Source organism: Rhodococcus daqingensis, from assembly GCF_042665615.1.
GTDB classification, from domain to species: Bacteria; Actinomycetota; Actinomycetes; order Mycobacteriales; family Mycobacteriaceae; genus Rhodococcus_G; species Rhodococcus_G daqingensis.
In genome coordinates, this window is sequence record NZ_JBHTCS010000013.1 from 113,450 (window position 1) to 161,421 (window position 47,972).

Consider the following 47,972-nt stretch of genomic DNA (forward strand, 5'->3'; position numbering starts at 1 on the left):
CGGTCGTCCTCCGCGATCGCCCGGGCGGCCGCGCGGACCGCCAGGGTGGTCGCGTCCCGCTGGTTGGGGTCGGCCACGCGACCGCCGAGCAGCGCGTTGTGCAGGACGATCACCCCTCCCGGCCGGAGCAGCCGAACCCCCTCGGCGACGAACTGGGGGTGGTCGGCGGGGGAGGTGTCGACGAACACCAGGTCGTAAGCGGCGTCGGCGAGGCGGGGAAGCACATCCAGGCCCCAGCCGTTGATCAACCGGGTGCGGCCGGGCGCGATCTCGCCGGACCGGAACGCGTCCTTGGCGGCCCGCTGGTGCTCGGGGTCGGTGTCGATGGTGGTGAGCACACCGTCGGCACGCATGCCGTCGAGCAGCCACAGCCCGCTCACGCCCGCGCCGGTCCCGATCTCCACCACGGTCTTCGCGTCGAGCATCTGGGTGAACAGGCTCAACAGCGCGCCGACGGACGGCGGGACGGGAGTCGCGCCGAGATCCTCCGCCCGTTCGCGTGCGAGCGTGAGGACCGCGTCCTCCAGAACCGATTCCTCGGTGTGAGCCAGCAGCTGCTCGGCGTTGTTGTGCACAACCTGAGGTTATAGGCGACACGCTGCGGTGGAGTCGAGGCGCGCACGTGAGCTTGGCCGCTGACCCGCAGATTCTCAGCTGAACCTCAGGTTGCTCACACATCTCGCACATTTGGATCGGAAATGGTGGGTCCACACGAGATCGATGACCGCCCCGGAAGGGGGTACCGGACGAAACCGGCGGGGGGAACAAACCCGGCTTCACGGGAGTTGTGCCTTTTGTCCACGGAGTTCGCGTGCTCGCTCACCAGCTGTCCTTAGCAGGAGGTTTACACCATCTCGATGGCCAACGCCGTTCCCGCCTTCGATGCGGACATCGCCGAGTCGGTGCCGAACAGTGGCTCCGCCGCCGCTGACCTGGGCGGCACCGCCGCCTTCGACGCCACCGGCGATCAGACGACCATGCCCTCCTGGGACGAACTCGTCCGTGAGCACGGCGACCGGGTCTATCGGCTGGCCTACCGGCTCTCGGGCAACGCCCAGGACGCAGAGGATCTCACCCAGGAGACCTTCATCAGGGTCTTCCGGTCGCTCTCGAACTATCAGGCGGGCACCTTCGAGGGGTGGTTGCACCGGATCACGACGAACCTGTTCCTCGACATGGTGCGACGCCGCAATCGGATCAAGATGGAGGCGCTGCCCGAGGACTACGAGCGCGTCCCGTCCGACGGACCGAACCCGGAGCAGATCTACCACGACGCGCGGCTCGATCCCGAACTGCAGTCCGCATTGGACTCGTTGGCGCCCGAATTCCGCGCCGCGGTCGTGCTGTGTGACGTCGAAGGCCTGTCGTATGAGGAGATCGGTGCCACACTGGGAGTCAAGCTCGGAACCGTCCGCAGTCGAATCCACCGCGGCCGGCAGGCTCTGAAGGAGTACCTGACCGCGGTGTCCGGGGCAGGGAAGATGACATTCGCATGACCGTGCAGGAGGGTTGGATGACGCAGGCCCGGAAACCGCGCCGGTTCAGCTCTACCGAACACCTCGCGAGCGAGGCGGTCGCGGCGTACGTCGACGGCGAACTGCAGATGAACGCCTACCTGCGAGCCGCGCAGCACCTGTCGATGTGTCCGGAGTGCGCCGCCGAGATCGACGCTCAGCATCACGCGCGCGGCGCGCTGCGCCGGGCAGCCGAGATCAGCATGCCCAGTTCGCTTCTGGGTGTGCTCAGCCAGATCCCGATGTGCACGCCGGTCTCGGACGTCGACACCACTGCCGCCGACCGCGGCCGTCGCCTCGCCGGGCGGTCCGGAATCCGGCGTCCCGACGGCAAGGCAGGTGCCGTGATCGCGGCGATGGTCACGTCCTACTCGTTCGCGTCTTGGCGTCGGCGGCGGTAGTCGGTGGCCCGTCGGTCACTTCGGGACGCACCGCGTCGGTGATACTGGGACCCGTGACTGACGCCAACGAGGGGTACATCGCCGCGTGAACTCGGATCCCACACCCCCCGCCGCAGGCGCGCGACCGGATGCGGCAGCCGAACAGGATTCGGCACCGCCCCGCCTGGCACCGCGACCGCTCTACCGTCCCACCGTCGACCCCGCGGCCGCCGCGGCGTTCGGCCGGCCCGACGGCGTCGACTCGTCCTTCGCGCCCGGCACGGACCGCGGCACGGATCCGAAGGTCGCCGTTTCGCGTCCCGACCCGGTGCTCGCGGAGGCCTTCGGCCGCCCGGCCGGTGAATCCGATTCCATTCAGCGCGATCCCTCGGCGGGTCACAGCGCCGAGCCGGCGGACCCGGTCCCGGCCGATCCGTGGCGTGACCCGGACGCGCCCGCGCGTCTCGGTGCGCCTGCCGTCGACGCCCCCACGGACCGGGACCTCCCGGCCGCGCCCGCACTGGGCATCCGCGACGTCCTGCTCGGCGAGCGCATCGCGCCGCGGGCGCTGGCCGCGCTGGCCGGGGTCGCTCTGGCGATCGGCCTGGTCGGCGGCATCATCGGACGCGTCACGGCGGAGAACGTCGGCGCCCTGACCAGCCAGCGGGTCGAGCTGACCCAGTCGAGCGGCGACGACACCGAGCTCGGTCAGGTCGCGAAGGTGGCCGAGGCGGTGCTCCCGTCGGTCGTGTCCATCCAGGTCGCGCTCGGCGAGCAGTCCGGGACCGGTTCCGGTGTGGTGATCGACGGCGCCGGGTACATCGTCACCAACAACCACGTGATCTCGATGGCCGCGACGAACCCGGACGCCGCCACCCTCCGCGTCGTGTTCGCCGACGGCACCAAGGCCCCGGCCAGGGTGGTGGGCCGCGACACCAAGACGGACCTCGCGGTGCTCAAGGTGGACGTCGGCAACCTGACCGTGGCCGAGCTCGGCAGGTCCTCCGACCTGAAGGTCGGGGACGACGTGGTGGCGGTCGGTTCGCCGTTGGGGCTGAGCCGGACCGTCACCAGCGGAATCGTCAGTGCGCTGCACCGCCCGGTCCGGTTGACCGGTGAGGGCACCGATACCGACGCGGTCATCGACGCGGTCCAGACCGACGCCGCCATCAATCCCGGCAACTCCGGCGGACCGTTGGTCGACCGCGAGGGGCGGGTGATCGGGATCAACTCCGCCATCCGCAGTGAGAGCGGCGGATCGGTGGGCCTCGGGTTCGCCATTCCCGTCGACGACGTCACCGCCGTCGCGCAGGAGTTGATCCGGACCGGCGCCATGCACCACCCGGAGATCGGCGTGAACGCGCGGTCGGTGACCAACGAGCAGACCAGTGGCGCCGAGGTGGCGAACGTCAAGGAGGGCGGGCCCGCGCAGCAGGCCGGCATCATCGAGGGCGATGTCATCGTCAAGGTCGGCGAGCGCGACGTGACCAGTGCGGACGAGCTGGTGGTGGCGGTGCACCAGCAGGCCGTCGGTCAGCCGGTCCCGGTGCAACTGGTCCGGGCGGGGCGGACGGTCGAGGTGCAGGTCACGCCTGCCTCCGACTGAGCGGCGACGGGGACGATCCGGAATGGGATGTGAATTCGGCACCGATAGCGGCGCGGATCGCCGCGGGCACGTAGGCTGACCCGGTGTTTGGCAACATTGGCTGGGGCGAGTTCATGGTCCTACTCGTCGCGGCGCTCGTGATCCTCGGACCCGAGCGGCTGCCCGGTGCGGTCTCCTGGGTGACGAAGTCGCTGCGCCAGGTGCGTGACTATGCCGGCGGCGCGACCCAGCAGCTCAAGGACGAGCTCGGTCCCGAGTTCGAGGACCTGCGCAAGCCGCTCTCCGATCTGCAGCAACTGCGGGGCATGACCCCCCGCTCGGTGATCACCAAGCACCTGCTCGACGGCGATGACTCGATCCTGACCGGGAACTTCGATGCGAAGCCGAAGAGCAGCGGCGGGCCCAGCGCGGCCGCTGCCCTGCCGCCCTCCCCGAACCGCGAGTCGACGCCCCTGGGCACGAACGAGCGCCCGCCGTACGACGCCGACGCCACCTGAGGGCGCGTTCCCGTCTCGTCCACCGTCGCGGAAGCCACACCGTGGCGCCGTTCCTGCCTCGGCGGTCCGTGCATTCGGCGTAGCGTCCAGCCATGGGAAGCACCCGGGGTTCCCGGAACCACGTGGGCCACGCGGAGGGCGGTCTCTGATGCGCGACGTCCTCACCGAGCTGATGGCGATCTGGCATGCGGGCGAGACCGCGGGTGTCGGCACGGTGGTGCAGACCTTCAGATCCGCACCGCGGCCCCCGGGCGCGGCGATGGTGGTGGCCCCGGACGGGACCGTGGCCGGCTCGGTCTCGGGCGGCTGTGTGGAGGGGGCCGTGTACGAGCTCGCCCGGGAGGTGGTCGAGTCCGGCCGGCCGGAACTCCAGCGGTACGGGGTGACCGATGACGATGCCTTCGCGGTGGGGCTGACCTGCGGCGGCATTCTCGACGTCTACGTCGAGCCCGTCTCCCGCCGCACCTTCCCCGAACTCGCCGAGGTGGCCGGGGACATCGCGGACGAGCGCCCGGTGGCAGTGGCGACGGTGATCGAGCACCCCCGGTCCGCGTTGGTCGGTCGCCGGATGATCGTGCGGCCGGACGGGATCAGCGGGACGGTCGGTTCGGCGCGTGCCGATGCCGCGATAGGCGACGACGCCCGCGGGCTGCTCGCGGCGGGACGGACGGGGGTGCTCACCTACGGGCCCGACGGCCAGCGGCGAGGAGAGGGCATGCGCGTGTTCATCGCCAGTCATGCGCCGAGTCCGCGCATGCTCGTCTTCGGCGCCATCGACTTCGCCGCGGCGGTGGCTCATCAGGGGGCCTTCCTCGGCTACCGCGTCACCGTGTGCGACGCCAGGGCGGTGTTCGCCACGCACACCCGCTTCCCGACAGCGGACGAGGTCGTCGTGGACTGGCCGCACCGCTACCTGCAGTCGCAGATCGACGCCGACGCGATCGACGGGCGCACGGTGATCTGCGTGCTCACCCACGACCCCAAGTTCGATGTCCCGCTGCTGGCCCTCGCGCTACGGCTGCCCGAGGTCGGCTATGTCGGGGCGATGGGGTCGCGGCGTACCCACCGCGACCGGCTCCAGCGCCTGCGCGAGGCCGGGCTCACCGAGGCGGAGCTGGCACGGCTGGCCAGTCCGATCGGACTCGACATCGGGGCCCGCACGCCCGAGGAGACCGCGGTGTCCATCGCCGCCGAGATCATCGAGCTGCGCTGGGGTGGGGGCGGCGAGCGGCTGACCGCGATCGAGGGCCGGATCCACCACGACGAGACCCTGTGACGCCCGCCCGCACGGGCCGTTCGCGGACTGGTCGCGGGGATCGCTCGGGGCGCTTGACACCCCCGGTGGACCGGTCGAGTCTGGATCTGTCCCCATGCGATGCGAGGTGGATCAGATGCAGGTCCCTGGACCTTTTGAATACGAGCGAGCGACGAGCGTGGACCACGCGATCGGACTGCTCGAACGGCTGGGGAGCGAGGCTCGACTGGTGGCCGGCGGCCACAGCCTGCTCCCGATGATGAAGCTGCGGCTGGCGAACCCCGAGTATCTCATCGACATCAACCCGCTGCACGACGAGCTGGGGCACATCACGGTGGAGCCGTCGGGTGTGCGGATCGGTGCGATGGTGCGACACCGGGAGTTGCTCGAGTCCCCGGAACTGGCCGCGCTGTGGCCGATCTTCCGGGACGCCGAGCGGGTGATCGCCGACCCGGTGGTCCGCAATCGCGGCACGATCGGCGGATCTCTCTGTCAGGCGGACCCGGCCGAGGACCTCAGCACGGTGTGCGAGGTGCTCGACGCGACCTGCGTGCTGCGGGGGCCGGGCGGCGAGCGCACGATCCGCGTGGCGGAGTTCTACCTCGGGCCGTACGAGACCGCCGCGGCGGACAACGAGATCCTCACCGAGATCCGGATCCCGTTCCGCGACCACGGGTCGAACGCCTACGCGAAAGTGGAACGACGCGTGGGGGATTGGGCGATCGCGGCGGCGGGCGCCGCGGTCTGGCTGGACGGCCCGGTCGTCGTCGAGGCGAGGATCGGTCTCACCGCGGTGAACGCGGACCCGGCCGGATTCGGTGAGGTGTACGAGTTCCTCATCGGCAAGCCGTGCACCGACGAGGTCGCCCTCCACGCGGGCGATCTGGCGTCTCGACACTGTGAACCTGTCACCGACATGCGCGGGACCGCGGAATACAAGCGGCACCTGGCCAAGGAACTGACCCGCCGCGCGCTGCGCACCGCGGCCGAGCGGGTCCACTAGCGAAGCAGCTCGGGGGTCCAGGAAGGACGAGAAGACATGCAGTTGACGATGACCGTGAACGGCGAGGAGGTCACCGAGGACGTCGAGCCCCGATTGCTCCTGGTGCACTTCCTGCGGGATCAGCTGGGACTGACCGGAACCCATTGGGGCTGCGACACCAGCAACTGCGGCACCTGTGTGGTGCTGGTGGACGGCGAGCCCGTGAAGTCCTGCACGATGCTGGCCGTGATGGCCGCCGGGCAGGAGGTACGCACCGTCGAGGGGCTCGAACGTGACGGCGAGCTCGACCCGGTACAGCAGGGGTTCATGGAATGTCATGGCCTGCAATGCGGTTTCTGCACCCCCGGCATGATGATGTCGGCCCGGGCACTGCTCGACCGCACGCCGAATCCGGATGAGCAGACCATTCGCGAGGCGATCTCCGGGCAGATCTGCCGATGCACCGGCTACACCACGATCGTCCGCTCCGTGCAGTGGGCCGCGGCGCACGAGGAGGGAGCGGCACGCGAACCGGAGCCGGCGCGCGGCAGCGGTCCCACCGCGGCCCGGCCCGAGGCAACCGAGCGGCCGCGCGTCACCGAGCAGGTCGGAGGTGCACCATGACCACCGTCGAACATCCGCCGACCGGACCTGTCACGGACGAGTCGGACAACGAACACTTCGACAACAACAAGAAGCCGATCGGGTACGGGCGGATGCTCCGCAAGGAGGATCCCCGCTTCATCCGCGGCCGCGGACACTATGTCGACGACATCACGCTTCCCGGGATGTTGCACCTGGCCATCCTGCGATCACCCGTCGCGCATGCGCGCATCGTGCGGGTGGACACGACGGCGGCGCAGGCGCATCCGAAGGTGAGGGCGGTCATCACCGGCGCCGACCTGGCCGAGAAGGGCCTGGCCTGGATGCCGACCCTGTCCAACGACGTGCAGGCGGTCCTCGCCACCGACAAGGTGCGCTTCCAGGGGCAGGAGGTGGCGTGCGTCGTCGCCGAGGACCGATACTCGGCGCGCGATGCGCTCGAGCTGATCGATGTCGAGTACGACATCCTCGACCCGGTGATCGACGCGCGTCAGGCGCTCTCCCCAGATGCTCCGGTGATCCGCACGGACCTCGAAGGCAAGTCCGACAACCACGTCTTCGACTGGGAGGCGGGTGACGCGGAGGCGACCGAAGCGGCCTTCGCCCGCGCGGAGGTGATCACCACCCAGGAGATCGTCTACCCCCGGGTGCACCCGGCGCCGATGGAAACCTGCGGCGCCGTAGCGGATTTCGACGCGGTCGACGGCAAGCTGACCCTCTGGTCCACCTCTCAGGCGCCGCACGCCCACCGGACCCTCTACGCACTCGTGGCGGGGCTGCCGGAGCACAAGATCCGCGTCGTCTCGCCGGACATCGGTGGCGGGTTCGGCAACAAGGTGCCGATCTACCCCGGGTATGTGTGCGCCATTGTTGCCTCGCTGGTGACCGGGAAGCCGGTCAAATGGATGGAGGACCGCAGCGAGAACCTGATGAGCACGGGGTTCGCGCGGGACTACATCATGCAGGGCGAGATCGCCGCCACCCGGGACGGCAAGATCCTCGCGATCCGGACGAACGTGCTCGCCGACCACGGCGCCTTCAACGGCACCGCGGCTCCGGTGAAGTACCCGGCCGGCTTCTTCGGGGTGTTCACCGGAAGCTACGACCTCGAGGCCGCCTACTGCAAGATGACCGCCGTCTACACCGACAAGGCACCGGGCGGGGTGGCCTATGCCTGCTCGTTCCGGATCACCGAGGCGGTGTATCTCGTTGAACGACTGGTCGATTGCCTCGCCTACGACCTCGACATGGATCCCGCCGAGCTGCGGCTGAAGAACCTCCTCAAGCCGGACCAGTTCCCCTACACCTCGAAGACCGGCTGGGTCTACGACTCGGGCGACTACGAGATGACCATGCGCAAGGCCATGGACATGATCGGCTACGCCGACCTGCGCCGGGAGCAGGCCGAGAAGCGCGAGCGGGGCGAGCTGATGGGCATCGGCATGTCCTTCTTCACGGAGGCGGTCGGCGCCGGGCCCCGCAAGCACATGGACATCCTCGGGCTCGGCATGGCGGACGGGTGCGAACTGCGGGTGCACCCCACCGGCAAGGCCGTGGTCCGGTTGTCGGTGCAAACCCAGGGGCAGGGGCACGAGACGACCTTCGCGCAGATCGTCGCCGAGGAGCTCGGCATCCCGCCGGACGACATCGAGGTGCTGCACGGCGACACCGACAACACCCCGTTCGGCCTCGGCACCTACGGCAGCCGGTCGACGCCGGTGTCCGGGGCGGCCGCGGCGCTGGTCGCGCGGAAGGTGCGCGACAAGGCGAAGATCATCGCGTCGGGGATGCTCGAGGTGTCCGTCGCCGACCTCGAGTGGGAGAAGGGTTCCTTCCACGTGAAGGGCGATCCGACGACGGCGGTGACGATCCAGGACATCGCGATGCGCTCGTACGGTGCGGGCGATCTGCCGGAGGGACTCGAGGGCGGGCTCGAAGCCCAGATCTGTTACAACCCCGAGAATCTCACCTACCCGTACGGATCGTACTTCTGTGTCGTCGACATCGATCCCGGCACCGCCGAGGTGAAGGTGCGCAGGTTCCTCGCGGTCGACGACTGCGGCACCCGGATCAACCCGATGATCATCGAGGGACAGGTGCACGGGGGCATCACCGACGGGATCGGGATGGCGCTGATGGAGATCATGGCCTTCGACTCGGACGGGAACTGCCTCGGGAGTTCGTTCATGGACTACCTGATCCCCACCGCGCTCGAAGTGCCCCACCTCGAGACCGGCTTCACGGTGACGCCCTCGCCGCATCATCCGATCGGCGCCAAGGGTGTCGGTGAGTCCGCGACCGTGGGGTCGCCGCCCGCCGTCGTGAACGCCGTGGTCGATGCGCTGAAGCCGTTCGGCGTCCGGCACGCCGACATGCCGCTGACACCCTCGCGGGTGTGGGAGGCGATGCAGGGCAGGCCGGCGCCACCGATCTAGCCCGCGGCCGGCGACCGGGCAGGACCCAGCACAGCGCAGGAGGGTGCGGGCATGGAGACGAACGCGCGGATGGCCGAGCTGATCGACCGCAAGCAACCGTTCGTGCACGCGACCGTGGTTCGCGCCGAGCCGCCGACCTCCGCACACACCGGCGACGAGGCAATCGTGTTGCCGGACGGCACCATCGAGGGGTTCGTCGGCGGCCAGTGCGCGGAGAGTTCGGTGCGCAAGGCCGCACTCGATGCCTTGCGGTCCGAGGAGAGCGTGCTGCTGCGGGTGTTGCCGGACGGCCAGGCCCAGTTCCCGGAGGCGCCGGGGGCGACGGTCGTCGTCAACCCGTGTCTGTCCGGTGGCGCGATGGAGATCTTCCTCGCGCCGCGGCTGCCCGCCGCGCGGTTGTATCTGATGGGCGCCAACCCCGCCGCCGACGCGGTCGCTGACCTGGCGCGGACGCTGGGTTTCCAGCTCGAGCGGGTCGAGGAGGGCGGCAGGCCGGACGGCGCGGTGGCGGCGGTGATCGCCGGTCTCGGGGGGAACGAGTCGGAGTCCATCAGGGCCGCGCTCGACGCGGGCGTGGGATACATCGGGCTGGTCGCCAGCCGGATCCGCGGCGCGAGCGTGCTGGCGCAGCTCGGGCTCGACGAGGCGGAGCGGGCCAGGATCCATACCCCGGCCGGGTTGCCCATCGGGGCGCGCACCCCGGCCGAGATCGCGTTGTCGATTCTTGCGCAGATCGTGCAGGGCATCCGGCTGGGGGGCCTGGCCCGCCGAAGTCCTGCCCTGGATGCGGCGCTCGCCGCCGCGGCCCAGGACACGGTCACCGATCCGATCTGCGGCATGACGGTGACGGTCCGCGCGGACACCCCGCGGGTGGAGCTCGACGGACAGACGTACTGGTTCTGTAGCGCCGGGTGCCGGGACAGGTTCGAGAACGAGCGGTCGCCGTGACGGTCACCGGCATCGTCCTCGCGGCCGGGGGATCGACCCGCCTCGGCCGGCCCAAACAGCTGCTGGAATACCGGGGTGCCCCGCTGCTGGCGGCGGTGCTGCGGGTCGCGCGCGAGTGCCGCTTCGACCAGGTGCTGGTGGCACTCGGCGGGGGGGCCGCCGAAGTGGAGGCCGCCGTCGACCTGTCCGGCGTGGAGGTCGTGCACAACCCCGACTTCGGTTCGGGCTGTGCCTCGACCATCTCGCGCGCGCTCGATGAGGTCGATCCGCACGCGCGGGGCATCGTCCTGATGCTCGGCGACCAACCCGGGGTCGGGTCGGCGACGGTCGCGGCGCTGCTGGACGCGGCGACGCCGGACGCGAGTGCGGTCTGCCGATACCGGGACGGCCGCGGGCACCCGCTCTGGTTCGGTCGCAGCATCTTCCCCGAACTGCGCATGCTGCACGGCGACAAGGGGGTGTGGACACTGCTCGAGTCGGGCCGGATCCCGGTGCTGGAGGTACCGGTCGACGCCGCGATCCCGCTCGACGTCGACACCTGGGACGACTACGTGGCGCTGCGGGCTCAGGATTCTCGGTGAGCCATGGACCAGCCGGGGTTCGCCGATCTCGCCGACGTCGTCGGGCGCTTCGACGCACAGGACTACCTGCTGGACGAGGGCACGGCGTCGGCCATCTATCTGGCCCTGGCCCTCGGGCGTCCGCTGCTGCTCGAAGGCGAGCCGGGAGTGGGTAAGACGACCGCGGCCAAGGCCCTCGCGGCCGCGCTCGACACCACGCTGATCCGGCTTCAGTGCTACGAGGGGCTCGGTGCCGGTGAGGCCCTGTACGACTGGAACTATCAGCGGCAGCTGCTCGCGATCCGGATGGCCGAGTCGCGCGCGGGCCGGCTGGACGAGTCGGATCTGTTCACCGAGGAGTTTCTGCTGCCGCGCCCGATCCTGCAGTGCGTGCGGCACCGGGGCACCGGGACCCCGGTGCTCCTGGTCGACGAGATCGACCGTGCCGATGACGAATTCGAGGCCCTGCTGCTCGAGTTCCTCGGCGAGTCGTCCGTCACGGTGCCGGAGCTCGGCACCTTCACCGCCGAGCGTCCGCCCGTCGTGGTCCTCACCTCGAACCGCAGCCGCGACCTGCACGACGCGCTCCGCAGGCGCTGCCTCTATCACTGGATCGAGTATCCGAAACCCGAACGCGCGGTGGCCATCCTCCGGCGCACCGTTCCGGAGGCGAACACGGCCTTGATCGCACAGGTCACCGAGTTCGTGGGCGACGCCCGCGGGCTCGACCTCGACAAGCCGCCGGGCCTGGCCGAGTCGATCGACTGGGTGTCGGCGCTCGCGGCGCTCGGCGCGACCGAACTGAGTCGCGTCGAGGCGGTGGCGAGCCTCGGCGCGATCGCCAAGACCCCGGACGACCGCGACTCGATCATCGCGCTGCTCGACGACGGCGAACGCGATCGGGCCGCGCCGTGCTCGGCGCCCGATGCCACGAGATGAGAGGTCAGGGGTATGAAGCTGGAAAACGAGTTCACGGTGAAGGCGCCGATCGAGACCGCCTGGGACACACTGATCGATCTCGACGCGATCGCGCCGTTGCTCCCGGGAGCGCAGCTGACCGGGCGCGACGGCGACGCGTACCTGGGCAAGATGAAGGTCAAGGTCGGCCCCGTGACGAGCGAATTCGCCGGACGAGCGGTGCTGACGGAAACCGACCGTGCGGCGCACCGAGCCGTGATCGAGGCCAGCGGCCGGGACTCCCGGGGCGCGGGCAACGCCTCCGCCACCATCACCGCGCGCCTCGTCGACGACGACGGCACGACCAGGGTGACCGTCGACACCGATATGAAGATCGTCGGGAAGTTGGCTCAGTTCGGCAGCGGCGTCATCGCGCAGGTCTCGGAGAAGATGATGAATCAGTTCGCGGCCTCGCTCGAGGCCAAGCTGACCGCGGCGGAGTCGGCGACCGAGCCGGGCACGACGGCCCCGTCCGGCCCGCTCGTCGCGGCCCCGGAACCGGCCGCGGAACCCGAGGCGCTCGACCTGCTCGGGATGGCCGGACCTGCGCTCGTGCGGCGGCTGCTCCCGCTGGCGGCGGCGTTGCTGGCCGGTGTCGTGGCCGGGCTGCTGATTCGATACCTGCGTCGATGAGCCGTGGCATGGGCGAACCGGCACTGGCCAGGGGGATCGACCTGGCGGCCTTCTCCATCGCGCTGACCATGCGCCTGCGTGCCGCGCGGATCCCGGTGACCGAGGGCGGCGCTGCCGAGTTCGCCAGGGCGCTGTCGGCGTTGCGACCGACGTCGATGTCCCGCCTGTACTGGGCGGCGCGCCTGACGCTGGTGCGCAGGCAGACCGATCTCGCCGGCTTCGACCGGGTGTTCCTGGGGGTCTTCGGTGCGTCGCTGCTGGCGATGGACCCGAATGCGCGCCGCGCGCCGCGCGATTCGCACCCAGATGCACCGGTGGCGGCGTTCGCGTCGCGCTCGGGAGTGGAATCGGTGGAACCGCACGGCGTGGGACTGCCCTGGTCGACGATGCCTGCGGTCCGGGTCGCGCGCGAGCGCGATGACGAGGGGCCGAGCCTGCCCCTCCGGTTGCCGGGCCGTCTCGAGGCGCTGGAGGGCCGACCGTTCGGACAGTTCCGGGAGGACGAGCTGCGGGCCCTGCGCAGCTGGTTGGACCGGGCATCGGTCACCTGGCCGCAGCGACGTACGAGGCGGAGGCGGCGGCACCCGACCGGCAGGCGGATCGCGCTACGGGAGACGATCGCCCGGTCGCGGCGCACCGGCTGGGAGACCCTGACGATCGTGCGGACCCGGCCGGTGATCCGACCCCGGCGGATGGTGATGCTCTGCGACGTGAGCCAGTCCATGCAACCGTATTCCGACGTCTATCTGCACCTGATGCGTGCCGCCGTGACCCGTGGCGACGCGGAGGTCTTCGCCTTCTCGACGAGGCTGACCAGGCTCACCGCAGTGCTGGCACACCGATCCGCCGAAGCCGCGATCGCGCACGCCAACGACAAGGTGGTCGACCGGTTCGGTGGCACCCATATCGGGGGCAGCGTGCGTGCCCTGCTCGCGTCACACCACGGCAGTGCGGTGCGCGGAGCGGTGGTGCTCATCGCCTCGGACGGCTGGGACAGCGACAGCCCGGAGGAGCTGGGTGCCGCGATGGCCCGCCTGCACCGCAGGGCGTACCGCGTCGTCTGGCTCAACCCGCGCGCGGGGGCCACCGGGTTCGAGCCGCTGGTCGGGGCGATGGCCGCCGCGCTGCCGTACTGCGACCGGTTCCTGGCGGCCGACACCCTGATCGCGGTGCGCGAGGCGCTGGCGGTGCTGGGTACCGCCGCGTGGGTGGGCCGTTGAGCAAGGTCCCTACGGCGTCCCCAGTGCTCTGCACACCGTCTTGACGCCGGGGAGCTCGACCGGCTCGGTGGGGCACTCCCTCACGGGGATTCGCTCTGTGAAATCGCGTGCCCGCGACGCGTCCAGACAACCCAGGCCAGCGGCCACAGCGCGATCAGTGCGGCCGCGCTCTGCACATAGAACTGGACGGCGGCGAACGGCACGAACCGGGACGCGGCCATGACGATGAGCGCCCCCACCACGATCCAACCAAGCGTCGGGTTCATCGCCCCATAGCGGCGAAGGGCCACCCCGACGCACAGGACGCCGATGGCAAAGGTGAACGCTCCCACGAACAGCACCGGCACGAACCACGCGTCCAAGGCGGCCTGCGCGGCCTCTGGGTCGGCACCGCTTTCGACAGCCGCGAACGGTGCGAACTCCATCCCCGGAAGTACGGCATATGCCACGCTCCCGATGACGATCAACCCCAGTCCGATTGCACTCCACGCCTTGTCGCCCGCTTCGCGCAGGACGCCGCGGATGGCGATGAACGCGAGGATGAGGGCGGCCGCGGCAACGGCCGCCGCCAAATGTGCGAGGCCCCACCGAGTGGGGTCGTCCGTCACGGCCTCGGCGATCGCGTGATGATCTGGTAGGCGGCCGGCGATGTAGGGGTGCCAGATCATCGCGGCGAACAGTACGACGGGCGCGATGGCCACAAGTGTGGCGCGCGTGACGGATTTTGTCCGGTCGAAGTCGGCCATGATGCCCACCTTCTTCAGTTCGGCCCCGACACTCTCACGAACCTGAGGAACGCTTCTGAGCCTATCGCGATACCCCGAGCGTGGCCCGCGACAGTTTCCCGACTCCCGCTCCCGAGGCCAGGCGAACGCCGGAACTACAGGTGTCGCGTGGTGTCGATGCCGAGCGACATGCCGGCCAGGCCGCGCGAGCGGACCGCGAGCTTCTCGGCGATCTCGCGCAGCGCCGCGCCCGCCGGGGAGTCCGGCGCGCTGAGCACGATCGGGACGCCCTCGTCGCCGCCCTCGCGGACGGCCTGCTCGATGGGGATCTGCCCGAGCAGCGGGACCTTGGCACCGACGGCCTTGGTGAGTCGGTCGGACACGGCCTGACCGCCGCCGGAGCCGAACACCTCCATCCGGGTGCCGTCGGGCAGCTCCAGCCAGGACATGTTCTCCACGACACCGACGATGCGCTGGCGGGTCTGCAACGCGATCGCACCCGCGCGCTCGGCCACCTCGGCCGCGGCCTGCTGCGGGGTGGTGACCACCAGGATCTCCGCGCCGGGGATCAGCTGGGCGACGGAGATCGCCACGTCGCCGGTGCCGGGCGGCAGGTCGAGCAGCAGCACGTCCAGGTCGCCCCAGAACACGTCGGCCAGGAACTGCTGGAGCGCGCGGTGCAGCATCGGCCCGCGCCAGACGACGGGGGTGTTGCCCTGGGTGAACTGTGCGATCGAGATGAGCTTCACGTCGTGCGACTGCGGCGGCATGATCATCCGCTCGACCTGCGTCGGCTTGGCGTCGGTGCCGAGCATGCGGGGCACGGAGTGGCCGTAGATGTCCGCGTCGAGGACGCCGACCGAGAGTCCGCGGGCCGCCATCGCGGCCGCGAGATTGACTGTGACGCTGGACTTCCCGACGCCGCCCTTGCCGGAGGCCACCGCGTAGACGCGGGTCAGCGAGCCGGGCTGCGCGAACGGGATGACCGGCTCGGTGGCGTCGCCGCGCAGCGACTTGCGCAGCTCGGTGCGCTGCTCGTCGTTCATCACGTCGAGCTCGACGCGGATGGCGCCGATGCCGGACACGTCGGCGACCGCCTTGGTGACCCGGTCGGTGATCTCGGTGCGCAGCGGGCAGGCCGCGGTGGTCAGGTAGATCACGATGTCCACGCTGGCGTCGTCGGACAGCGCGACGCTCTTGACCATCCCCAGTTCGGTGATGGGCTTGCGGATCTCCGGGTCGATCACCCGGGAGAGGGCGCTGCGAACGTCGGACTCGGTCACTACTGGCATGGCCCCCATGGTAGGCGGCGGTGGCTCAGTGGATCCGCGGCAGGTCGGCCGCGGAGGGGGTGATGCCGGTCGAGTATGCCAGCGCCCATGCGGTCACGTTGGCCACGTAGGCCATCGAGTTGTTGTAGCGGTGGATCGCCATGGTGGCCGAGCCGATGTCGCGCATGTTGGTCCCGCGGTCGCACAGGTACTTGGCGGTCGCGGCGGCGGAGTCGAACAGGTTCTGCGGGTCGATCTTGCCGTCGCCGTTGCCGTCGGCGCCGAACTGCGCCCAGGTGGTGGGGATGAACTGGGTGGGGCCGACCGCGCGGTCGTAGACGGTGTCGCCGTCGAGGGCGCCGCCGTCGGAGTCCATGATGACGGCCTGACCGGGCAGGCTGCCGTTGAGGGGCAGGCCGATCACCGGCTCGAACACGTCGCCGTTGTCGTGGGCCTGGCCGCCGTTGGCGTGCCGCGACTCGACCATGCCGATGCCCGCGATCTGCATCCAGGTGATGCCGCAGCCGGGCAGGTCCTTGGCGAGCAGCTTCTCGGCGGACTGGTAGGCGGCGAAGTTGACGCCGGGGATGCCGAGCGGACCCGCGGGCAGGGGCGCGGGCGCCGGTGCGGGCTCCGGGGCGGGCGGGAGGGCCGGTGCGAGCTCCGGGGCGGGCGTGGCCACGGCGGCGGGCTCGGCCTCCGGCTGCTGCGGGGCGGCGGGAACGTCGGCGATCGGCGCGGACTCGGCGGCGACCGCGAACGGGAGCGAGGGGGAGGCGCTCGCCGTGGTCCCGACGACCAGCCCGGCGGGAACGAGCCCGGCGAGCGCCACGACGGAGTTGCGGCGAAGGTTCGAGTCCTTCTTCTTGCTGTGGCGGCCCACGGTGATCCTCCTGCGTCCCGGTCGGGGGCATTGATTCGTTATCGACCGGAGACGAGGCTACCCGAATTCGAGATAGTTCCGTTACTCAACCGTGATCGGCGTTGGCGGATTTGGAGGATATTTGCTGGTCAAAGGGGATGAACGAAATAGTTTCAGTTAGGTCACGCCGAGGCGGGTCGGAGCCGACTATGAGGACCGTTTTGAGACCTTGGCGGACGCCCGGGTGTGGGGGTTCCCGCCGCGCGCTCAGGGCACGGGCGGGGGAGCCGGCACCGCAGGCGCGGCGGGCGCGGGGCCGGGCGGCGGGCAGAAGATCAGGCACGGCAGCTCGGGCAGCCCGGGGATCAGCGGCGGGGGCGGCGGTGCCGGTGCGGTCGTGGGAGCGGGCGCCGCCGCGTCGACGGCGCGGCCGCCGTCAGCGGGCTTGCCGTCCTCCGGCGACGGGGTCGGCTCGGCCTGCTCGGGCCGGACATCCGGGATCGAGCCGGGCGCGGGCGTCCCGCCGCCCGCATACGCGGCCGACCAGGCCAGCACGTTGGCCGCGTAGGCCATCGAGTTGTTGTAGCGCAGGACCGCCCGGACCTCCTGGGCGCTGTCGCGCAGGTTCAGTCCACCAGAGCAGAGATACCGAGCGGCCGCGAGCGAGGCGTCGAAGATGTTGTTCGGGTCGGCGACGGCGTCGCCGTTCCCGTCGGCGGCATACCGCGCCCAGGTGCCGGGGATGAACTGCATGGGCCCGACCGCGCGATCGTGCTTCGGATTGCCGTCCAGGCGACCCCCGTCGGTGTCGGTGATGACGTTGTTTCCCGCGAGGTGCCCGTCCAGCGTCGGCCCGAGGATCGGGGTCACCGTGGTGCCCGCGGCATCGGTCCGCCCTCCGCCGGCGTGGCCGGACTCGATCCGGCCGATCCCGGCCAGGAGATGCCAGGTCACACCGCAGCCCGGGGCCTCGGTGGCCATCGTCGACTCGGCGAGCCGGTAGGCGCCGAGCACGAGTTCGGGAATTCCGAGTTCGCTCACCGTCACCGCCACCGGCATCGGCGACAGTCGGGGAGCGAGGTCGGGCGGCAGCTCGAATCGGACCGGCGGGGGCGGGGTGTACGCGTGCAGTGCGCGGGCGGGACGGGGCGCCGGCGGCAGCAGTCCGACGGCGCCCGCCCCCGACGGATCGGCGGTCTCGGGAGCCGCGACCGCGTAGCCCGCCAGGACCGGCGCGCCGGTGCCGAACGGGCCGAAGCCGAGTGCCGCGCCCACCGCCGCGGCCGCGGCACCGACCGCGACCATCGTTGCCGTCGACGCGGCCGCAAGACCCCTGATCCGCATGCGCCACCCTTCGCGATGCCCGACCCCCGAAATGTGACTCAGATTACAGATCGGAATCGCGGGTGGTGGTCCTTTCGCCCGGCCCGCGCGGTCGCGCTACCGGCGCGGCGGCCTGGCCTCCTCGTCGTCATGGGTGGTCAGCAGGGCCTTGATCTCCTCGAGCTCGCGGCGCAGGTAGTCCCTGGTGGCCACCTCGCCGACGGCCAGGCGCAGCGCGGCGAGCTCGCGGGCCAGGAACTCGGTGTCGGCCTTCGTCTGCTCGGCCCTGGCCCGGTCCTCCTCGAGTGAGACGCGGTCGCGGTTCTCCTGCCGGTTCTGTGCCAGCAGGATCAGCGGCGCCGCGTAGGCGGCCTGGGTGGAGAACGCCAGGTTGAGCAGGATGAACGGGTACGGATCCCACTGCAGCCGGACAGCGAACACGTTGAGGATGATCCAGACGATCACCACGATGGTCTGGATGGCCAGGTAGCGGCCCGTGCCCAGGAAACGCGCGATCCGCTCGCTGACCCGCCCGACGGATTCGACGTCGAACTGGAAATTGAACAGGCGCGAGCCGCGCGGGGTGTCGAGCCGCTGGCGGGCGCTCAGCGCCGTCGACTTGTCGGTGACTGTCCGCTTCTCACTCATCGGCCACTTCCTGTTCGCGCCAGTCCTCCGGGAGCAGGTGATCGAGCACGTCGTCGACGGTGACGGCGCCGAGCAGGTGCTCCTCGTCGTCGACGACCGGGCCGCACACCAGGTTGTATCTCGCGAAGTATCGGGTCACCGCGGTGAGCGACTCGTCCGGGTCGAGCCTGGTCAGGTCCGTGTCCAGCACCCCGCCGACCAGCGTCGCGGGCGGCTCGCGCAGCAACTGCTGTAGGTGGACGCAGCCGAGATATCGGCCGGTGGGTGTCGAGATCGGCGGCCGGACGACGAACACCAGGCTCGCCAGCGCGGGGGTCAGGTCCGGGTTCCTGACCCGGGCCAATGCCTCGGCGACGGTGGTGGCGGGCGTCAGGATCACCGGCTCGGGCGTCATCAGGCCGCCCGCGGTGTCGGGGGAGTGCTCGAGGAGTCGACGCACCGGCTCGGAGTCCTCGGGGTCCATCAGCTGCAGCAGCGACTCCGCCTCGGCGTCGGGGAGCTCGCCGAGCAGGTCGGCGGCGTCGTCCGGGTCCATCGCCTCGAGCACGTCGGCAGCGCGCTCGACCTCCAGGTGGGTGAGCAGGTCGGTCTGGTCGTCGGAGGGCAACTCCTGCAGCACATCCGCGAGCCGCTCGTCGTCGAGGGCGACCGCGACCTCGTGACGCCGTTTGTCCGGCAGCTCCCGGATGGCGTTGGCGACGTCGGCGGGACGCATGCCCTCGAACTGCGCCAGCAGTTGGGAGACGTCCTGCCCCGGCAGGGCCAGCTGGGATTGCGTCAGTCCCTGCACGTGCTGCCACTCGACGACGTGCATCGCGGTGCGGCGGGCGAGACGGCTGCGGGGCTTGCGGACCGCGACCCGGGAGACCACCCAGTCCCGCGTCCGGGTCAGCTCGATGCCGAGGTCCGCGACGAGTACCTCCTGGCCGGCCAGGTCCTCGAGTTCGGGGTCGTCGACGCGCACCCGGCTGTCGAGCACCTGGGCCAGTGCCAGGACCTCGCCTGGTTTCTGGGTGAACCGCCGCAGACTCACGTTGCCGGTCAGCGTCACGGAGCCGGGCTCGATGGCGGTCACCCTCAGCATCGGGATGAATATCCTTCGTCGGGTGAGCAATTCGACGACGAGTCCGAGGACGCGGGGGCGTTGGCGACCGATCCGGATGGTGATGACGACGTCGCGGACGCGGCCGATCGATTCGCCGTCGGGCCCGAGCACCACCAGGCCGGCGAGCCTGGCTACGAAGACCTTGCTCACTGCTGCCATGATGGCCAGGCTAATTCACACTGGAGGTCCACATGCAGGTCGCGCGCCCGCGCCGTTCGATCCTGGCCGTACCCGGCAGCAGCCGGAAGATGATCGACAAGGCCAAGGGGTTGCCCGCCGACGAGGTGTTCCTCGACCTCGAGGACGCGGTCGCGCCGATCGCCAAGGCACAGGCCAGGGCCGAGATCGTCGATGCGCTGAACTCCGACGGGTGGGGGAACCAGATCCGGGTCGTCCGGGTCAACGACTGGACCACCGAATGGACCCACGCCGACGTCATCGAGGTGGTCTCCGGGGCCGGCGCCCGGATCGACGCGATCCTGTTGCCGAAGGTGACCGACGCGAGCCACGTGCAGGCGCTCGACCTGCTGCTCACCCAGGTCGAGCGGGCCAACGGGCTCGAGGTGGGCCGGATCGGCATCGAGGCGCAGATCGAGAACGCGATCGGCTTGACCAACATCAACGCCATCGCGACCGCGAGCCCGCGGGTGCAGACGCTGGTCTTCGGCCCCGCGGACTTCATGGCGAGCATCAACATGCGCACCCTCGTCGTCGGGGAGCAGCCGGAGGGCTATGAGCCGGGCGATGCCTATCACCACATCCTGATGACGATCTTGATGGCGGCGCGGGCGCACGGGCTCGAGGCCATCGACGGGCCGTATCTGCAGATTCGCGACGTCGACGCGTTCCGGCGCGCCGCCGGCCGGACCGCGGCACTCGGCTTCGACGGCAAGTGGGTGCTCCACCCGACCCAGATCGACGCGGCCAACGAGGTTTTCAGTCCACGTCAGGCCGACTACGACCACGCCGAGATGATCCTGGAGGCGTACGAGTACCACACCTCCGCGGCGGGTGGCGGCCGCGGCGCCGCGATGCTCGGCGACGAGATGATCGACGAGGCCAGCGCCAAGATGGCACTGGTCGTCGCGGGCAAGGGGCGCGCGGCGGGCATGGCGCGTACCACGCGGTTCGACCCGGACTCTCAGTAAGATGGACGTCGACGAGAGTGCAGTTCTCACGAGCTGAATCACCGATGAGGGAGCACAGACGATGACCAATCCGCTCGCACAGCCGAATCGGCCCGGACGCGGCGGGCTGCCGACCCCTCCCACCGGCTGGCCGATCGGCTCGTACCCGACCTACGCCGAGGCACAGCGCGCCGTCGACCATCTGTCGGATCAGGCATTCCCGGTCGAGGACGTCACCATCGTCGGTGTCGACCTGATGCAGGTCGAGCGCGTACTCGGGCGCCTCACCTGGGCGAAAGTGATTGGCGGCGGGATCGTTTCGGGGGCCTGGCTGGGTGTGTTCCTGGGCCTGCTGCTCGGGCTGTTCACCGACAGCTTCCTCGGCCCGCTCGTCGCGGGCATCATCGGCGGCATCATCTTCGGGTTGATCTCCACGTCCATCCCGTACGCCGCCACGCGCGGTCAGCGCGATTTCGCGTCCACCATGCAGTTGGTGGCCGGCCGCTACGACGTGCTGTGCGAGCCGAAGACCGCCGAGCGGGCGCGGGATCTGCTCGCCAAGCTGGCCATCTGACAGCTCCCGCCGGGACCGAGGTCACCACGCGGTGACTCACGGCGCGGTCATGCCCGCTACCACCGCAGCGGTGGTGTCGGCGACCACCTGGTTGTTCCCCTGCGCGTCTTCCTGATTCGTCAGGCTGTCGGTGAGGATGGCGATAACGAGGGGGTTGCCGTCCCGGTCCCAGGCGACGCCTGCGTCGTTGACGGTCCCGAACCGGCCGGCGCCGGACTTGGCGGCAGCCGTCCACCCCTCCGGCAGACCGGCGCGAATTCGCTTGTCCGACGTCTTGCTCGCACGCATCCAGTCGGCGAGTTGCGCACGTTCGGCCGATCCGAGCGCGTCTCCGAGCAGCAGCGCCCGGTAGCCGTCCGCGAGATCGTTCGGAGTGGAGGTGTCGCGCGGGTCGCCGCGGAGCGCACTGTTCAGCTCGGTCTCCCACCGATCCAGGCGGGTGCTCTCGTCTCCGATCTCGCGGGCGAGTGAGGTGATCGCGGGTGGTCCGCCGATTTCCTCGAGCAGGTAGTTTCCCGCCGTGTTGTCACTCCGGGTCAGCGCCGCTTCGGCGATCTGCCGCAGTGTCATCGGGGTGCCGACGGCCGCCGCGGTGACCGGTGAATTCTCCACGAGGTCGCCGGGTTCGACCAGGACCGTTTTGTCGAGTGACGACGTGCCCGCGCGGGTCCGGCGGAGTACCTCGGCGGCCGCGTACGTCTTGAATGTCGAACACAGGGCGAACCGTTCGTCGCCCCGATGCTGGTAGATCCGGCCGGTAGCGGGATCGATTGCGGTGACCCCGATCCGCGTGGAGAAGCGGGCCTCCAGTGCGTCGAGTTTCGTGTCGAGGGACTGCAGCTCCGGTGTCGCGACGACCGGAGTGTCCGACACGGGGTGATGGGCGGCCGCCGTGCACCCGCCCAGCAGCAGGGGGAGGGCGAGAGCGAGAGCGAGGGTGCGCGCACCGTGATGTCCGATGCTGCCCCGCTGTGAATTCGGATGCACTCGACGTCTGGTCATGACCCCAATGTCGGGGTCGACGACGCCGTGCGCAAAGACGGTCACCGGGTCGCGGCGAGTCGAGAATGCTATCTCTCCAGTTCAGAGAGCCCAATTGTGTGGAGCGATTCGTCGCGCGCCCGTGACTGCCCCCGAACGGCTGATTCAATGGCGGCCATGGATATGGTCCGCCACCTGAATTTCTTTGTCGCCGTTGCGGAAGAGGGGCATTTCGGAAATGCCGCGGCACGATTGGGAATGACACAACCGCCGTTGTCGCAGGGCGTGCGGCGTCTCGAACAGAGGCTGGGCATCGAGCTCGTCCACCGCAGCCCTCGTGGAGTCGGGCTCACGGACGCCGGACGGCAGTTGCTGCCGCGCGCACGGCTCCTCGTCGCCGACGCTGCCAGATTCGAGGACGAGGCCCAGCGCATCGCCGGCGGGCATGACGCAGCGGTGAGGTGGGGTGTCACCCACTCGCTCGGCGACGACGTGGTGGTGCGGTGTGTCCGCGCGCTCCGCGACGCCGACAGGGCTCGGCCCACCAGGGTCGTCACCTCCACCGCCTCCACCACCGACCTGGTGGAGAGCGTCCGAACGGGGAGCCTCGACATCGCTGTGGTCGAACACCCGGCGCTGCTCACGGGCCTCGAGAGTGGGCCCGTCCTGAAGATTCGGCGTTGGGTGGTCGTGCCGGAAGACCATCCGGCCGCGATCGCGAAGAAGGCGCAGGTCCGGATGCTTCGGGGGCTGACATTGTCGACAGGTCCGCGATCGGACAATCCTCCTGCTCACGATCTGTTCGTGGACATGTGGAGGTCCCGTGGCCTGGACCCGGACGTGGTCGTCTCGACGGGTCCGCGAGACCTTCTCGCCCGCGTGGCGGCGGGTGGATCCTTCGGGGTGACGACGACTCCGCCGACAGCGATGCCCGGGGTGTGCTGGGTCGACATGGTGCGTGACGACCTCGCACTGCGCCTTCGCATCGTCTGGCGGTCGGGTGCCGACCATGCGCTGTCGGCCGGCGCACTCGACCGGGTGCTCCTCAGGGCGGGCCGATGAGGGCAACCGCGGAGAAGCGGATCCGCGACGTGTTCGCCGACGCCGGGTGCACCGGCTGGCTTCATGCCCGTCGCATCGGAACGCGGCGAGCGGGCGATGTCGATGACGTCGACGACGTCTCGGTCGGTGCCGACGAACTCGTCGTGACGGCATCCGTCTACAAGCTCCCGCTCGTGGTCGCCCTGTGCAGGGCATTCGACGAGGGATCCCTCTCGCCGACGGCGACGGTGCGCATCAATCCCGCGGACTGCACGCCGGGGCCGACCGGGGTGTCGATCTTCCGGGACCCGGTGGTGATGAGTTGGCGTGATCTGGCCCTGTCGATGATGACGGTGTCCGACAACGCGGCCGCGGACCTCATCCTCGGATGTGTGGGTCTCGACGGCGTCGATCGAGTGCTCACCGAACTGGGACTGCTCCGCACGCGAATCATCGGCGGCACAGCGGATGTCCATCGGACCCTGCTCGAGGAGGCGCATTCGCACACGACAAGAGAAGCGTTCGAGGCACTTGCCGACAATGACGAGGCGTGGGCGGTCTCGGCCTACGATCCGGCCTTCACGAGCGCGACCACCCCCCGCGAGATGACGTCGCTGCTCGACGCGATCTGGACGGACAGGGCGGTGTCCGCGGCTCAAGCGGAGTTCATCAGGGAGGTCATGGCGGGACAGATCTGGCCGCACCGAATCCGCTCGGGATTTCCCTATGCGGGGGTGACCGTGGCGGGGAAGACGGGGACGATCGGGGCCATCCGCAACGAGGTGGCGGTGGTGGGCTTCCCCGGAGAGACTCCTGTTGCCGTAGCCGTTTTCACGCGGGCGGCGCGTGCCGATCCGGTCCTGCCCGTGGTCGATCAGGCGATCGGACGGGCCGCCCACATCGCGGTGACAGAACTTCGTTCCGGCCGCATCGAGTGAGAGCGCAGTCAAGGGGATCTCGTGGTGCGGTGTCCTACCCTTGCTGCGACGGTGGAAGTCCTTCGGCGGTAGGGGAGTGCGATGTCAGCGGGGACAGAGGCCAGGCGCGAACGATTGTCCCGCAGGGCGCTGAGCCGCGCGACGCTGGAACGGCAGCATCTGGTCCGTCGCGCGGACGGCGAGAGTGCGCTGACGATGGTCCGGCACCTGTACGGGCTGCAGGCGCAGGCCCCGATGGCGCCGTACTTCGCATTGTGGGCCCGGCTCAAGGGTTTTCGGCCTGCCGACCTGTCGACGCTGATCGAGGACCGCGACGTGGTGCGGATCGTCCTGATGCGCGGCACGGTGCACGCCGTCACCGCGGCGGATGCGCTCGAGCTGCGGCCGTGGGTGCAGCCGATCATGGACGGCGACCTGCGGACGAACCCCCAGCACAAGGACGCGCTCGTCGGCGTGGACGTCGGTGCGGTGGCCGATTGGAGCCGGGAGACGATCGACCGCACCCCGATGAGCATGGCGGCGCTGCGGCCGTTGCTGGCGCAGCGTTGGCCCGACCGGGACTCCGCCGCCCTCGCCCATGCGGTGCGAGACCTGCTCCCGCTCGTCCAGGTGCCCCCGCGCGGGATCTGGGGCAGATCCGGTCAACCGGTCTGCACCACCTTGGAGCGGTGGACGGCGTCGCCGCTGTCCGCCCCCGCGCCGGACGAGGTGATCTTGCGCTACCTGGCGGCCTACGGCCCCGCCTCGGTGCTCGACGCGCAGGCCTGGTCCGGCCTGACCAGGCTGGGTGAGATCTTCGAACGGCTCCGGCCGCGGCTGCGCGTGTTCGTCGACGAGGACGGCGCCGAGCTGTTCGACCTGCCCGACGCCCCGCGGCCGGACCCGGCGGGGAGCCTGCCGCCGCGGATCCTCGCGCCGTTCGACAGCGTCCTGCTGGGCCACGCGAATCGGAGCAGGGTGATCGCCGACGAGCACCGCAAGGTGGTGTTCACCGTCAACGGGATCATCAAGCCGACGGTCCTGGTCGGCGGCCTGGTCGCCGGATTCGTCACGGTCACCGAGAAGAAGGGGGCCGCGACCGTCGAGATCGCGACGTTCGCCCCGCCCGCGAAGAGCGTCGCGTCGTCACTCGAGGCGGAGGCGCGGCGACTGCTGAGATTCGCCCACCCCGGCGCCGAGAATCACGACGTTCGGTTCACGGCCGCGCGGTGACGCTCTCCGGGATCGTCGAATCGTCCTGTGCGCGAGAGCTGTTCCCCGATTCCGGGGCGGCTCCGCGCATCGAGATCCGCCGCGCGATCGCATGTGCCGCGCCGACGAGCAGACCGACGATCGTCCCCCAGATCAGCGACACGAGCGCGCCGCCGACGAGCGAGGCCACGTATGCGCCCGGTCCCTCCTGCAGGACGAAGCTCAGGTACACGGTGCGGATCAGGTTGCCCGCGAGGACACCGATCACGGTGGCGCCCAGGCCCGCCCAGAAGGCGCGCCCGGCCCCGCCGCCGGGGTGCCTGCGCGCGGAGTTCACCAGTCGCATCCAGGCGACCGCGATCATCACCAGGGCCGCGGCGCAGTCGACGAGCCAGTTGGTGGTGGTCGTCTCCCCGAGCGGGAACAGTCGCAGCGCCGGGATGCCGAACGGCAGCCCGATCGCGCTGGGGACGAGCAGTTCCGGCAGCTCGGTCAGGATGGCGCCGGTGATGGACCAGACCCCGGACAGGACCGAGATCACGGCGAGGGTCGCGACGGCCGTCCACGGCGCGCGGGAATCGGCATCGACCTGCGGATTCACCGAATCCGCAGCGCTGGCGTCAGGCATGCCGCAACATTAACGGGATCGAGTAGAACAAGCGTCCAGAATCATGAAGAAAGTCGAGTGTGGATCCCGTGCGGCGAATCAGAGTGGTGTCCCTCGTTGCGGCCGGTGCGCTCGTCCTCGCCGGCGGTGTGGGCGCGGTCCTGCGGGCCGACCCGGCGCCCTCCGAGGCCTACCTCACCGACGACCAGGGGCGCGCGCTCGTCCTCCGGGGCTTCAACACGGCGTCCAGCGCGAAGAGCACCCCGGACGGCATGCCCGAGTTCACCGAGGCCGACCTCGAGCGCGAGCACACCGACATGGGCACCAATTTTGTCCGCTTCCTGATCTCCTGGCGCTCGGTCGAGCCGGAGCCGGGTGTCTACAGCCAGGAATACCTGGATCGGGTCTCCGAACGCATCGGCTGGTACGCGGAGCGCGGTTATCACGTCATGCTGGACATGCACCAGGACCTCTGGTCCGGTGCGATCACCCCGGACGGCAAGACCGGCAACGGCGCCCCCGCCTGGGCCACCTACATGGATGGCCTGCCGGTCGGTTCGCACGACATGTGGGAGCAGTACTACCTCGATCCGGGCGTGATCCGGGCCTTCGACAACTTCTGGAACACCACCGGCGCGCACCCCGAGCTCTCCGAGCACTACGCGAACGCGTGGCGGGCGGTCGCCGATCGGTTCGCCGACCACCCCGCCGTCGTCGCCTACGACCTGATGAACGAGCCCTATGGCGGCACCCTGCAGGGCCCCGTCTTCGAGTCCGGTCCGCTCACGGCGCTCTACCAGAAGACGACCGACGCGATCAGGACCGTCGACCAGGACACCTGGGTCTGCGTCGCGCCGCAGGCGATGGGCAACAACTGGGGGACACCGAGCGGCCTCGGCCCGATCACCGACAGTCGCGACGGCGACCAGCGGATCGCCTACTGCCCCCACATCTATCCGCTGCCGATGGATCTGGGTGGCGGTTACGAGGGCACCACCCGCGACCTGGTCGACGCGACGGTCGCCTCGTGGCGCGGCAACACCGTGCGCACGGCGGCGGCGCTGGGCGACGTCCCGGTCATCCTGGGGGAGTTCGGCCTCGACACCACCCTCCCCGGGGCGCTCGACTACGTGGACCGGATCTATGCCACGGCCGCCGAGATCGGCGCCGGCGTCAGCTACTGGTCCCGGGATCCCGGGCCCTGGGGACCGTACGGGGAGGACGGTGCCGCCCGGAACCTGGTCCCCGCGCTCGACAAGCCGTACCCGCGGGCGGTCGCCGGGACGCCGATCTCCTGGGCGTCGTCCGCCGACCGGCTCGAGCTGACCTTCCGCCCGGACCCCGACGTGTCGGCGCCCACGGAGATCTACCTGCCGCGGCGTGGCTTCCCCGCAGGTGTCGAGGTCGACGGCGGCGAGGTGCTGGCCTGGGATCAGGAAACCCGGCTGCTCACGCTTCGGCAGCCGCAGTCGAGCGACGAGGTCACGGTGACGCTCACCCCGGCGCCCTGATCGGGGCACCGAGGGCAGATGGGTGTTAGATGAACGGGTGAGTGACAGCGTCATCGCCTCCGTCCGCGCGCACCTCACCGAGCGGATCGGTGGGCCGCCGCCGTCCGCAGCCTCCGTCACCTTCCTCGGGCTCGAACCGCTGGAGGTGCTCAGGTTCCCCGCCGACTCGGCCGATCTGGTCCGGTACGTCTCGCTGGGCTGCTCGCGCCACCCGATGGGTGATCCCGGCGAGGCCGTCGCGGATCCGGTGCGGGGACCCCGCGCGGAGCTGATGCTGACCCTGCGCGGCGGCGTCGGAGTGGCCTCCGGTGTGCACAAGACGCTGGCCGTGCTGGCGGCCGCGCCCGCCGTGGAGGGCGTGGTCCTCACGGTCGACGGGCTGCTCGACGTGGGCGAACCGCTGTGGAAGGACGCGCCGTTCACCGCGGTGTTGCTGGGGGAGAGCGACATCGAGGACCTGGATCTGCCCGAGCCGGCCGACCCGGTGCGATTCCTCGCTGCCGTGCCGATCACCGGCACGGAGGCCGCCTGGGTGCGGCTGCGCGGCGCGGCGGCGCTGCGGGAGGCCTGGGCGGAGGCCGGGATCGACGTGCGCGATCCGCGCCGTGGGGCGGCTTCGCTGTAAGTCAGAGCCAGTGGTTGCGGCGGAAGGTCACGAACAGTCCGGTGCACACGGTCACGATGACCCCGACCACCAGGTAGTAGCCAAAGCTCCAGCGCAGCTCCGGCATGTGGTCGAAGTTCATCCCGTAGATGCCCGCGATCATCGTCGGCACCGCGGCGATCGCGACCCACGCCGAGATCTTGCGCATGTCGGTGTTCTGCTGCACGGCGACCTTGGCCAGGGCCGCCTCGACGAGGGTGCTGAGCACCTCGTCGAAATCGGCGATGCGCTCGGCGACGATGGTGTGATGGTCCTGCACGTCGCGTAGGTAGCGGCGAACCTCCTTCGGCACACCGGTTGTGGCGTCTTGGCTCAGTCGCTGGAGCGGACTGGCGAGCGGGTTCACCGATTTGCGCAGTTCGACGATCTCCCTCTTGAGGAGGTAGATCTGCTCGATGGCGACCCGGGTGCGGGGGCTGAACACCTCCTCCTCCATGAGATCGACATCTTTCTCGACGGATTCGGTGACCGCGAGGTACTGGTCGACGACGTGGTCGGAGATGGCGTGCAGGACGGCCCACGGCCCGAGCGCGAGCCGACTGGGGTTCGCCTCCATCAGGGCACGCACTCCCGCGAGCCCGGAATGCTCGCCGTGCCGGACGGTGACCACGAAATCGGCGCCGACGAAGATCATGATCTCGCCGGTCTCCACCACCTCGTTGGCGGTGTTGATCGACTCGTGCTCAACGTAATTCACGGTCCGGAGCACCAGGAACAACAAATCGTCATACAACTCGAGCTTAGGTCGCTGATGGGCGTGCACCGCATCCTCTACCGTCAGCTCGTGCAGACCGAAAACCTCTGCGACACTGCCCATCTGGTATTCGTCGGGGGCGTGCAATCCCACCCAGGCGAAGCCCTTGCCGCGGGCGCGGACCTCGGCGAGGGCGGCGGAGTGGGTGAACTTGCCCGGCAGTCGCTCACCGTCGACGTACACCGCGCAGTCCACGATGGCCCTGGCGATCGGGATCGGGATCCGTGCCGGCGCGGACGCGGACGGCCTGCGGGTCGGGCGCAGCGACGGCATGGACGGCACGGCAGCCACTCCCTTTCGATCATGGGGACCATCTCCGATCAATCCTAGCCCGGGAGATCCGGCGGAGGCCGCGGCGAGAGTTGTCCGGCCCACCCCCCGACAGCCTGAGACAATGTCGTGGTGCGCATCGACCTCCACACCCACACCACCGCGTCCGACGGCACCGACAGCCCCGCCGACCTGGTGCGCAATGCGGCGGCGGCCGGACTCGACGTGGTGGCCATCACGGACCATGACACCACCGCCGGCTGGGCCGAGGCCGCCGCTGCGTTGCCCGCCGGGCTGAGCCTGGTGCGCGGCATGGAGATGTCGTGCGAGGGTCGGGGCGAGGACGGCAACCCCGTCGCGGTGCACCTGCTGGCCTATCTCTTCGATCCGGCGCACGCGGGGTTCGCGGCCGAACGTGAACGGTTGCGGACGGAGCGGACGTCGCGGCTGCGGGCCATGGCCGAACGGATGGCGCATGACGGCCTGCCGGTGGATCCGGACGAGGTGATGGCGGCCGCCGGACCGGCGGCCGGGCGCCCGCACCTGGCGCGGGCGCTCGTGGCGGCGGGGGTGGTCGGTTCCGTCGACGAGGCGTTCGGTGACCTGCTCAAGACCGGGGGCCGCTACTACGTCCACAAGGCGGACACGCCGCTGCCGGAGGCGGTGCGGATGGTGTCCGACGCTGGCGGGGTCAGCGTGATCGCGCACGGGCGGGCGGCGAGCCGGGGTCGCCTGCTCGCGATGGAGCAGATCGGCGAGCTCGTGGCCGACGGCCTGTCCGGTGTGGAGATCGATCATCACGACCACCTGCCGGCGGACCGGGAGATCCTCGCCGGGATCGCCCGGGAGAACGACCTCATCGTGACCGGGTCGTCGGACTATCACGGCGTCAACAAGTCGGTATACCTTGGCGAATTCCTCACCGCGCCTGGCGAGTTCGAACGGATAGTGGCCAAGGCATCTGGCGTCGAGGTGATCTCGGCATGAGGGAGGCGCACTGATGTCCTTCGATACGACCCTGTACCTGACGGCCGTGATCACGCTGTTCGTGATCATGGATCCGCCCGGCGCGATCCCCGTCTTCCTGTCCCTGGTCGGCCGCAAGAGCCGGGAGGCACGCAACAGGGCAGCGTGGCAGGCGCCCGCGGTTTCGCTCGCGGTCATCACGGTGTTCGCGATCGGCGGCCAGGCGATCCTCAACTATCTGCACATCGGGATCCCGGCGCTGCAGGGTGCGGGCGGCCTGCTGTTGCTGTTGATCGCCTTGGAGTTGCTGACGGGCCGTGATGCCAATCAGCCGAGGGGCGCGGAGGACGTCAACGTCGCGCTGGTGCCGCTCGGGACACCGTTGATGGCGGGGCCGGGCGCGATCGCGGCGGTGATCGTCTTCGTGAACCAGGCCGAGGGGCATTCGGGTGCCCCGCTGGCGGTGGGGTTGGCGATTCTGACGATTCACCTCATCCTGTTCGTGGTGCTGCGGTTCTCCACGGTGCTGATCCGGCTGCTGGGCGTGAGCGGCATCTCGCTCCTCGCCCGGATCGCCGGACTCCTGCTGGCCGCGATCGCGGTGCAGCTCATTGCGGACTCGGTCCGCGGATTCATCGCAGGTGGGTAGGGACGTGTCGGTCGACGAGTACGAGGACCACGCCGAGCGCAGCGGGGGGGTCGAGCGCGGCCTGCGGGCGCTGAGCGGGGCCGTCGCGGCGGGTGTCGTGGTGCTGGCGGTGGTCGTCATCGGGACGTCGTATCTGGGCGGCGAGCGAGGGTTCCCCGGGCCCGGTGCGGTCTCGGTGGGCGCGCACGTGGTCGCGGCCGTCGTGGTGTTGCTGGCGCAACGAGCCGCCGATCATCGTCGGGGTGTCACGGCCGCCTTCGGCTCCGTGGGCGTGTTCTTGATCACAGGGGTGCTGCTGTGGACCCAGTGGTGGGCCTAGCTCACAGAAAAGCTACTCACCGGTGAGATTTGCGTGTGGTGAGGCGGCGGTGGCACACTTGTTGCACTTCGCGCCGGTGCTACCCCCCGGTAACGGAGCGAGAGTCGGATTCACCAGCGGCAGATTTCGCGCCCGGGCTCACCCCGCCTGGCGCCTTCGCGCTTCCGAAGTGAGTGCAGCGGCCCGTAGACCAATCGGGATTTCATCGTGCACCCTCGGTTAGCCTCACCCCCATCTCGACCAAAAACCTGCGGCTGCGTCGAATTTCACCTCGGCGCTGCTACTTCCCAGTAACCCGCCCCCGAGTGGGAGCGGCATGAGTAGGAGTGCAATCGTGTCTCTTGTGTCTGAAGCAACCACACCGCAAAAGGTTGAGCTGACCGACGAAGAGATCTTCGCGGGCCACATTGGCGGCAAGCTCTCAGTCGAGACGACCGCCCCGCTCGATTCCCAGCGTGCGCTGTCCATCGCGTACACGCCCGGCGTGGCTCAGGTCAGCCGCGCGATCGCGGCGGACGAGACGCTCGCCGACCGGTACACGTGGACCAGCCGCCTCGTGGTCGTCGTCAGCGACGGCACCGCGGTGCTCGGCCTGGGCGACATCGGACCGCGTGCGTCGCTGCCGGTGATGGAGGGCAAGTCCGCGCTGTTCAAGAACTTCGCGGGCCTGAACTCGATCCCGCTCGTGCTCGACACCAAGGATCCCGACGAAATCGTCGAGACGCTGATCCGCCTGCGCCCGAGCTTCGGTGCCGTCAACCTCGAGGACATCTCGGCCCCGCGTTGCTTCGAGATCGAGAAGCGGGTCATCGAGGCACTCGACTGCCCGGTCATGCACGACGACCAGCACGGCACGGCCATCGTGGCGCTGGCCGCGCTCAAGGGCGCGGTGAAGGTCCAGGACCGCGACATCACCGCGCTGCGCGTCGTGATCTCCGGTGCCGGTGCGGCCGGTGTCGCCTGCGCGAACATCCTGCTGGCGGCCGGCATCGCCGACGTCACCGTCCTCGACTCCAAGGGCATCGTGTCGAAGGACCGCGGTGACCTCAACGAGATCAAGGCCGACCTCGCCGCCCGCACCAACCCGGCGGGACGCACCGGCGGCATCATCGAGGCGCTCGACGGCGCCGACGTGTTCCTCGGCGTGTCCGCGGGCACCGTGCCCGAGGAGATCATCGCGACGATGGCCCCGGAGGCGATCATCTTCGCGATGTCCAACCCGGACCCGGAGATCCACCCCGACATCGCGCGCAAGCACGCCGCGATCGTCGCGACCGGCCGCAGCGACTTCCCGAACCAGATCAACAACGTGCTCGCCTTCCCCGGCGTGTTCAAGGGTGCGCTCGACGCGGGCGCCCGGCGCATCACCGAGGGCATGAAGCTCGCCGCGGCCGAGGCGATCCTGTCCGTCGTCGCCGACGAGCTGGCCGTCGACAAGATCGTGCCGAGCCCGCTCGACCCGAGGGTCGCCCCCGCGGTGGCCGAGGCCGTCGCGGCCGCGGCCAAGGCCGAGGGCGTCGCCTAAGCACGCTCGTTCGTCCCGCTGGAGGAGGGCACCGCCGCTCGGATCACCCGGGCGACGGTGCCCTTCCGCCGTTCTCGGGGGCGGTCAGTCGAGCGCGGGGGTGCGGCGCAGCCGGCCGGTGCCAGGCACCGAGGCCCACACCGCGAGGGCGAGGACACCGTCGATGATCAGGGCGAGCACCGCGACGAGGATCGCGCCCACCAGGACCCGGGCGTAGTCGCCGAGCGCCAGGCCGTCGAACATGTACCGCCCCAGCCCGCCCAGGTTCACGTACGCGGCGACGGTGGCGGTGGCGATGACCTGCAGCGTCGCGTTGCGCAGCCCGCCGACGATCAGCGGCAGCGCATTCGGGACCTCCACCCGGAAGAGCACCTGCGCCCGTGTCATCCCCATCGACCGCGCCGCATCGACCACGACGGGGTCCACGTTCGCGACGCCGGCATAGGTGCCGGCCAGGATCGGCGGGATGCCGAGCAGCACCAGCGCGATGATCGGCGGCACCAGGCCGAGCCCGAGGAGCAGCACCAGGAAGGTCAGCACCCCGAGGGTGGGCAGCGAGCGGAGCGAGTTGACGAGCCCCACCAGGAGGGCGTCGCCACGGCGGAAGTGGCCGATGAGCAGACCGAGGGGAATCGCGATGACCGCGGAGATGGCCACCGCGAGCAGGCTGTACCAGAGGTGCTCGGCGATGCGGGCGCCGATCCCGGTGGGGCCGGACCAGTTCGAGGGGTCGGCGATGTAGTCGAAGGCGGCGCCGAAGAGGTTCATGCGGGTCCCTCGGTAGCTCGAAGGACCGCGGCCGGTTCCTCTGCCTTGCGGCTGCGGGCGGTCCTGGTCCAGGGCGTCAGCAGACGGCCCGCGATGTAGAGCAGGCCGTCGATCACCAACGCCAGGAACACGATCGCGATGATCCCGGCCAGGATCTGGTCGGGGTAGTCGCGCTGGTAGCCCTTGGTGAACAGCTCACCCAGTCCGCCGATGCCGATCAGTGAGCCCACCGACACCAGCGAGATGTTGGTGACGGCGACGACCCGGATGCTGGAGATCAGAACCGGGACGGCCAGCGGCAATTCGACGGTCAGCGCTCGGCGCACCGGTGTGAAACCCATCGCGGTGGCCGAGTCGATCACCGATTCGGGTACCGAGTCGAGGGCCTCGGGGACGGCCCGTACCAGCAGCGCCGTCGAGTAGATCGACAGTGCGATCACCACGTTCAGCTCGTCGAGGATGTTCAGGCCGAGCAGGGGTGGGATGGTGACGAACAGTGCCAGCGAGGGGATGGTGAAGGCCAGGGAGGCCAGCGTCATCGTGGTCTTGCGTAGCCACGGTACGTTCCGGATGGCGACACCGACGGGCACCGCGATCAGCAGCCCGATCAGCAGCGGTAGGAGTGCCAGGTAGAGGTGTGTCTTCGCGAGGTCGACAACCTGCGAGAAGTTGTCGATCAACCAGCGCATCAGCCGGCCGTCTCGCCGTTGAAGAAGTGCCGGTTGCGCGCGCGGTCCTCGGCCTGCCGCTGATCCGCGAGCCTGCGGATCACCTCGGATCCGTACACCCCGCCCACCACCGAGCCGGACTCGTCCACCACGACACCGATCCCGGAGGGCGACGAGATCGCGGCGTCCAGCGCCTGTCTCAGGTCGCCGCCCCTGGCGAACAGCGAACCGCCCGCGGAGGTGCTGTCGGCAAGGGTGTTGCCGGCACGGATGCCCTCGACACCGGTGACGTCGATCCAGCTGCGCGGCGCCCCGTCGTCGGTGACCACGAGCACCCACTCGCCCTGGTCGAGTCGCAGGGACGCGAGCTCGGTTTCGACGGCGGTGCGGATCTCGTGCAGCGGGACCTCGTCGGCGGGCCGGAACGACAATCCGCGGTACCCGCGATCGCGTCCCACGAACGAGGCGACGAAATCCGTTGCGGGTGAGGCGAGCACGGTCTGCGGATCGGCGTACTGCTGGAGCCTGCCGTGCGGGCCGAACACCGCGACGCGGTCGCCGAGGCGCACGGCCTCGTCGATGTCGTGGGTGACGAACACGATGGTCTTGCGCAGCTGCGCCTGCAGGCGCTGCATCTCCGCCTGCAGGTCCTCGCGGACCACCGGGTCGACGGCGCTGAACGGCTCGTCCATCAGCAGGATCGGGGGATCGGCCGCCAGCGCCCTGGCCACGCCGACCCGCTGCTGCTGGCCGCCGGAGAGCTGGGACGGGTAGCGGGTGGCCAGCGCGGGGTCGAGTCCGACGCGTTCGAGGACCTCGAGGGCGGCCTTGCGGGCCGCGCGCCGCGAATCGCCCCGCAGCACAGGCACGGTGGCGACGTTGTCGACGACGGTCCGGTGCGGAAGCAGTCCCGCGCTCTGGATCACGTAGCCGATGCCGAGGCGCAGCTTGACCGCGTCGGTGCGGGTCACGTCCTGGCCGTTCACGATCACCTTGCCGGAGGTCGGCGTGATCATCCGGTTGATCATCCGCATCGACGTGGTCTTGCCGCAGCCGGACGGCCCGACGAACACGGTGAAGGACTCGGGCTCGATGACCAGATCGAGGTTGTCGACCGCGGTGGTGCCGTCCGGGTAGCGCTTGGTGACCGACTCGAAGGAGATCACGGCCGGCCGCCTACGACACCGGCTTGTCGAGGCCCTGCGCCGACACCCACGCCGTGGCGGCGGCGTCCGGCTCCGTCTTCGAGTCACCGGACACCGACGTGTTCAGGGCGACGAGCTCGTCGGTGGTCAGCTTGGCCGACACCGCGTTCAGGACCGCAGTCAGCTTCTCGGACTGCTTGTTCGCCCGCAGAACCGGGACCACGTTCTGCGCCGGGAAGTTGTTCTTCGGGTCCTCGAGGACCACGAAGTCGTTCTTGGCGATGGCGGGCGAGGTGGTGAAGATGTTCGCGGCGGTGACCTGGCCGGAGGACAGGGCGGCCACCGTGGCGGGTCCGCCGCCGTCGGCGATCGGCACGAAGTTCTGCGGGCTGATCACGAGGCCGTAGTCGGCCTCGAGTCCGGGCAGCCCCACCGGGCGCTCCTGGAACTCGGCGGGCGCGCCGAACTTCACCTCGGCGGAGTGGGGTGCCAGGTCCGCGATCGAGGTCAGCTGCCACCGGTCGGCGGTCTCGCGGGTGACGACCACCGCGTCCTTGTCCTCGGCGGGTGCGGGCGTGGTGATCGCGAGGTCGGGGCCGAGGGCCTCGGGCAGGGCGGCGTCCACCTCGGCGGCGCTGGTCGCGGTCGTCTCCTTGTCGAGGTACTGCAGCAGGTTGCCGGTGTAGTCCGGGATCACGTCGATGGATCCGTCCTTGACCGCGGGGATGTAGGTCTCCCGGCTGCCGATGTTCAGCTTGGTCTGCACGTCGAAGCCGTTGGCGCGCAGGGCCTCGGCGTAGATGTTCGCCACGGTCTCGGACTCGGGGAAGTTCGCCGACCCGACGATGATCGTGTTCGGGTCCGAGCTGGTGCCACCGCCGCTGCTGAGCGGGTCGGAGTTCCCGCCGCAGGCGGAGAGCGCGGCGACGGCCGCGATCGTCGCGGCGACGACGATCGGGCGGGGGCGTGGAGCCCGCGGAATGCCCATCCAGTGGGGAGCGCGGATAGCTGAGAACCTCATGGCGTCCTTCCATCGGTTCCGGCGTTAGCACCCGTCCCCTTCGGACTGGTTGCTGCGGCGTCGACAAGCCGGATCTCTCGGCCGCTCGAGATGGTGCTGGCCACCGAGTGTAACGATAGGGAGGACATTCGCTGGGTGAAGAGAGGGAGCGTGGCGCGCCATGACGGCTCGGTGGAGGACTGCCGCGGTGACCGCGATGGCCGTGGCGGCGGTGTGCGCGCTCGCCGGATGCACGGTGGACAACTCCGGGCTCGACGAGGCGCAGGCACCGGCAGCGATCACCGTCGGGTCCGGCGAGTCCGCGGAATCGCAAGTCGTCGCGGAGATCTACGCGGAGATCCTGCGCGGCACCGGTTCCCCGGTCGACGTGGCCGCCCCGACGACGCGCGCGGAGTACGTGGAGGAACTCGGCGCCGCGGATGTCACGGTGGTGCCGGACTTCACGGGGCCGCTGCTGCACCACTTTCAGCCGGACTCGGAACTCACCGACCCCGATGAGGTGTTCGACGAGCTGAACAGGTCTCTGCCGGAGGGTCTCTCGGTGTCCGACTACAGCGATGCCGAGCTCGAGGCCGAGGGTTCGGCACCCGCACAGAACGTGGTGCCGTTGATCCGCAATGGGGTGCTGACCGAGGATCAGATCAAGGCGCTCAACGTCGTTGCGGGCGAGCTCACCTCGGCCGACCTGGCGTCGATGGCGGCGCGGGTCCGGCAGGGCGAGTCGGATCCGGAGCGGGCTGCCGACGAATGGCTCGGCGCCCGCTAGACCCTTGCGCTCTCGAGCGCCGCACGGAGGAAGCCGCCGAGTTCGCGGACGGCGTCGTTCGCCTCCCGCAGGATCGACGCCTGCAGGTGCGCGACGTGCCACAGCCGCGGGTGCTCGGTGAGCTGGACGGTGACGCCGGCCGTGCGCAGCTTGTCCACCAGCTCCAGCACCTGGGGGTACAGCACCTCGGAGGTGCCGACGTGCACGATGGTCGGCGGCAGCCCTGTCATGTCGCCGCGCAGCGGCGCATACCCCGGATCGGTGGGGTCGCCGCCGCCGAGGTAGGCGTCGGCTGCGATGAACGACCACGCCGTGTTGATCACGAGATCGCGATCCTTCGGGGCATTGCGGGCACCGGGATCGACCCACGGTGCGATCAATGCCAGGGCCGCGGGGTGCACGTCGTGTACGTCGATCAGGCGGCGCGCCGTGGCCACCGAGAGCCCACCGCCTGCCGAGTCGCCCGCGATGGCAACCTGATCGGCGGTGTACCCGTGCTCGACGAGCAGCTCCAGGTAGGCGTCGACCGCATCCTCCAGCCCGGCCGGGTACGGATCCTCCGGAGCGAGGCGGTAGTCGAGCAGAAACACCGCGGCCTCGGATTCGCGTGCCAGGTACGCGGCCAGCGACCGGTGGGTGGCGAGCGATCCGAGGGTGTAGCCGCCGCCGTGCAGGTACAGCACGGCGGTGCGGCGTTCGCTGGCCCCGACCGTGATCCGCTCGGCCTTGCGGCCGGCCAGGGTCAGCTCCCGCACGACGGTGTCGCGCGGGAGCCGCTGCAGCGGCGAACCCGCATCGAGCAGGGCGCGGGCCGCGGGCACCGGCATCTTCGCGTGCAGGGCCACCCGGTAGAACGCGCGGAGGTTCGCGGCCACCAGCGGTCGGGGCAGGAACACCATCGGGCTACTTCGCCTTCGGCAGGACGCGGCCGGCGATCTCCGCGACCACTCGCTGGTAGCTCGATCCGACCAGGCGGACCCAGGCGTCGAGGAACTTGGCGTCGGCGCCGATCAGCACCCGCGCCTTGCCCTTCTGCACGCCGTTCACGATGACCTTCGCGGCCTGCTCGGGCGTGGTGCGCGCCAGCTTCTTGTCGAAGAACTCGGCGAAGACGGCGAGGTCCTCTCCGGGGCCCGCGGTCGCGTTGCGGGCGATGGCGGTCTTGATCCCGCCGGGATGCACGCAGGTCACCTTGACCGGGTGCTTGGCGATCAGCATCTCCTGGCGCAGCGACTCGGTGAAGCCGCGGACCGCGAACTTGGCGGAGTTGTATGCGGACTGGCCGGGCATCGACAGCAGCCCGAACAGGCTCGAAACGTTCACCACGTGCCCGTCGCCCGAGGCGATCAGGTGCGGCAGGAAAGCCTTGGTGCCGTTGACGACTCCCCAGAAGTCGACGTCCATGATCCGTTCGATGTCCTTGAACTCGGACTTGGAGAACTCACCGTGGTAGGCGATGCCCGCGTTGTTGTAGATCTGGTTGACCTTGCCGAAATGCGCCACGACCGCATCGGCGTACGCCAGGACGGCCTCGCGCTGCGTCACGTCCAGATGGTCGGACTTGACCTCGGCGCCGAGGGCCTCGACCTGGCGAACGGTCTCCGCGAGTCCCACGCTGTCGAAGTCGGAGAGGGCGAGCCGAGCGCCCTTCTCGGCCAGGTTCAGCGCGAGCGCGCGACCGATGCCGGAACCCGCTCCGGTGATGACCACTACCTTGCCGGCGAAATCGCTCACTGTGCAACAACCTTCTCGTCGTTCTCGCCTGCGGTGCCGGCGAGGATCTCCTCGGCGATCTCGTCCCCGGTGACGGCGGGCAGATCCTTTGTGGCCACGCTGCGGTATGCGGCGAGGTCGAACTTCTTTGTCGCGTTGCGGAACTGGAAGGTGAAGCCCGGCCACAGGGTGGTGTTGTTGCCGTGCTTGTCGAGGTACCAGCTGGCGCACCCGCCGTTGTTCCACACGCTGCGTGCGAGCTTGTCCTGCAGGTCCTTGTTGTAGGCGTCCTGCGCGTCCTGGCGGACCTCGATGGTGCCGATGCCGTTGCGCTCGATGGTGTTGATCGCGTCGATGACGTAGTTGAGCTGCGACTCGATCATGAAGACCATCGACGTGTGGCCGAGGCCGGTGTTCGGGCCGACGAGGAAGAACATATTGGGGAAGTTGGCGATCGCCGATCCCTTGTAGCCCTGCTGCCCGCTGGCCTCGAAGACCTCGGCCGCGGAGCGGCCGTCCTTGCCGATGATCCCGGCGAAGGTGGGGGAGTCGGTCACGTGGAAGCCGGTGGCCACCACGATCGCGTCGACCTCGCGGGTGGTGCCGTTGCGGTCCACGATGCCGTCGGCCGTGACCTCGGCGATGCCGTCGGTGACCAGGTCGACGTTCGACTGGGCCAGCGCGGGGTAGTAGTTGTTCGAGATCAGCATGCGCTTGCAGCCGATCTGGAAGTTCGGGGTGACCTTCTCGCGGAGGTCCCGGTCCTTGATCTGCATGCGCAGGTGGCGCTCGGCCGCGAACTGCAGCGGCTTCATGAAGACCGGCGCCTTGGCCAGGCCGACGACCTGGGTCTCACGCATCCAGTAGATGCCGGTGCGGGAGAGCTTCTGGAACCCGGGCAGGTACTTGAACGCGAGCTTCTCGACCTTGGTGTACTCGCGGTCCGCGCGGGGCAGGACCCACGGCGCCGTGCGCTGGTAGACGTCGAGCCTGCCCGCCTTCGCGGCCAGCTGCGGGACGATCTGGATGGCGGAGGCGCCGGTGCCGATCACGGCGATGCGCTTGCCCGCCAGGTCCGCGTCGTGGTTCCAGCGCGCGGAGTGGAAGATCTCGCCCTGGAAGCCGTCGATGCCCTTGATGTCCGGCAGCGAGGGCTCGCACAGCGCGCCGACGGCGGAGACCACGATCTTGGCGGTGAAGGCGCCCTGCGAGGTCTGCACCTCCCAGCGCGCGCTGACCTCGTTCCAGCGGGCCTCCTGGACGTCGCAGTTGAAGACGTGCTTGTCGAGCACGTTGTGCTTGCGTGCGACGGAGCTGATGTAGCTCTGGATCTCCGGCTGCTTGGAGAACGAGCGTGTCCAGTTCGGGTTCAGTGCGAACGAGTACGAGTACAGATGCGACGGGACGTCGCAGGCCGCGCCGGGGTAGGTGTTGTCGCGCCAGGTGCCGCCGACCTCACTGCCGCGCTCGAGGACGACGAAGTCCTGCTTGCCCTCTTGAACCAGCTTGATCGCGGCGCCCAGGCCCGCGAAGCCGCTGCCGATGATCAGCGTGTCGACGTGTCGCGGAGTTCCACCCGGCTTCACGGCGGTATCTGTAACTGGAAGACTCATGTACCACACAGTAGGGGCTTGTTGAGTCACAGTCAATAGCTTATTGACGACGATTCAGTAAGCTGATGGCCATGGCGGTCACCAAGCGCACTCGGCTCAGCCCGGAGGAGAGGCGCGCCCAGCTCATCGACCTGGGCGCACGCATGCTCGCGGAACGACCGCTCGAGCAGATCTCGGTCGAGGAGATCGCGGACCAGGCAGGCGTCTCCCGGGGACTGCTCTTCCACTACTTTGCGTCCAAGCACGACTTTCACCTCGCCATCGTGCGCCACACCAACGTCGAGATGCTCGCCCACACCGAACCCGACCTCAGCCTGGAGCCTCTCGAGATCCTGAGGTCCGCGATCACCTCGTACATCGACTACGTCTCGGAGAACCGGAACACCTACGTCTCGCTGCTCCGCGGCACCGCCAGCGGCGATCCCGAGATGCGGGAGGAATTCGAGCGGACCCGCGCGACGATGGCGGAGCGGATCATCCTGCAGTTGCCGAAGCTCGGCATCCAACCGGGACCCCGGATCACCCTCGCGGTCCGGGGCTGGATCGCCTTCGTCGAGGAGGCCACGATCAGCTGGCTCACCGACCCCGAGATCACCCGCGAGGAACTGATCGACCTGATCGTCACCGCCCTGCCCGCGGTCGCGCTGAGCTCGGAGACGGCGGCGGCGTTGCTGGGAGCGTAGCGGTCGAACCGGCGCCGATCGGGGATAGACTTGTCGCTGTTCACAGCGGAGGAGCCGCGATGGATGCCGTGTCACGCAGGGCGTTCCTGAAATACGCTGCTGCGGCGACGGTGTCAGGGAGCATCGCGGTCGCGTGCTCGAGTCCACCGCCGACCCAACGCTTCATCACCCCGGACGATCCCGAGATCGCGGCGCGCGATCGGGCGGCGGCCGCGGCGATGGTGGTCCCGATGGCCCTGGCGGCCCGACCGGTGACCGTGGACCTGGGCGGAGTCGTGGCTAACACCTGGGGGTTCGGCGCCGCTGCGGTGGGTCCCGAGATCAGGTTGACGGCGGGCGACCGGCTGCGCGCCGAGGTCGTCAACGACCTGCCGGTCGGGACGACGATCCACTGGCACGGCATCGCGATCCGCAACGACATGGACGGTGTCCCGGTCCTCACCCAGGAACCGATAGCGCCGGGGCAGAGGTTCGTCTACGACGCGGTGATGCCGGATCCCGGAACGTACTGGTATCACTCGCATTCCGGGCTGCAACTCGACCGGGGACTGTCCGGGCCGCTGATCATCGAGGATCCGAACGAGAGCCTGCGGTACGACCACGAATGGACGGTGTTCCTCAAGGACTGGGTGGACGGGGTCACCGGCACGCCCGACGACGTCCTGCGCGAACTGACGGCAGGCATGCCCGGCATGAGTGGCATGAACGGCGAGTCGGGCACCGCCACGGCGCGGCCGCAGTACCTGCTCACCGACGGCACGAGCGCACTGCTCGGCGGCGACGCCGGCGACGTCAACTATCCCTACTACCTGGTCAACGGCAGGATCCCCGCCGATCCGCCGCAGTTCACCGCGAAACCGGGCGACCGTGCCCGCCTGCGCATCGTCAACGCGGGCGCCGATACCGCCTTCCGGGTCGCGCTCGGCGGGCACGGGCTCACCGTGACTCACACCGACGGTTACCCGATCGAGCCGGTGCGGGCCGATGCGCTGCTGCTCGGGATGGGTGAACGATACGACGCCCTGGTCACCCTGAAGGACGGGGTGTTCCCCCTCGTCGCCTCGGCCGAGGGCAAGAACGCCCGCGGGCTGGCGATCGTCCGCACCGGTCCGGGCGAGCCCCCGCCCCCAGACGTGCCGGTGACCGAGCTGGACGGCAGGATCCCGATGGCGTGGGACATGTCGGCGTCGCAGGCCGCCGGGCTCCCGCGGCGCGACGTCGCCCGCACCCTCGACCTGAGGCTCACCGGGGAGATGAGCCGGTACGAGTGGAGCATCGACGGCATCCCCTTCGACCCCACCGATGTCGAGTCGAACCGATTCGGGGTGCGCGGTGGTGAGCGGGTGCGCCTCGTGTGGCGGAACGATACCGACATGTGGCACCCCATGCACCTGCACGGCCACACCTTTCAGCTCGCCGAATCGGGTTCGCGCAAGGACACCGTCATCGTGCTCCCCAAGACCGCGCTGGCGACCTACTTCGACACCGACAACCCCGGGGTGTGGGCATTCCACTGTCACAACAGCTTTCATCAGGATCGGGGCATGATGGGCAGCGTCTCCTACGAGATCTAGGGCATGTCTCCCAATCCCCATTTCGGCGCCCCTGGCGTCCAATCGCCGCCCTGCAGCGTTGTCGTCGGCGCCGATACAACCCCGGTATCGGCTTCTCCTCCGCCTTGCCGGACGACGATTGTCTCGCCAGGTGCATCCGAGAGGGATTGGGAGACACGCCCTAGCGCCGCATTCTCATACCTGGGTATGGGGTCCGATCTCACTCTCCAGCGGGACGCGCCGGTCGGCCCCGCGTCCCTACCGTCGGTGCATGGACACCCTCGGATCACAGGTCCGTCCCCTGCTCACTCGTCAGCGGCCCCTCATGGTGATGGTCGCCGCGATGCTGGTGCTCGTGCTCGTCTGCGCCGTCGGCATGGCCGTCGACGACCGCACGCTGCTGGGGGTGTCGGTCTGGGTCAAACCGTTCAAGTTCGCGATCGCCTTCGCCCTCTACGGCGCCACGCTGGCGTGGTTGCTGAACCTGCCGCACAGGGGAAGTCGCTGGACGCGGGCGCTGGCCACCGTCTTCGCGGTGGCCGGCCTCGCCGACGTCGGATTCATCGCCGTGCAGGCGGCACGCGGAACCTTCAGCCACTTCAACAAGTCCGACGACCTCGTCAACTCGGTGGGGCAGACGATCTTCATGTACGGCGTGCTGGGACTGTTCGCCGCCAATCTGGCGATCGCCGTGATCCTGCTGCGGCAGCGGCTGCTCGACCGCCCGACGACCAGGGCGATCAAGGCCGGGTTGTGGCTCGCGCTGGCCGGGATGGCGATCGCCTACCTGGTGGGCTTCCAGGGCGACCAGTCGGCGCGTGACGCGAACGGTCGCATGGTCGAGCTCGGTGCCCGGCACACCGTCGGAGCGACCGACGACCGTCCCGGCATGCCCGTCACCAACTGGAGCACCACCGGTGGGGACCTGCGCATCCCGCATTTCGTCGGGCTGCACGCGCTGCAGGTCCTGCTGCTGGCGGCGGTCGTCCTGGCGGCGCTCGCCCCGCGCGTCGCGTGGCTCCGGGAGGAGGGCGCGCGGGCCGCGGTGATGGGGGTGCTCGCAGGCGGCTATGCGGGTCTGCTGGCGTTGCTGTCCTGGCAGGCGCTGCGTGGGCAGCCGCTCACCGAACCGGACCTGCTCACCGTGGTCGCGGCGGGCGGGTTGATCGCGGCGACCGCGCTCGGCGTCTACGCGGTCCAGTCGGGCTCACAGGTGCCGCAGGAACCGGTCCGGGCCGTCCAGGAATGAGCGCCAGTTCCGGACCAGCTCGAGCTCGTCCCACTGCGGGTACTCGATGCCGTCCTCGGTCAGCTCCCAGATCTCGGCGTCGGGGCAGGCGGCCAGCACGGGGGAGTGGGTCGCCATGATCACCTGGGAGCCCTCGGCCGCCAGGTCCTTGATCACGCCGAGCAGGGCCAGGCAGGACTGGAACGACAGCGCGGCCTCGGGCTCGTCCAGGATCCACAGGCCGACACCGATCGGCCGATCCGCCACGTAGCGCAGGAACGACTGGCCGTGGGAGAGCTCGTTGAGCCCCTGATCGGTGTCCCGGACCCGATCGGCATCGGCCCGGTCGAAGAGCGAATGCATGGACTCGGCCCGCAGGAAGCAGCCGCCGTACGGTCTGGGCTGTGCGCCGACGCAGGTCAGATGCCGGGGTAGGTCCGTGTCCTCGGCGCTGCCGCCCGCCGACCACAGCCGGTCCTGGGCGCCGCGGAACCCGCCCTGCCAGGCACCGGCGACGGCCTCGACGAGGGTCGACTTGCCGACGCCGTTCTCGCCCACGACGACCGTCACCGGGCCGGTGAAATCGAGCCCGTCCCGGCACAGTTCGCCGATCGCGGGCAGGTCGAGATACCACGAAGCCGGGTCGAATCCGCTCCTGGGAGTGAATTCGACCCGGTTCAGTGGCAGCGTCACGTCAGGTGATCAGGCGATCAGCGGAACGCCTCGTCGATGATCTCCTGCTGCTCGACGGCGTGCACCTTGCTCGAGCCCGAGGACGGGGCCGACATGGCGCGGCGGGAGATCCGCTTGATGCCCGACAGCTTGTCGGGGATCAGCTCCGGCAGCGCCAGGCCGAACAGCGGCCAGGCACCCTGGTTCGCCGGTTCCTCCTGGACCCAACGGAACTCGGTCGCGTTCGGGTACCGGTCGAGGGTCTCGCGCAGGCGGCGGCTCGGCAGCGGGTACAGCTGCTCGATCCGCACGATCGCGATGTCCTCGCGGTTGTCCTTCTGCTTGCGGGCCAGCAACTCCCAGTACAGCTTTCCGCTGACCAGCAGCACCTTCGTGACCTTGTCGCGCTGGCCGCCGCCGGTCTCGTACTCCGGCTCCTCGAACACCGAGCGGAACTTGCCGGTGGTGAAGTCCTCGAGGTTGCTGACCGCAGCCTTGTTGCGCAGCATCGACTTCGGGGTGAACACCACGAGCGGGCGCCGGATGCCGTCGAGATGGTGACGACGCAGCAGGTGGAAGTACGACGCAGGGGTGGACGGCACCGCCACGGTCATCGAGCCCTCCGCGCAGAGCTGGAGGAAACGCTCGATGCGGCCCGACGTGTGGTCCGGTCCCTGGCCCTCGTGGCCGTGCGGCAGCAGCAGCACGACGTCGGAGAGCTGGCCCCACTTGGCCTCACCGGAGGAGATGAACTCGTCGATGATCGTCTGGGCGCCGTTGACGAAGTCGCCGAACTGCGCCTCCCACAGCACCAGCGCGTCGGGGTTGCCCACCGAGTAGCCGTACTCGAAGCCCAGGCCCGCGTACTCGGTCAGCGCCGAGTCGTAGACCATGAACTTGCCGCCGTTGCCGCCGTTGGCCGCGATCTCGGAGATCGGGTTGTACTCGTCGCCGGTCTTGCGGTCGATGAGCACCGAGTGGCGCTGGGTGAACGTGCCGCGCCGCGAGTCCTGGCCGGTCAGGCGCACCAGGGCGCCCTGCTCGACCAGCGAACCGAACGCCAGCAGCTCCGCGTACGCCCAGTCGATCTTGCCGTCGCGGGACATCTCCTGACGCTTCTCGATGACCGGCTTGACGCGCGGGTGCACGGTGAAGCCCTCGGGCACGTTGACGAACGCGTCGCCGATCCGCTCGAGGACGTCCTGGTCGACGGCGGTGGTCAGGCGGGCGGGCGGGGTCTGGTCGAGCTCGACCGACTCCGACGGCTCCGGCTTGAACTTCTCCAGCTCGCGGACCTCGTTGAACACCCGCTCCAGCTGACCCTGGTAGTCACGCAGGGCGTCTTCCGCTTCCTTGAGCGAGATGTCGCCGCGGCCGATCAGGGCCTCGGTGTAGCTCTTGCGGACGCTGCGCTTGGTGTCGATCAGGTCGTACATCGCCGGCTGCGTCATCGACGGGTCGTCGCCCTCGTTGTGACCGCGGCGGCGGTAGCAGATCATGTCGATGACGACGTCCTTGCCGAACTCCTCGCGGTAGTCGACGGCGAGCTGCGCGACCCAGACACAGGCCTCGGGGTCGTCGCCGTTCACGTGGAAGACCGGCGCGGCGATCATCTTCGCGACGTCGGTGCAGTACTCCGACGACCGCGAGTGCTCCGGGGCGGTGGTGAAGCCGACCTGGTTGTTGACGACGATGTGCACGGTGCCGCCGGTGCGGTAGCCGCGCAGCAGCGACAGGTTCAGCGTCTCCGCGACCACGCCCTGACCGGCGAAGGCGGCATCGCCGTGCAGCATCAGCGGCAGCACGGTGAAGCCCTCTTCGCCCTTGTCGAGGATGTCCTGCTTGGCGCGGACGAGGCCCTCGAGGACCGGGTCGACGGCCTCGAGGTGCGACGGGTTCGCGGTGAGCGAGACCTTGATGTCGTTGTCGCCGAACATCTGGATGTAGGTGCCGTCGGCGCCGAGGTGGTACTTCACGTCGCCGGAGCCGTGTGCGGCCGCCGGGTTCATGTTGCCCTCGAACTCGGTGAAGATCTTCGAGTACGGCTTGCCGACGATGTTGGCGAGCACGTTCAGGCGACCGCGGTGCGGCATGCCGATGACGACCTCGTCGAGCTCGTGCTCGGCGGCCTGGTCGATGACCGCGTCCATCATCGGGATGACCGACTCGGCACCCTCGAGCGAGAACCGCTTCTGGCCGACGTACTTGGTCTGCAGGAAGGTCTCGAAGGCCTCGGCGGCGTTCAGCTTGCTCAGGATGTACTTCTGCTGCGCGACGGTCGGCTTGACGTGCTTGGCCTCGACGCGCTCCTGCAGCCACTGCTGCTGCTTGGGGTCGAGGATGTGCGTGTACTCGACGCCGATGTGACGGCAGTACGCGTCGCGCAGGATGGACAGCACGTCGCGCAGCTTCATGCGCTGCTTGCCGTGGAAGCCGCCGACGTTGAACTCGCGGTCGAGGTCCCAGAGCGTCAGGTCGTGGGTGGTGACGTCGAGGTCGGGGTGGCTGCGGAACTTGTCCTTGACGAACTGCAACGGATCGGTGTCCGCCATCAGGTGTCCGCGGTTGCGGTACGCCGCGATCAGCTCGAGGACACGGGTGCTCTTGTCGATGTCCGTCGCCGAGATGTCCTGACGCCACCGGACGGGCTCGTACGGGATGTGCAGCGCGTGGAACAGCTCGTCGTAGAAGTCGTCGCTGATCAGCAGGTTGTGGATGGTCCGCAGGAAGTCGCCGGACTCCGCGCCCTGGATGATGCGGTGATCGTAGGTCGAGGTCAGCGTCATCAGCTTGCCGACGCCCATCTCGGCGATCTTCTCGTTGCTCGCGCCCTGGAACTCGGCGGGGTACTCCATCGCGCCCGCGCCGATGATGGCGCCCTGGCCCTGCATCAGGCGCGGCACCGAGTGCACGGTGCCGATGGTGCCGGGGTTGGTGAGCGAGATGGTGACGCCCGCGAAGTCCTCCGCGGTGAGCTTGCCGTCCCGGGCGCGGCGGACGATGTCCTCGTACGCGCCGTGGAACTGGGCGAAGTTCATCGTCTCGGTGGCCTTGATGGCGGCGACGACGAGCGAGCGGCTGCCGTCCTTGCCGGGCAGGTCGATGGCCAGGCCGAGGTTGGTGTGCGCCGGGGTGATCGCGTTCGGCTTGCCGTCCACCTCGGCGAAGTGCCGGTTCATGTTCGGGAAGGCCTTGACGGCCTGGACGATCGCGTAGCCCAGCAGGTGGGTGAACGAGATCTTGCCGCCGCGGGTCCGGGCCAGGTGGTTGTTGATGACGACGCGGTTGTCGAACATCAGCTTCGCCGGGATGGCGCGCACGCTGGTGGCGGTGGGGATCGCGAGCGAGGCCGACATGTTGCGCGCGACGGCGGCAGCGGCCCCACGCAGGACCTTGGACTCGTCGGTGGCGGCGGCCGGGGCTGCGGGCGCGGGCTTGGCGGCCGGGGCTGCGGGCGCGGGCTTGGCCGCGGGGGCCGGAGCTGCGGGCGCGGCCGGGGCT

At 69.6% G+C, this 47,972-nt stretch carries 47 protein-coding genes and 1 riboswitch (1 of these 48 cut by a window edge); of the genes, 28 read left to right on the plus strand and 19 right to left on the minus strand.

Annotation, left to right across the window (positions count from 1 at the left end; all coding sequences use genetic code 11):
• Nucleotides 1-575, minus strand: the 5' portion of a protein-coding gene (locus ACFQS9_RS11960) for an O-methyltransferase (RefSeq protein ID WP_378404821.1). The gene continues 67 nt to the left of window position 1, outside the view; 575 of the gene's 642 nt are visible here — the first part of the coding sequence; its start codon is at nt 573-575; its stop codon lies off the left edge, out of view.
• Between the two features lie 282 nt (nt 576-857).
• Here ACFQS9_RS11960 and sigE point away from each other — a divergent pair, with 282 nt between their 5' ends.
• The 13 genes from sigE (at nt 858) to ACFQS9_RS12025 (ending at nt 13,590) form a co-directional block, all read left to right on the plus strand.
• The gene (gene sigE, locus ACFQS9_RS11965; RefSeq protein ID WP_378404823.1) at nt 858-1,496 is read left to right on the plus strand and encodes an RNA polymerase sigma factor SigE; all 639 of its coding nucleotides are present in this window, start codon (nt 858-860) and stop codon (nt 1,494-1,496) included.
• Between the two features lie 17 nt (nt 1,497-1,513).
• A complete protein-coding gene (locus ACFQS9_RS11970; protein ID WP_378404936.1) occupies nt 1,514-1,915 on the plus strand; it encodes a zf-HC2 domain-containing protein in 402 nt (133 codons plus the stop codon).
• 85 nt (nt 1,916-2,000) lie between these two features.
• Complete coding sequence (locus ACFQS9_RS11975; RefSeq protein WP_378404825.1) at nt 2,001-3,500, plus strand: S1C family serine protease; 1,500 nt, start codon at nt 2,001-2,003, stop codon at nt 3,498-3,500.
• 83 nt (nt 3,501-3,583) lie between these two features.
• On the plus strand, nt 3,584-3,997 hold the full coding sequence (gene tatB, locus ACFQS9_RS11980) for a Sec-independent protein translocase protein TatB (RefSeq protein WP_378404827.1): 414 nt from the start codon (nt 3,584-3,586) through the stop codon (nt 3,995-3,997).
• 148 nt (nt 3,998-4,145) lie between these two features.
• Complete coding sequence (locus ACFQS9_RS11985) at nt 4,146-5,273, plus strand: XdhC family protein (protein ID WP_378404829.1); 1,128 nt, start codon at nt 4,146-4,148, stop codon at nt 5,271-5,273.
• Between the two features lie 115 nt (nt 5,274-5,388).
• Nucleotides 5,389-6,255 (plus strand): FAD binding domain-containing protein, encoded by an 867-nt coding sequence (locus ACFQS9_RS11990; protein ID WP_378404831.1) that lies wholly within the window; start codon nt 5,389-5,391, stop codon nt 6,253-6,255.
• Nucleotides 6,256-6,291: 36 nt separating this feature from the next.
• Nucleotides 6,292-6,858, plus strand: a complete 567-nt coding sequence (locus ACFQS9_RS11995) for a (2Fe-2S)-binding protein (protein WP_378404833.1) — start codon at nt 6,292-6,294, stop codon at nt 6,856-6,858.
• Nucleotides 6,855-9,272, plus strand: a complete 2,418-nt coding sequence (locus ACFQS9_RS12000; protein ID WP_378404835.1) for an aerobic carbon-monoxide dehydrogenase large subunit — start codon at nt 6,855-6,857, stop codon at nt 9,270-9,272. The genes ACFQS9_RS11995 and ACFQS9_RS12000 overlap by 4 nt, the downstream gene beginning before the upstream one ends.
• A gap of 51 nt (nt 9,273-9,323) precedes the next feature.
• Nucleotides 9,324-10,220, plus strand: a complete 897-nt coding sequence (locus tag ACFQS9_RS12005; RefSeq protein ID WP_378404837.1) for an XdhC family protein — start codon at nt 9,324-9,326, stop codon at nt 10,218-10,220.
• On the plus strand, nt 10,217-10,801 hold the full coding sequence (locus ACFQS9_RS12010; RefSeq protein ID WP_378404839.1) for a nucleotidyltransferase family protein: 585 nt from the start codon (nt 10,217-10,219) through the stop codon (nt 10,799-10,801). Before ACFQS9_RS12005 ends, ACFQS9_RS12010 begins: the two co-directional genes overlap by 4 nt.
• 3 nt (nt 10,802-10,804) lie before the next feature.
• Nucleotides 10,805-11,719, plus strand: coding sequence for an AAA family ATPase (locus ACFQS9_RS12015; RefSeq protein WP_378404841.1), 915 nt, complete (start codon nt 10,805-10,807; stop codon nt 11,717-11,719).
• 12 nt (nt 11,720-11,731) lie between these two features.
• A complete protein-coding gene (locus ACFQS9_RS12020; protein ID WP_378404843.1) occupies nt 11,732-12,370 on the plus strand; it encodes an SRPBCC family protein in 639 nt (212 codons plus the stop codon).
• A gap of 8 nt (nt 12,371-12,378) precedes the next feature.
• Nucleotides 12,379-13,590, plus strand: a complete 1,212-nt coding sequence (locus ACFQS9_RS12025) for a vWA domain-containing protein (RefSeq protein WP_378404845.1) — start codon at nt 12,379-12,381, stop codon at nt 13,588-13,590.
• An 80-nt stretch (nt 13,591-13,670) separates the two neighbouring features.
• On the opposite strand, the gene ACFQS9_RS12030 is transcribed toward ACFQS9_RS12025, so the two are convergent.
• From ACFQS9_RS12030 to ACFQS9_RS12055, 6 genes are all read right to left on the minus strand, one after another.
• Entirely contained in the window at nt 13,671-14,336 is a 666-nt protein-coding gene (locus ACFQS9_RS12030) for a hypothetical protein (protein ID WP_378404847.1), read from the minus strand.
• Between the two features lie 134 nt (nt 14,337-14,470).
• Nucleotides 14,471-15,607: an Mrp/NBP35 family ATP-binding protein gene (locus ACFQS9_RS12035; RefSeq protein WP_378404849.1), complete on the minus strand. Its 1,137-nt coding sequence runs from the start codon at nt 15,605-15,607 to the stop codon at nt 14,471-14,473.
• A gap of 25 nt (nt 15,608-15,632) precedes the next feature.
• Nucleotides 15,633-16,469: a lytic transglycosylase domain-containing protein gene (locus ACFQS9_RS12040; protein ID WP_378404851.1), complete on the minus strand. Its 837-nt coding sequence runs from the start codon at nt 16,467-16,469 to the stop codon at nt 15,633-15,635.
• A gap of 246 nt (nt 16,470-16,715) precedes the next feature.
• A complete protein-coding gene (locus ACFQS9_RS12045; RefSeq protein WP_378404853.1) occupies nt 16,716-17,792 on the minus strand; it encodes a lytic transglycosylase domain-containing protein in 1,077 nt (358 codons plus the stop codon).
• 96 nt (nt 17,793-17,888) lie between these two features.
• A complete protein-coding gene (locus ACFQS9_RS12050; protein WP_378404855.1) occupies nt 17,889-18,419 on the minus strand; it encodes a DUF1003 domain-containing protein in 531 nt (176 codons plus the stop codon).
• Nucleotides 18,412-19,683, minus strand: coding sequence for a magnesium transporter MgtE N-terminal domain-containing protein (locus ACFQS9_RS12055; RefSeq protein WP_378404857.1), 1,272 nt, complete (start codon nt 19,681-19,683; stop codon nt 18,412-18,414). Before ACFQS9_RS12055 ends, ACFQS9_RS12050 begins: the two co-directional genes overlap by 8 nt.
• A 32-nt stretch (nt 19,684-19,715) precedes the next feature.
• Here ACFQS9_RS12055 and ACFQS9_RS12060 point away from each other — a divergent pair, with 32 nt between their 5' ends.
• Nucleotides 19,716-20,672: an HpcH/HpaI aldolase/citrate lyase family protein gene (locus ACFQS9_RS12060; RefSeq protein WP_378404859.1), complete on the plus strand. Its 957-nt coding sequence runs from the start codon at nt 19,716-19,718 to the stop codon at nt 20,670-20,672.
• A 61-nt stretch (nt 20,673-20,733) separates the two neighbouring features.
• Nucleotides 20,734-21,225, plus strand: a complete 492-nt coding sequence (locus ACFQS9_RS12065) for a YflT domain-containing protein (RefSeq protein WP_378404861.1) — start codon at nt 20,734-20,736, stop codon at nt 21,223-21,225.
• A 36-nt stretch (nt 21,226-21,261) separates the two neighbouring features.
• Here the strand turns inward: ACFQS9_RS12065 and bla are convergent, their stop codons facing one another.
• Nucleotides 21,262-22,227, minus strand: a complete 966-nt coding sequence (gene bla, locus ACFQS9_RS12070) for a class A beta-lactamase (protein ID WP_378404863.1) — start codon at nt 22,225-22,227, stop codon at nt 21,262-21,264.
• 147 nt (nt 22,228-22,374) lie between these two features.
• Between bla and ACFQS9_RS12075 the strand changes: the two genes are divergently transcribed.
• From ACFQS9_RS12075 to ACFQS9_RS12085, 3 genes are all read left to right on the plus strand, one after another.
• A complete protein-coding gene (locus ACFQS9_RS12075) occupies nt 22,375-23,268 on the plus strand; it encodes a LysR family transcriptional regulator (protein ID WP_378404865.1) in 894 nt (297 codons plus the stop codon).
• Complete coding sequence (locus ACFQS9_RS12080; protein WP_378404867.1) at nt 23,265-24,185, plus strand: serine hydrolase; 921 nt, start codon at nt 23,265-23,267, stop codon at nt 24,183-24,185. Before ACFQS9_RS12075 ends, ACFQS9_RS12080 begins: the two co-directional genes overlap by 4 nt.
• An 81-nt stretch (nt 24,186-24,266) precedes the next feature.
• The gene (locus ACFQS9_RS12085; protein WP_378404869.1) at nt 24,267-25,397 is read left to right on the plus strand and encodes a winged helix DNA-binding domain-containing protein; all 1,131 of its coding nucleotides are present in this window, start codon (nt 24,267-24,269) and stop codon (nt 25,395-25,397) included.
• Here ACFQS9_RS12085 and ACFQS9_RS12090 read toward each other — a convergent pair.
• The gene (locus ACFQS9_RS12090; protein ID WP_378404871.1) at nt 25,381-26,004 is read right to left on the minus strand and encodes a hypothetical protein; all 624 of its coding nucleotides are present in this window, start codon (nt 26,002-26,004) and stop codon (nt 25,381-25,383) included. The two genes, ACFQS9_RS12085 and ACFQS9_RS12090, sit on opposite strands and share 17 nt — an antisense overlap.
• Nucleotides 26,005-26,072: 68 nt before the next feature.
• Here ACFQS9_RS12090 and ACFQS9_RS12095 point away from each other — a divergent pair, with 68 nt between their 5' ends.
• Together ACFQS9_RS12095 and ACFQS9_RS12100 are read left to right on the plus strand one after the other, a co-directional pair.
• Nucleotides 26,073-27,494 carry a cellulase family glycosylhydrolase gene (locus tag ACFQS9_RS12095; protein ID WP_378404873.1) on the plus strand — a complete coding sequence of 474 codons (1,422 nt, stop codon included), beginning with the start codon at nt 26,073-26,075 and terminating at the stop codon, nt 27,492-27,494.
• A 37-nt stretch (nt 27,495-27,531) separates the two neighbouring features.
• Entirely contained in the window at nt 27,532-28,119 is a 588-nt protein-coding gene (locus tag ACFQS9_RS12100) for a suppressor of fused domain protein (protein WP_378404876.1), read from the plus strand.
• A gap of 1 nt (nt 28,120) precedes the next feature.
• On the opposite strand, the gene ACFQS9_RS12105 is transcribed toward ACFQS9_RS12100, so the two are convergent.
• Nucleotides 28,121-29,194, minus strand: a complete 1,074-nt coding sequence (locus ACFQS9_RS12105; RefSeq protein WP_378404878.1) for a magnesium and cobalt transport protein CorA — start codon at nt 29,192-29,194, stop codon at nt 28,121-28,123.
• 120 nt (nt 29,195-29,314) lie between these two features.
• On the opposite strand from ACFQS9_RS12105, the gene ACFQS9_RS12110 reads away from it, so the two are divergent.
• The 4 genes from ACFQS9_RS12110 to ACFQS9_RS12125 all read left to right on the plus strand — a co-directional run bounded on the left by ACFQS9_RS12110 (nt 29,315) and on the right by ACFQS9_RS12125 (nt 32,641).
• Entirely contained in the window at nt 29,315-30,169 is an 855-nt protein-coding gene (locus ACFQS9_RS12110; protein ID WP_378404880.1) for a PHP domain-containing protein, read from the plus strand.
• A gap of 13 nt (nt 30,170-30,182) precedes the next feature.
• Nucleotides 30,183-30,797 (plus strand): MarC family protein, encoded by a 615-nt coding sequence (locus tag ACFQS9_RS12115; protein WP_378404882.1) that lies wholly within the window; start codon nt 30,183-30,185, stop codon nt 30,795-30,797.
• A gap of 4 nt (nt 30,798-30,801) precedes the next feature.
• Complete coding sequence (locus ACFQS9_RS12120; protein WP_378404884.1) at nt 30,802-31,116, plus strand: hypothetical protein; 315 nt, start codon at nt 30,802-30,804, stop codon at nt 31,114-31,116.
• 334 nt (nt 31,117-31,450) lie between these two features.
• A complete protein-coding gene (locus tag ACFQS9_RS12125; protein WP_378404886.1) occupies nt 31,451-32,641 on the plus strand; it encodes an NAD(P)-dependent malic enzyme in 1,191 nt (396 codons plus the stop codon).
• Between the two features lie 84 nt (nt 32,642-32,725).
• Here ACFQS9_RS12125 and ACFQS9_RS12130 read toward each other — a convergent pair whose 3' ends face one another.
• The 4 genes from ACFQS9_RS12130 to ACFQS9_RS12145 are packed head-to-tail and all read right to left on the minus strand — an operon-like array spanning nt 32,726 to nt 36,210.
• Nucleotides 32,726-33,409: an ABC transporter permease gene (locus tag ACFQS9_RS12130; RefSeq protein WP_378404888.1), complete on the minus strand. Its 684-nt coding sequence runs from the start codon at nt 33,407-33,409 to the stop codon at nt 32,726-32,728.
• Nucleotides 33,406-34,098, minus strand: coding sequence for an ABC transporter permease (locus ACFQS9_RS12135; protein ID WP_378404890.1), 693 nt, complete (start codon nt 34,096-34,098; stop codon nt 33,406-33,408). Before ACFQS9_RS12135 ends, ACFQS9_RS12130 begins: the two co-directional genes overlap by 4 nt.
• The gene (locus ACFQS9_RS12140) at nt 34,098-35,243 is read right to left on the minus strand and encodes an ABC transporter ATP-binding protein (RefSeq protein WP_378404893.1); all 1,146 of its coding nucleotides are present in this window, start codon (nt 35,241-35,243) and stop codon (nt 34,098-34,100) included. Before ACFQS9_RS12140 ends, ACFQS9_RS12135 begins: the two co-directional genes overlap by 1 nt.
• Nucleotides 35,244-35,253: 10 nt before the next feature.
• Nucleotides 35,254-36,210, minus strand: coding sequence for an ABC transporter substrate-binding protein (locus tag ACFQS9_RS12145; protein WP_378404938.1), 957 nt, complete (start codon nt 36,208-36,210; stop codon nt 35,254-35,256).
• A 39-nt stretch (nt 36,211-36,249) separates the two neighbouring features.
• A riboswitch (SAM riboswitch) is annotated at nt 36,250-36,340 on the minus strand.
• Nucleotides 36,341-36,403: 63 nt separating this feature from the next.
• Here ACFQS9_RS12145 and ACFQS9_RS12150 point away from each other — a divergent pair.
• The gene (locus tag ACFQS9_RS12150) at nt 36,404-37,009 is read left to right on the plus strand and encodes a glycine betaine ABC transporter substrate-binding protein (RefSeq protein WP_378404895.1); all 606 of its coding nucleotides are present in this window, start codon (nt 36,404-36,406) and stop codon (nt 37,007-37,009) included.
• On the opposite strand, the gene ACFQS9_RS12155 is transcribed toward ACFQS9_RS12150, so the two are convergent.
• From ACFQS9_RS12155 to ACFQS9_RS12165, 3 genes are read right to left on the minus strand one after another with little or no spacing between them, the layout of a single operon-like run.
• Nucleotides 37,006-37,908, minus strand: a complete 903-nt coding sequence (locus ACFQS9_RS12155; RefSeq protein ID WP_378404898.1) for an alpha/beta hydrolase — start codon at nt 37,906-37,908, stop codon at nt 37,006-37,008. The two genes, ACFQS9_RS12150 and ACFQS9_RS12155, sit on opposite strands and share 4 nt — an antisense overlap.
• Nucleotides 37,909-37,912: 4 nt before the next feature.
• On the minus strand, nt 37,913-38,743 hold the full coding sequence (locus ACFQS9_RS12160) for an SDR family NAD(P)-dependent oxidoreductase (protein ID WP_378404900.1): 831 nt from the start codon (nt 38,741-38,743) through the stop codon (nt 37,913-37,915).
• Nucleotides 38,740-40,335 carry a flavin-containing monooxygenase gene (locus ACFQS9_RS12165; protein ID WP_378404902.1) on the minus strand — a complete coding sequence of 532 codons (1,596 nt, stop codon included), beginning with the start codon at nt 40,333-40,335 and terminating at the stop codon, nt 38,740-38,742. Before ACFQS9_RS12165 ends, ACFQS9_RS12160 begins: the two co-directional genes overlap by 4 nt.
• Nucleotides 40,336-40,406: 71 nt before the next feature.
• Here ACFQS9_RS12165 and ACFQS9_RS12170 point away from each other — a divergent pair, with 71 nt between their 5' ends.
• From ACFQS9_RS12170 to ACFQS9_RS12180, 3 genes are all read left to right on the plus strand, one after another.
• On the plus strand, nt 40,407-41,018 hold the full coding sequence (locus ACFQS9_RS12170; protein ID WP_378404905.1) for a TetR/AcrR family transcriptional regulator: 612 nt from the start codon (nt 40,407-40,409) through the stop codon (nt 41,016-41,018).
• A 59-nt stretch (nt 41,019-41,077) separates the two neighbouring features.
• Nucleotides 41,078-42,592 (plus strand): multicopper oxidase family protein, encoded by a 1,515-nt coding sequence (locus ACFQS9_RS12175; protein ID WP_378404907.1) that lies wholly within the window; start codon nt 41,078-41,080, stop codon nt 42,590-42,592.
• 250 nt (nt 42,593-42,842) lie between these two features.
• Entirely contained in the window at nt 42,843-43,820 is a 978-nt protein-coding gene (locus tag ACFQS9_RS12180; RefSeq protein WP_378404909.1) for an MFS transporter, read from the plus strand.
• On the opposite strand, the gene ACFQS9_RS12185 is transcribed toward ACFQS9_RS12180, so the two are convergent.
• Both ACFQS9_RS12185 and ACFQS9_RS12190 read right to left on the minus strand, forming a co-directional pair.
• Nucleotides 43,779-44,480: an AAA family ATPase gene (locus ACFQS9_RS12185; protein ID WP_378404939.1), complete on the minus strand. Its 702-nt coding sequence runs from the start codon at nt 44,478-44,480 to the stop codon at nt 43,779-43,781. The genes ACFQS9_RS12180 and ACFQS9_RS12185 overlap by 42 nt on opposite strands.
• Before the next feature lie 29 nt (nt 44,481-44,509).
• A partial coding sequence (locus ACFQS9_RS12190; protein ID WP_378404911.1) for a multifunctional oxoglutarate decarboxylase/oxoglutarate dehydrogenase thiamine pyrophosphate-binding subunit/dihydrolipoyllysine-residue succinyltransferase subunit occupies nt 44,510-47,972 on the minus strand: 3,463 nt, incomplete at its 5' end.

Excerpts from the sequence above, each read along its gene's own strand:
- ACFQS9_RS12045 (WP_378404853.1), bottom strand. The coding sequence starts at position 17,792 with ATGCGGATCAGGGGTCTTGCGGCCGCGTCGACGGCAACGATGGTCGCG.
- ACFQS9_RS12150 (WP_378404895.1), top strand. The coding sequence starts at position 36,404 with ATGACGGCTCGGTGGAGGACTGCCGCGGTGACCGCGATGGCCGTGGCG.
- ACFQS9_RS12115 (WP_378404882.1), top strand. The coding sequence starts at position 30,183 with ATGTCCTTCGATACGACCCTGTACCTGACGGCCGTGATCACGCTGTTC.
- ACFQS9_RS12180 (WP_378404909.1), top strand. The coding sequence starts at position 42,843 with ATGGACACCCTCGGATCACAGGTCCGTCCCCTGCTCACTCGTCAGCGG.
- ACFQS9_RS12020 (WP_378404843.1), top strand. The coding sequence starts at position 11,732 with ATGAAGCTGGAAAACGAGTTCACGGTGAAGGCGCCGATCGAGACCGCC.
- ACFQS9_RS12055 (WP_378404857.1), bottom strand. The coding sequence starts at position 19,683 with ATGGCAGCAGTGAGCAAGGTCTTCGTAGCCAGGCTCGCCGGCCTGGTG.
- ACFQS9_RS12155 (WP_378404898.1), bottom strand. The coding sequence starts at position 37,908 with ATGGTGTTCCTGCCCCGACCGCTGGTGGCCGCGAACCTCCGCGCGTTC.
- ACFQS9_RS12050 (WP_378404855.1), bottom strand. The coding sequence starts at position 18,419 with ATGAGTGAGAAGCGGACAGTCACCGACAAGTCGACGGCGCTGAGCGCC.
- ACFQS9_RS12170 (WP_378404905.1), top strand. The coding sequence starts at position 40,407 with ATGGCGGTCACCAAGCGCACTCGGCTCAGCCCGGAGGAGAGGCGCGCC.
- ACFQS9_RS12030 (WP_378404847.1), bottom strand. The coding sequence starts at position 14,336 with ATGGCCGACTTCGACCGGACAAAATCCGTCACGCGCGCCACACTTGTG.
- ACFQS9_RS12085 (WP_378404869.1), top strand. The coding sequence starts at position 24,267 with ATGTCAGCGGGGACAGAGGCCAGGCGCGAACGATTGTCCCGCAGGGCG.
- ACFQS9_RS11985 (WP_378404829.1), top strand. The coding sequence starts at position 4,146 with ATGCGCGACGTCCTCACCGAGCTGATGGCGATCTGGCATGCGGGCGAG.
- ACFQS9_RS12145 (WP_378404938.1), bottom strand. The coding sequence starts at position 36,210 with ATGGGCATTCCGCGGGCTCCACGCCCCCGCCCGATCGTCGTCGCCGCG.
- ACFQS9_RS12015 (WP_378404841.1), top strand. The coding sequence starts at position 10,805 with ATGGACCAGCCGGGGTTCGCCGATCTCGCCGACGTCGTCGGGCGCTTC.
- ACFQS9_RS12165 (WP_378404902.1), bottom strand. The coding sequence starts at position 40,335 with ATGAGTCTTCCAGTTACAGATACCGCCGTGAAGCCGGGTGGAACTCCG.
- ACFQS9_RS12135 (WP_378404890.1), bottom strand. The coding sequence starts at position 34,098 with ATGCGCTGGTTGATCGACAACTTCTCGCAGGTTGTCGACCTCGCGAAG.
- ACFQS9_RS12080 (WP_378404867.1), top strand. The coding sequence starts at position 23,265 with ATGAGGGCAACCGCGGAGAAGCGGATCCGCGACGTGTTCGCCGACGCC.
- bla (WP_378404863.1), bottom strand. The coding sequence starts at position 22,227 with ATGACCAGACGTCGAGTGCATCCGAATTCACAGCGGGGCAGCATCGGA.
- ACFQS9_RS12175 (WP_378404907.1), top strand. The coding sequence starts at position 41,078 with ATGGATGCCGTGTCACGCAGGGCGTTCCTGAAATACGCTGCTGCGGCG.
- ACFQS9_RS12035 (WP_378404849.1), bottom strand. The coding sequence starts at position 15,607 with ATGCCAGTAGTGACCGAGTCCGACGTTCGCAGCGCCCTCTCCCGGGTG.
- ACFQS9_RS12090 (WP_378404871.1), bottom strand. The coding sequence starts at position 26,004 with ATGCCTGACGCCAGCGCTGCGGATTCGGTGAATCCGCAGGTCGATGCC.
- ACFQS9_RS12000 (WP_378404835.1), top strand. The coding sequence starts at position 6,855 with ATGACCACCGTCGAACATCCGCCGACCGGACCTGTCACGGACGAGTCG.
- ACFQS9_RS12075 (WP_378404865.1), top strand. The coding sequence starts at position 22,375 with ATGGCGGCCATGGATATGGTCCGCCACCTGAATTTCTTTGTCGCCGTT.
- ACFQS9_RS11995 (WP_378404833.1), top strand. The coding sequence starts at position 6,292 with ATGCAGTTGACGATGACCGTGAACGGCGAGGAGGTCACCGAGGACGTC.
- ACFQS9_RS12005 (WP_378404837.1), top strand. The coding sequence starts at position 9,324 with ATGGAGACGAACGCGCGGATGGCCGAGCTGATCGACCGCAAGCAACCG.
- ACFQS9_RS12065 (WP_378404861.1), top strand. The coding sequence starts at position 20,734 with ATGACCAATCCGCTCGCACAGCCGAATCGGCCCGGACGCGGCGGGCTG.
- ACFQS9_RS12130 (WP_378404888.1), bottom strand. The coding sequence starts at position 33,409 with ATGAACCTCTTCGGCGCCGCCTTCGACTACATCGCCGACCCCTCGAAC.
- sigE (WP_378404823.1), top strand. The coding sequence starts at position 858 with ATGGCCAACGCCGTTCCCGCCTTCGATGCGGACATCGCCGAGTCGGTG.
- ACFQS9_RS11990 (WP_378404831.1), top strand. The coding sequence starts at position 5,389 with ATGCAGGTCCCTGGACCTTTTGAATACGAGCGAGCGACGAGCGTGGAC.
- ACFQS9_RS12060 (WP_378404859.1), top strand. The coding sequence starts at position 19,716 with ATGCAGGTCGCGCGCCCGCGCCGTTCGATCCTGGCCGTACCCGGCAGC.
- ACFQS9_RS11970 (WP_378404936.1), top strand. The coding sequence starts at position 1,514 with ATGACGCAGGCCCGGAAACCGCGCCGGTTCAGCTCTACCGAACACCTC.
- ACFQS9_RS12025 (WP_378404845.1), top strand. The coding sequence starts at position 12,379 with ATGGGCGAACCGGCACTGGCCAGGGGGATCGACCTGGCGGCCTTCTCC.